At 63.1% G+C, this 56,870-nt stretch carries 52 protein-coding genes and 1 pseudogene (2 of these 53 cut by a window edge); 35 read left to right on the forward strand and 18 right to left on the reverse strand.

Going from position 1 to position 56,870, the window contains the following annotated elements; genetic code table 11:
• The 5 genes from F0P96_RS11465 to F0P96_RS11485 form a co-directional block, all read right to left on the reverse strand.
• On the reverse strand, window position 1 holds a 1-nt sliver of the coding sequence (locus F0P96_RS11465; RefSeq protein WP_151079027.1) for a hypothetical protein. It extends 377 nt beyond the left edge of the window; just 1 of its 378 coding nucleotides falls inside the window; the start codon is cut by the window's left edge — 1 of its three bases falls inside, at window position 1; its stop codon lies off the left edge, out of view.
• 26 nt (window positions 2-27) lie between these two features.
• On the reverse strand, window positions 28-951 hold the full coding sequence (gene uvsE / locus F0P96_RS11470; RefSeq protein WP_151079028.1) for a UV DNA damage repair endonuclease UvsE: 924 nt from the start codon (window positions 949-951) through the stop codon (window positions 28-30).
• Window positions 952-1,042: 91 nt separating this feature from the next.
• Window positions 1,043-1,813 (reverse strand): carboxypeptidase-like regulatory domain-containing protein, encoded by a 771-nt coding sequence (locus F0P96_RS11475; protein WP_167291202.1) that lies wholly within the window; start codon window positions 1,811-1,813, stop codon window positions 1,043-1,045.
• Window positions 1,814-1,950: 137 nt separating this feature from the next.
• Window positions 1,951-2,655, reverse strand: coding sequence for a hypothetical protein (locus tag F0P96_RS11480; RefSeq protein ID WP_151079030.1), 705 nt, complete (start codon window positions 2,653-2,655; stop codon window positions 1,951-1,953).
• A 159-nt stretch (window positions 2,656-2,814) separates the two neighbouring features.
• Window positions 2,815-4,047: a metallophosphoesterase gene (locus tag F0P96_RS11485; RefSeq protein WP_151079031.1), complete on the reverse strand. Its 1,233-nt coding sequence runs from the start codon at window positions 4,045-4,047 to the stop codon at window positions 2,815-2,817.
• Between the two features lie 113 nt (window positions 4,048-4,160).
• On the opposite strand from F0P96_RS11485, the gene radC reads away from it, so the two are divergent.
• Entirely contained in the window at window positions 4,161-4,904 is a 744-nt protein-coding gene (gene radC / locus F0P96_RS11490) for a RadC family protein (protein WP_151079032.1), read from the forward strand.
• A gap of 127 nt (window positions 4,905-5,031) precedes the next feature.
• Window positions 5,032-5,655, forward strand: coding sequence for a DUF1684 domain-containing protein (locus F0P96_RS11495; protein WP_151079034.1), 624 nt, complete (start codon window positions 5,032-5,034; stop codon window positions 5,653-5,655).
• 48 nt (window positions 5,656-5,703) lie between these two features.
• Here the strand turns inward: F0P96_RS11495 and F0P96_RS11500 are convergent, their stop codons facing one another.
• A complete protein-coding gene (locus tag F0P96_RS11500; protein WP_151079035.1) occupies window positions 5,704-7,443 on the reverse strand; it encodes a T9SS type A sorting domain-containing protein in 1,740 nt (579 codons plus the stop codon).
• Between the two features lie 230 nt (window positions 7,444-7,673).
• On the opposite strand from F0P96_RS11500, the gene pheT reads away from it, so the two are divergent.
• The 5 genes from pheT to F0P96_RS11525 all read left to right on the forward strand — a co-directional run bounded on the left by pheT (window position 7,674) and on the right by F0P96_RS11525 (window position 13,632).
• Window positions 7,674-10,112, forward strand: coding sequence for a phenylalanine--tRNA ligase subunit beta (gene pheT / locus F0P96_RS11505; protein ID WP_151079037.1), 2,439 nt, complete (start codon window positions 7,674-7,676; stop codon window positions 10,110-10,112).
• Window positions 10,113-10,278: 166 nt separating this feature from the next.
• Window positions 10,279-10,575, forward strand: a complete 297-nt coding sequence (locus F0P96_RS11510; protein WP_151079038.1) for a hypothetical protein — start codon at window positions 10,279-10,281, stop codon at window positions 10,573-10,575.
• Between the two features lie 34 nt (window positions 10,576-10,609).
• On the forward strand, window positions 10,610-10,900 hold the full coding sequence (locus F0P96_RS11515; RefSeq protein WP_151079040.1) for a cell division protein ZapA: 291 nt from the start codon (window positions 10,610-10,612) through the stop codon (window positions 10,898-10,900).
• 119 nt (window positions 10,901-11,019) lie between these two features.
• Entirely contained in the window at window positions 11,020-12,681 is a 1,662-nt protein-coding gene (rny, locus tag F0P96_RS11520; protein ID WP_151079041.1) for a ribonuclease Y, read from the forward strand.
• 549 nt (window positions 12,682-13,230) lie between these two features.
• A complete protein-coding gene (locus tag F0P96_RS11525) occupies window positions 13,231-13,632 on the forward strand; it encodes a hypothetical protein (protein WP_151079043.1) in 402 nt (133 codons plus the stop codon).
• 6 nt (window positions 13,633-13,638) lie between these two features.
• Here the strand turns inward: F0P96_RS11525 and F0P96_RS11530 are convergent, their stop codons facing one another.
• The gene (locus F0P96_RS11530; RefSeq protein WP_151079044.1) at window positions 13,639-15,033 is read right to left on the reverse strand and encodes a mercuric reductase; all 1,395 of its coding nucleotides are present in this window, start codon (window positions 15,031-15,033) and stop codon (window positions 13,639-13,641) included.
• Between the two features lie 100 nt (window positions 15,034-15,133).
• Between F0P96_RS11530 and F0P96_RS11535 the strand changes: the two genes are divergently transcribed.
• On the forward strand, window positions 15,134-15,871 hold the full coding sequence (locus tag F0P96_RS11535; RefSeq protein WP_151079045.1) for a hypothetical protein: 738 nt from the start codon (window positions 15,134-15,136) through the stop codon (window positions 15,869-15,871).
• Window positions 15,872-15,903: 32 nt separating this feature from the next.
• Here the strand turns inward: F0P96_RS11535 and F0P96_RS11540 are convergent, their stop codons facing one another.
• Window positions 15,904-17,238: a cation:proton antiporter gene (locus tag F0P96_RS11540; protein WP_151079046.1), complete on the reverse strand. Its 1,335-nt coding sequence runs from the start codon at window positions 17,236-17,238 to the stop codon at window positions 15,904-15,906.
• A 287-nt stretch (window positions 17,239-17,525) separates the two neighbouring features.
• Here F0P96_RS11540 and F0P96_RS11545 point away from each other — a divergent pair, with 287 nt between their 5' ends.
• The gene (locus F0P96_RS11545) at window positions 17,526-18,263 is read left to right on the forward strand and encodes a hypothetical protein (RefSeq protein WP_151079048.1); all 738 of its coding nucleotides are present in this window, start codon (window positions 17,526-17,528) and stop codon (window positions 18,261-18,263) included.
• Window positions 18,264-18,563: 300 nt separating this feature from the next.
• Window positions 18,564-19,031, forward strand: a complete 468-nt coding sequence (locus tag F0P96_RS11550) for a hypothetical protein (protein WP_151079050.1) — start codon at window positions 18,564-18,566, stop codon at window positions 19,029-19,031.
• Window positions 19,032-19,177: 146 nt separating this feature from the next.
• Here F0P96_RS11550 and sucD read toward each other — a convergent pair whose 3' ends face one another.
• On the reverse strand, window positions 19,178-20,071 hold the full coding sequence (gene sucD / locus F0P96_RS11555; protein ID WP_151079051.1) for a succinate--CoA ligase subunit alpha: 894 nt from the start codon (window positions 20,069-20,071) through the stop codon (window positions 19,178-19,180).
• 242 nt (window positions 20,072-20,313) lie between these two features.
• On the opposite strand from sucD, the pseudogene F0P96_RS11560 reads away from it, so the two are divergent.
• Both F0P96_RS11560 and F0P96_RS11565 read left to right on the forward strand, forming a co-directional pair.
• Window positions 20,314-21,291, forward strand: a pseudogene (locus F0P96_RS11560) (PLP-dependent cysteine synthase family protein); the annotation flags it as partial.
• Between the two features lie 75 nt (window positions 21,292-21,366).
• Window positions 21,367-21,783 carry a response regulator gene (locus F0P96_RS11565; RefSeq protein ID WP_151079054.1) on the forward strand — a complete coding sequence of 139 codons (417 nt, stop codon included), beginning with the start codon at window positions 21,367-21,369 and terminating at the stop codon, window positions 21,781-21,783.
• Window positions 21,784-21,865: 82 nt separating this feature from the next.
• Here F0P96_RS11565 and ade read toward each other — a convergent pair whose 3' ends face one another.
• A complete protein-coding gene (gene ade, locus F0P96_RS11570; protein ID WP_151079056.1) occupies window positions 21,866-23,527 on the reverse strand; it encodes an adenine deaminase in 1,662 nt (553 codons plus the stop codon).
• A 291-nt stretch (window positions 23,528-23,818) separates the two neighbouring features.
• Here ade and F0P96_RS11575 point away from each other — a divergent pair, with 291 nt between their 5' ends.
• From F0P96_RS11575 to F0P96_RS11610, 8 genes are all read left to right on the forward strand, one after another.
• Window positions 23,819-24,481, forward strand: a complete 663-nt coding sequence (locus F0P96_RS11575) for a hypothetical protein (protein WP_151079057.1) — start codon at window positions 23,819-23,821, stop codon at window positions 24,479-24,481.
• A gap of 52 nt (window positions 24,482-24,533) precedes the next feature.
• Entirely contained in the window at window positions 24,534-25,163 is a 630-nt protein-coding gene (locus F0P96_RS11580; RefSeq protein WP_151079058.1) for a hypothetical protein, read from the forward strand.
• A 20-nt stretch (window positions 25,164-25,183) separates the two neighbouring features.
• Window positions 25,184-25,573 carry a hypothetical protein gene (locus F0P96_RS11585; protein ID WP_151079060.1) on the forward strand — a complete coding sequence of 130 codons (390 nt, stop codon included), beginning with the start codon at window positions 25,184-25,186 and terminating at the stop codon, window positions 25,571-25,573.
• Window positions 25,574-25,759: 186 nt separating this feature from the next.
• A complete protein-coding gene (locus F0P96_RS11590; protein WP_151079062.1) occupies window positions 25,760-26,179 on the forward strand; it encodes a hypothetical protein in 420 nt (139 codons plus the stop codon).
• Window positions 26,176-26,880, forward strand: coding sequence for a (d)CMP kinase (gene cmk, locus F0P96_RS11595; protein ID WP_151079064.1), 705 nt, complete (start codon window positions 26,176-26,178; stop codon window positions 26,878-26,880). Before F0P96_RS11590 ends, cmk begins: the two co-directional genes overlap by 4 nt.
• A 101-nt stretch (window positions 26,881-26,981) precedes the next feature.
• Window positions 26,982-27,869 (forward strand): 4-hydroxy-3-methylbut-2-enyl diphosphate reductase, encoded by an 888-nt coding sequence (locus F0P96_RS11600; protein ID WP_151079066.1) that lies wholly within the window; start codon window positions 26,982-26,984, stop codon window positions 27,867-27,869.
• A gap of 70 nt (window positions 27,870-27,939) precedes the next feature.
• Window positions 27,940-28,479 carry a DUF502 domain-containing protein gene (locus F0P96_RS11605; RefSeq protein WP_151079068.1) on the forward strand — a complete coding sequence of 180 codons (540 nt, stop codon included), beginning with the start codon at window positions 27,940-27,942 and terminating at the stop codon, window positions 28,477-28,479.
• A gap of 149 nt (window positions 28,480-28,628) precedes the next feature.
• Window positions 28,629-29,447, forward strand: a complete 819-nt coding sequence (locus F0P96_RS11610; protein ID WP_151079070.1) for an alpha/beta fold hydrolase — start codon at window positions 28,629-28,631, stop codon at window positions 29,445-29,447.
• Here the strand turns inward: F0P96_RS11610 and F0P96_RS11615 are convergent.
• On the reverse strand, window positions 29,444-30,001 hold the full coding sequence (locus F0P96_RS11615; RefSeq protein WP_151079071.1) for an O-acetyl-ADP-ribose deacetylase: 558 nt from the start codon (window positions 29,999-30,001) through the stop codon (window positions 29,444-29,446). The genes F0P96_RS11610 and F0P96_RS11615 overlap by 4 nt on opposite strands.
• 147 nt (window positions 30,002-30,148) lie before the next feature.
• Between F0P96_RS11615 and F0P96_RS11620 the strand changes: the two genes are divergently transcribed.
• From F0P96_RS11620 to F0P96_RS11655, 8 genes are all read left to right on the forward strand, one after another.
• Window positions 30,149-30,439 (forward strand): 2TM domain-containing protein, encoded by a 291-nt coding sequence (locus F0P96_RS11620; protein WP_151079072.1) that lies wholly within the window; start codon window positions 30,149-30,151, stop codon window positions 30,437-30,439.
• Between the two features lie 44 nt (window positions 30,440-30,483).
• Complete coding sequence (locus F0P96_RS11625; protein WP_151079073.1) at window positions 30,484-30,804, forward strand: 2TM domain-containing protein; 321 nt, start codon at window positions 30,484-30,486, stop codon at window positions 30,802-30,804.
• A 116-nt stretch (window positions 30,805-30,920) separates the two neighbouring features.
• Window positions 30,921-32,036 carry a PQQ-dependent sugar dehydrogenase gene (locus F0P96_RS11630; protein WP_151079074.1) on the forward strand — a complete coding sequence of 372 codons (1,116 nt, stop codon included), beginning with the start codon at window positions 30,921-30,923 and terminating at the stop codon, window positions 32,034-32,036.
• 163 nt (window positions 32,037-32,199) lie between these two features.
• Complete coding sequence (locus F0P96_RS11635; RefSeq protein ID WP_151079075.1) at window positions 32,200-32,676, forward strand: ATP-dependent zinc protease family protein; 477 nt, start codon at window positions 32,200-32,202, stop codon at window positions 32,674-32,676.
• 53 nt (window positions 32,677-32,729) lie between these two features.
• The gene (gene rimK / locus F0P96_RS11640; protein ID WP_151079076.1) at window positions 32,730-33,695 is read left to right on the forward strand and encodes a 30S ribosomal protein S6--L-glutamate ligase; all 966 of its coding nucleotides are present in this window, start codon (window positions 32,730-32,732) and stop codon (window positions 33,693-33,695) included.
• A gap of 336 nt (window positions 33,696-34,031) precedes the next feature.
• On the forward strand, window positions 34,032-35,051 hold the full coding sequence (locus tag F0P96_RS11645) for a succinylglutamate desuccinylase/aspartoacylase family protein (RefSeq protein ID WP_151079077.1): 1,020 nt from the start codon (window positions 34,032-34,034) through the stop codon (window positions 35,049-35,051).
• Window positions 35,048-35,626, forward strand: a complete 579-nt coding sequence (locus tag F0P96_RS11650) for a GNAT family N-acetyltransferase (RefSeq protein WP_151079078.1) — start codon at window positions 35,048-35,050, stop codon at window positions 35,624-35,626. The genes F0P96_RS11645 and F0P96_RS11650 overlap by 4 nt, the downstream gene beginning before the upstream one ends.
• A gap of 210 nt (window positions 35,627-35,836) precedes the next feature.
• Window positions 35,837-40,762, forward strand: a complete 4,926-nt coding sequence (locus F0P96_RS11655; RefSeq protein ID WP_151079079.1) for a beta strand repeat-containing protein — start codon at window positions 35,837-35,839, stop codon at window positions 40,760-40,762.
• 108 nt (window positions 40,763-40,870) lie between these two features.
• Here F0P96_RS11655 and F0P96_RS11660 read toward each other — a convergent pair whose 3' ends face one another.
• Together F0P96_RS11660 and F0P96_RS11665 are read right to left on the reverse strand one after the other, a co-directional pair.
• Window positions 40,871-41,224 carry a hypothetical protein gene (locus F0P96_RS11660; RefSeq protein ID WP_151079080.1) on the reverse strand — a complete coding sequence of 118 codons (354 nt, stop codon included), beginning with the start codon at window positions 41,222-41,224 and terminating at the stop codon, window positions 40,871-40,873.
• A 171-nt stretch (window positions 41,225-41,395) separates the two neighbouring features.
• A complete protein-coding gene (locus tag F0P96_RS11665) occupies window positions 41,396-43,297 on the reverse strand; it encodes a prolyl oligopeptidase family serine peptidase (protein ID WP_151079081.1) in 1,902 nt (633 codons plus the stop codon).
• A gap of 296 nt (window positions 43,298-43,593) precedes the next feature.
• Between F0P96_RS11665 and F0P96_RS11670 the strand changes: the two genes are divergently transcribed.
• From F0P96_RS11670 to F0P96_RS11685, 4 genes are all read left to right on the forward strand, one after another.
• Window positions 43,594-44,286: an OmpH/Skp family outer membrane protein gene (locus F0P96_RS11670; RefSeq protein WP_151079082.1), complete on the forward strand. Its 693-nt coding sequence runs from the start codon at window positions 43,594-43,596 to the stop codon at window positions 44,284-44,286.
• Window positions 44,287-44,472: 186 nt separating this feature from the next.
• Window positions 44,473-46,905, forward strand: a complete 2,433-nt coding sequence (locus F0P96_RS11675; protein ID WP_151079083.1) for a TonB-dependent receptor — start codon at window positions 44,473-44,475, stop codon at window positions 46,903-46,905.
• A 12-nt stretch (window positions 46,906-46,917) separates the two neighbouring features.
• A complete protein-coding gene (locus F0P96_RS11680) occupies window positions 46,918-47,952 on the forward strand; it encodes a DUF4249 domain-containing protein (RefSeq protein ID WP_151079084.1) in 1,035 nt (344 codons plus the stop codon).
• Between the two features lie 195 nt (window positions 47,953-48,147).
• The gene (locus F0P96_RS11685) at window positions 48,148-48,381 is read left to right on the forward strand and encodes a hypothetical protein (RefSeq protein WP_151079085.1); all 234 of its coding nucleotides are present in this window, start codon (window positions 48,148-48,150) and stop codon (window positions 48,379-48,381) included.
• 68 nt (window positions 48,382-48,449) lie between these two features.
• On the opposite strand, the gene F0P96_RS11690 is transcribed toward F0P96_RS11685, so the two are convergent.
• The 5 genes from F0P96_RS11690 to F0P96_RS11710 form a co-directional block, all read right to left on the reverse strand.
• Window positions 48,450-49,793 (reverse strand): T9SS type A sorting domain-containing protein, encoded by a 1,344-nt coding sequence (locus F0P96_RS11690; protein ID WP_151079086.1) that lies wholly within the window; start codon window positions 49,791-49,793, stop codon window positions 48,450-48,452.
• Window positions 49,794-49,971: 178 nt separating this feature from the next.
• A complete protein-coding gene (locus F0P96_RS11695) occupies window positions 49,972-50,580 on the reverse strand; it encodes a hypothetical protein (protein WP_151079087.1) in 609 nt (202 codons plus the stop codon).
• Window positions 50,581-50,656: 76 nt separating this feature from the next.
• A complete protein-coding gene (locus tag F0P96_RS11700; protein ID WP_151079088.1) occupies window positions 50,657-51,343 on the reverse strand; it encodes an NAD-dependent epimerase/dehydratase family protein in 687 nt (228 codons plus the stop codon).
• 171 nt (window positions 51,344-51,514) lie between these two features.
• Complete coding sequence (locus F0P96_RS11705; protein ID WP_151079089.1) at window positions 51,515-52,345, reverse strand: CvfB family protein; 831 nt, start codon at window positions 52,343-52,345, stop codon at window positions 51,515-51,517.
• Between the two features lie 144 nt (window positions 52,346-52,489).
• Window positions 52,490-54,391, reverse strand: coding sequence for a BamA/TamA family outer membrane protein (locus F0P96_RS11710; protein WP_151079090.1), 1,902 nt, complete (start codon window positions 54,389-54,391; stop codon window positions 52,490-52,492).
• A 186-nt stretch (window positions 54,392-54,577) separates the two neighbouring features.
• Here F0P96_RS11710 and F0P96_RS11715 point away from each other — a divergent pair, with 186 nt between their 5' ends.
• The 3 genes from F0P96_RS11715 to F0P96_RS11725 all read left to right on the forward strand — a co-directional run.
• Window positions 54,578-55,903, forward strand: a complete 1,326-nt coding sequence (locus tag F0P96_RS11715; protein WP_151079091.1) for a putative DNA modification/repair radical SAM protein — start codon at window positions 54,578-54,580, stop codon at window positions 55,901-55,903.
• 27 nt (window positions 55,904-55,930) lie between these two features.
• Window positions 55,931-56,116, forward strand: a complete 186-nt coding sequence (locus F0P96_RS21000) for a hypothetical protein (protein WP_160620115.1) — start codon at window positions 55,931-55,933, stop codon at window positions 56,114-56,116.
• Window positions 56,117-56,197: 81 nt separating this feature from the next.
• Window positions 56,198-56,870, forward strand: partial view of a TIGR03915 family putative DNA repair protein gene (locus tag F0P96_RS11725; RefSeq protein ID WP_235917454.1) — the 5' portion only. It continues 257 nt past the right edge of the window; the window shows 673 of its 930 coding nt (coding positions 1-673); the start codon lies at window positions 56,198-56,200; the stop codon falls past the right edge of the window.

Here is a 56,870-nt window from a genome sequence, read left to right on the forward strand (position 1 = left end):
TAGGGGTGGAGCGCAAAAGGAAACAAATCAGGAAACGGCCGGGGCATTCTGGGCGGCTCGCACCAGCATGCCCACTTCTTCCAATATCAGGCAGGCGCGGTGGGCACTGGCTTCCTTGTCTTTGATTTCGAGCATAATATCGGCGTCGAGGCCGCGCAGGTCTTCGAGGAAGCGCCGAAACAGGGCTTCTTCCATTGTGGCCACGTGCTTGCCTTTTCGTTCGCCGGGCGCCTGCGAGCTGTAGTCAATCATGAGCGGGCCATCCTGGGTGGGGTGCCAGGTAGCGGCGGCCAGGCGCAGGGCCATGGGCATCGGTTCGCCGTTGTTGAGGCACTCGTGGTGGAAGTTGTCGAAGAGTACGGGCACACCCACGGCATCGTGCAGACGCAGGCAATCCTGCAGGCTGTAGAGCCGGTCGTCGTTTTCGACTACCAAGCGGGCTTTCACGGCCTCGGGTAGCGTTTTGTAGGTGGCAATCCAGCGGGTGAGGGCGGCTTCCCGGTCGCCGTAGAGGCCGCCGGCGTGAATCTGCAGCTTGGCCGTCGAGTCGAGGCCCATCAGATCGAGCATCGAGCCCTGGTACACCAACTCGTCGATGCTGCGCTGCACAATGCCGGCGTCGGGCGAGTTGAGCACCACAAACTGGTCGGGGTGAAACGACACGCGCAGGCCGTGGGCCTTGACGTAGTCGCCGATGGCCCGGAATTCGGCCGCGAAGTGCGTTTGCCAGGGAAAAGTGTTGATGGGGTGCGAACCAAACGGCACAATACCCGAGCCCATGCGGAAAAAGCGCAGCTCGTGCTGCACGTTGTATTCCAGAATGCGCTGCAAGCAGGCCAGGTTTTTGGCCACGGTCTGCTCCACGCGCTCATCGGAGTAGGAGGCCAGTCGGAAGGTGCTGGCCGTGGAGCAGTCGAGCGACTCGTTGACGCAAGGATAACCGATTCTCATAACCTAGCCTTACGGCCCGGCGCAGGTGAAGTTTGCTGCTCAACTGCTAAGGGCCGGTTCCGAGCCTACCACGTTAAGCCGCTACGGTCACCTATTGTTTGGGCGCGAGGCTTCCGGCGGGCGGCTGCACGGGCTGCTGCGGCAGTTTCTGCTTCGGCAATTGCTGCGGCACCGTGATGGGCAGCGTCAGGTCGCCTTCCACTTCGTAGCCTTGGTTTACGCGGAAAAACTGGTTGTAGGCACGGCGCTTGGCCAGCTCGGCTTCTATCCGTTTGTTGGTTTCTATTTCCTCCAGCTTACGGCGTTGCTCGCCTTCGCGCGAAAACATGTCGTAGAGCAGGCTGATGGGGCTGGCCAGCGTGGGCACCGGCGCCTTGGGCGCGGTAGAGTCGACGGGGAAGAGCGGCTGGGGCTTGGGCGGGCGCTTCACGGCGTTGGGCGGCGCGGTGGGCCGCTTGATGTTGCGCAGCGCCCGGTTGATGGTGGCCTCGTCAGGGCGGCCTTCGCGCACGCGCACCTCGCCCAGTTGAATGGTGGCCCGCTCCAGCTTCACCTGCACAATGATTTGCGAGAGGCCGGTGTTGCCCAGCGGCAGGCGGTAGCTGCCGTAGCCCACGGCCCGAAACTCCAGCGTGTCGCGGGCGCCCACGGTTACGGCAAAGTCGCCTTCGGCGTTGGCCACGGTGCCGCGGCGGGTGTTGATGTTCCAGATGGTGGCGCCGGGAATGGGTTGCTTGGTGGCTTTGTCGCTCACCGACCCTGTGACGCGCACCTGCGCGCTGGCCGCTCCGCTCAGCACCAGCAACAAGCCCCACAATACAACCAGCCACGGCCGGCAACGAAGCGCAATCAAGTCAGTCAAGCGAATAGGAGGCAACATCGAGCACAACACGGGCCGGCGCCGCAAAGTAGCCACGCTCTGCGGGAAGGAGCCAAAAAAAGCCTGCACCGTTGCGAAGGTGCAGGCTTTTTTATGAAGAAGCCGTGTTGCCCAAGGGCTTACATTTTGGTTTTGCCGGCTTCGGTTTTCTCTTTCATGGTGCCGTCGTCGGCGTCTACTTTGCCTTTGTTGCCGGCGGCGTCTTTGGTCTTGATGTCGCCATCCGACTTCACCTTGATCTTATTGCCGTCGCCGTCCTTGGCTTTCATTTTCGACACGCTCATGTCGGTACCCGACGACGAGGCCGAGGCGCTCATGTCCGACGAACTCATATCCGACGACGTGCCGCTCATCGAGTCGGCGCCCATGCCGCTGGCCATGTCGGTGTCGTCCATGTACCGGTCCTCGTAGTAGTCGGTGCGGCTCGACTCATAAGCCGAATACTGCGTGGGGTCGGTGAAGATGGTTTTCATCTCCGTATCGGTATCGGCATACACCGTGCGCATGGCGGCGGCCATGCCGGTGGTGTCTTCCATGTACTGGTTGTGCAGCTCGCCCAAGCGCTTGGAGCGGTTGTAGTAGGCCGTGCGCACTTTGGCGCGGGTAGCCTCGTCGAGCTTCATCTTAGTCGCCATATCGGCCGCAATCCGGTCGGCGCGGCGGTTGTACGCCTCCTCGGTGTACATGGCCGGGGTGGCGGTGGTCGTGGTGGTCGTGGTAGTCGTTACGGTGCCGTCGGCAGCGGTGTCGGTCGATTTATCCTGCGAACAGGAAGCCATGGTCATGGCCGCGGCACACGACAACAGCAGAAACATCTTTTTCATGGGAAGTAGGAGAGGGGAGGGGTGAAAGTCGAATTGAACAAAACCCGAAAGTTTTGTATCCGCCTTATACGCCCCTGTCGAGTATTCGTTTTGCCAGATGCAAAAAGCCCCGATTGTTGGACAATCGGGGCTTTCGCAGAATAGGGTAAAAGGCCGTAGTTAGGCCTTTTGCAGCTCAAAAACGGTGATTTCCGGCAAGAAGCCCACGCGGCCGGGGTAGCCGATGAAGCCCAGCCCGGCATTGACGTAGAGGTACTGCCGGCCGCGCTGGTAAAGGCCGGCCCACTGCTTGTACACGTATTGCACCGGGCTCCACTTCATGAAGGGCAAGTTCACGCCGAACTGCATGCCGTGGGTGTGGCCCGAGAGCGTGAGGTCGATGTCGGGGTACTGGTGCACCTGCGCGTCCCAGTGCGAAGGGTCGTGGGAGAGCAGAATCTTGAACGGCGCGTCGCCGGAAGCGGCGTGGGCTTTGGCCAGGTTGCCGTGCTGGGCAAAGCCCTTGGCGCCCCAGTTCTGCACGCCCAGAATGGCCATTTTCTCGCCGTTGCGCTCCAGCGTGTGGCTTTCGTCCATCATCAGGCGCCAGCCAATTTTGGCGTGGTTATCCATCAGGCGGCGCAGGTTGGCGGCTTTTTCTTCGGGCGTGTCCCACTGCACGTAGTCGGCGTAGTCGTGGTTACCGAGGATGGAGAAGATGGGCAGCTTCGACTGAATCTGGGCCAGCGTGTCGATGTGCTCTTCTACCTCGTGGGCGTAGTTGTTCACCAAGTCGCCGGTCATGAACACGAGGTCGGCCTGCTGCTGGTTGATCAGCGCCACGGCCCGCTGCAAGGGCTCTTTCGACTGAAACGAACCGGTGTGCAGGTCGGAAATCTGCACAATCTTGAAGCCGTGAAACGCGGCCGGCAGGTTGGGAAAGCGCAGCGCCACGCGCTTCACGGTGTAGTCGGTGCCGCCCTTCACCATGCCCCACAGCAGCGACACGAACGGCACGGCCCCGGCCACCAGGGCCGCCTTGCTCAGGAACTCGGAGCGCGAAATGGGCCGCCCGCCGCTGCCGGCCGGGGAGGTACCGAGCTGAAACGCCCAGCGGCCCAGCCGCACCACGTCTTCGAGCAGCAACGGAATAACGATGACGATTTTGGCCGCCAGCATGGCCAGCAGCACGCCGCCGAAGTACGATTTGAACGAGGCATGCTCGCGCCGGCTGCTCATCGCCCAGATGCCCAGCGCCCAGATAGCCACGGTCAGTAGCCAGTAGAGCACGGTGGTGAGGCGGCGCGTGCCGGGAGCGGCGTGCTGCACCATGGCGCGCACGGCCTGAAAGCCGTACCACTCGCCCAGTACCACCAGCGCCAAAAACAGAAACGGAAACAAACTTCTAGTCATAGAGGACAAAGCAAACCCGCGCGGTGCCGAATGGTTCAGAAGCACCGCCGCGTATACAGACGGCAAAGCGGGATTTTTACTTTACTTACGACGAGTAACAATTCCAGTGCCGTATGCATTCGTTTGACAAGTTGGCGGAAGACACCCCGCCCGCCGGGCCCTACCAAATACCCGCTTCGTTCAGTATTAAGAGTTGGGCCGAGGAAGACCGGCCCCGCGAAAAGCTCATGGCCAAGGGCCGCGCTGCCCTCACCGACGCCGAGCTGATGGCCATTCTGCTCGGCTCGGGCACGGCCAAGCTCTCGGCCGTTGACGTGGCCAAGCTGGTGCTGGCCGCTACCGGCAACGACCTCAACGAGCTGGCCCGCCTTTCTATTAAAGACCTGATGCGCCACAAAGGCATCGGCGAGGCCAAGGCCATAACCATTGTGGCCGCGCTGGAGCTGGGCCGCCGCCGCAAGGAAACCGCCGCCGCCGAGCGCGTCACCATCACCTGTTCCACCGATATCTACAACCTCATCCGGCCCAACCTGCAGGACTTGCCGCACGAGGAATTCTGGGTGATTCTGCTCAACCGCGCCAACGTGGTCATGCGCAAGCAAAGCATCAGCAGCGGCGGTGTGGCCGGCACCGTGGCCGACCCCAAAATGATTTTCAAGCTGGCCCTGGAGCAGCTGGCCTCGTCCATCATCCTCGTGCACAACCACCCCAGCGGCAACCGCAACCCCTCGGCCGCCGACATTGCCCTCACCCGCAAGCTCAAGGAAGGCGGCCTGTACATGGATTTGCCCGTGCTCGACCACCTCATCTACACCGACCGCGGCTACTACAGCTTCGCCGACGAGGGCATTCTGTAAGGAAACGAGCCCGAATCAGGCAAACGTTGGTTTCCCGCGGAGTTTGACGGAGGTTTACACCGGATTTCGCCCGAAGCGGCAGAAATCGTCCCCGAAATCTGTACAAGCCTAAAAGTCCGTCGAATCCGTGGTCAAGCTCTCCGTCCCCAAAATCCTGCTCGGCCTCGGCCTGCTTGTCGTGCTCGGCTACATCGCGTCCGATTTACTCATCAGCGACGACCAGTACGCCTACAAGCTCCGGCAGGAGCGGAAGCAGAAAAACGAGCAGTTCCGCAGCCACCGCGACTCGCCGCTGCCCGAAGAGCTGCACGAGAAGTTCGATAGCCTGCATTACTACCCCATCGACCGCGCCTGGCGCCTGACGGCCCGCCTGGAGCGCCTGCCCGCCGGCGACACGCTAAGCCTGGCCCTCACCGACGGCGGGGCCGACAAGTACACGCGCTTTGCCCGCGCCACCTTTGAGTGGCAGGGCCAGCCGCAGACCCTGACGCTGCTGCGCCGCGTGAGCAAAACCGATTCCACGCTTTTCGTGCCCTTCACCGACAAAACCAACGGCCGCGGCAGCTACGGCGGTGGCCGCTACCTCGACGTGGAAACGCCCGCCCGCCGCGACCGGGAAGTGGTGCTCGATTTTAACCGCACCTACAACCCGTACTGCGCCTACGGTGGCAATTTTGCCTGCCCCATGCCGCCCAAGGAAAACTGGCTGACCGTGGAGGTGCCGGTAGGAGAGAAGAGCTACAAGGAGTAAGGGTTATACACCTGAATCCGGGCCAGTGAGCGGCTGGTCTGGGGTAGGTCACTCCACTGCCAGAGGCTTCAGGTACACGGCAGCGCCCACCTGCACCCGCAGCGCATACACGCCCGCGGGCAACCCGGCCAGGTCCAGTAGAATGTCCGAACCCGGCACGGCAGATTGGGTACGCGCCACTTGGCCCCGGGCGTCGAGCAGCGTGAGGGAAGCCTTTGGAGCGCCGCTAGCCGGCACGTGCACAGTGGCGGTGCCCCGGGCCGGATTGGGATACAGCACCATGTCAGCCCGCGGAGCCATACTCCGGGTGGGCAGCGCTAGGTCAGTAAGGGAGGCCACGAAGCTGGTGGCGCTGCCCGTATGCAAGTTGGTGAAGTTGGTAGCCCCGACGGTAAAACGGGCACCCGTAAAGTACCCGCCCACGCAGGCGGTGGTCCCGTTCAGCACCACGGCATTGCCGAAGTCGTCGTCGGAACTGCCGGCCGCTTGGGCCCAGTCGATGCGGCCCGCTAGGCCCGTATCGGTAACGCGCGTCACGAAAGCGTCGCTGCCACCGACCGATGATAGTTGGGTGCTGCCAAACGCTGCCACCGGGCCGCCCGCGCCGGTACTGCCGCTGTTGAAATAGCCGGTTACGTAGGCCTTGCCACCTAACACAGCCAAGGCCTGGGGTTCGTCGTCCAGGGGGCCGCCCATGCGCAGGGCCCACACCACGGAACTGTTGCTGCCGGCGTCGGTGAGGCGCGCTACCACGCCGTCGAGGCCCCCGGCGCTGCCGAGCGTGACCCCGCCAAAGGTGGCTGCGGCGCCGGTAAACGAGCCGGCCACGTACACGGCGGCACCATCCACTGCTACGTCCCAAACCGTTTCGTTGCCGACTCCCCGCAAGCTCTGCACCCATTCGAAGCTGCCGGTGCTGCCTGCATCCGTGAGCTTGGCCACCAGCCCATCGGTGCCGCCAGCGCTGGTAACCGTGGTGCTGCCCAGCGTGAGGGAGCCGGTGGTGTGGGCCGTGACGTACACACTGCTGCCCGCAGCAGCCACCTTGTGCGCCTCGTCGACGCCCGCGCCGCCCAGGCGCTGCACCCAGTCGAAGCTGCCGCCGCCCGCATCGTTGAGCTTGGCCACAAACCCGTCGCGGGTGCCAAGGCTGACGAGCGACGTGGAGCCAAAGGCGGCGGTGGCGCTGAAGGTGCCCGTGGCGTACACGTTGTTGCCGCTCACGGCCAGCCCCTCGATTACGTCGTAGCCCGTGCCGCCGGCCTTGCGCAACCACCCGTAGCTCACGCTCGAGCCCAGGTCCGTAAACTTGGCCACGAACCCGTCGCGGCCGCCCCAGCTGGAGTTGCTCACGAAAGTGTTGCCCCAGTTCAAACCGGTGACCGTGAAGCCCCCCGCCACAAACACATCGGCACCGCGCACGACCAGCGCCAGCGGCAGAACCTCGCCCTGGCCCGCGCCAAACTGGAACGCCCACACAAACCGGCGCGTGATGGGGCTCCACTTAGCCACAAAGCCGGAGCCGTCGGCGTCGCTGGTAATAACGGTGTTGTTGAAGAGTGCCTGATCGTAGATAACGCCCGTAACGTACACGTTGCCAGCGGCGTCGGTAGCCATGGCCGTAATGCCGTTAGCGCTGACTCCGTTGGCGGAATTACCAATAGCGGCGGCTCCCTGCCAGCCGGGTGCCTGGGCCAGGGCAGCAGGGGCCTGCTGCAGGCCAAGCGCCAGCACGACGATACAGGCCCAGCGGGTGCGCAGGTGAATGGCGCGTAAAGCTGTTATCATATGTAGAAATGGGAAGGGTAGAATCGACAAGATATAGATTTATTCACAAGCCTGAGCGAGCTACAGCGCCCCCTTTTCAGGCCTATTGCAAAGTCCTTTCAGGGCCTGCGGAAGCCGAAAACAATGTTGTTGCGCCGTCTAAGGCATCATAGCCCCGCCGTGGTCTATCTTTGCCTTGCCGTTGCTGTCGTCAGCCTAAACTGACCACCGGCAACCGACAACCGACAATTATGAAGATTTCCATCGACTGGCTCCGCACGCTGTTTCCCACCGACAAAACCCCAGCTGAGCTGTCGGCGCTGCTCACCAGCGCCGGCCTCGAAGTGGAAGGCCTCGAAGAGCTGGAAAGCGTGCCCGGCGGCCTCAAAGGCGTGGTGCTGGGCACGGTGCTCACCTGCGAGCGGCACCCCGACGCCGACAAGCTCAGCCTGACCACCGTGGACGTGGGCGACGGCACCCCGCGCCAGATTGTGTGCGGTGCCCCCAACGTGGCCGCCGGCCAGCGCGTGGTGGTGGCCCTCGACGGCGCCGTGCTGCACCCGAGCAGCGGGGAACCGTTCAAAATCAAGAAGTCGAAAATCCGGGGCGCGGCTTCCGAAGGCATGATTTGCGCCGAAGACGAAATCGGCCTTGGTGTCTCGCACGCCGGCATCATGGTGCTGACCACGGACCTGCCCAACGGCACGCCCGCCGCTGAGTACTTCGGCCTCGGCACCGACCACGTCCTGGAAATCGGCCTGACGCCCAACCGCGCCGACGCCGCCTCGCACTTCGGCGTGGCCCGCGACCTGCGCGCCCTGCTCCGCCAGCCCGTGCAGCTGCCCGACGTGCACGCGTTCCACGCCCCGGCCGCGGCCGAGGGGAACATCAGCGTCGAGATTGAAGACGCCGAAGGCTGCCCGCGCTACGCTGGCCTGCTGCTGGACAATGTACACGTAGGCCCCTCGCCGGAGTGGCTGCAGCGCCGCCTGCGCAGCATTGGCCTGGCGCCCATCAACAACGTGGTGGACGTGACCAACTACGTGCTGCACGAGCTGGGTCAGCCCCTGCACGCCTTCGATGCCGACCAGCTCGGCGGCAACGGAATCCGCGTGCGCCGCGCCGCGGAAGGGGAAAAGCTCACGACCCTCGACGGCACCGAACGGAGCCTGAAAGCCGAAGACCTCGTCATTGCCGACGCCACCGGCCAAGCCCTGGCGCTGGCCGGCGTGTTCGGCGGCAAGTCGTCGGGCGTGAGCGAAGGAAGCACCCGCGTGTTCCTTGAAAGCGCCTACTTCGCGCCCGCCGTGGCTCGCAAAACCGCCCAGAACCACCAGCTCAAAACCGACGCCTCGTTCCGCTTCGAGCGCGGCACCGACCCGCACATGGTGCCGCTGGCCCTCAAGCGCGCCGCCCTGCTGTTGCAGGAGGTGGCCGGGGCCCGCGTGGCCGCGCCGGTGGTCGACGTGTACCCGCGCCACATCGAGCACACGCCGGTGCGCCTGCAGCTGGCGCGCGTCGAGCAGCTCATTGGCCACTACATTGCGCCGGAGCGCATCCGCCAGATTCTCACCGACCTCGATATTCTCATCACCGAGGAAGGCGTAACCGAGCTGGGTGCAGCCGAGTGGCTGCTCTCGGTGCCGCCCTACCGCGTGGACGTAACCCGTGAGGCCGACGTGGTGGAGGAGATTCTGCGCATCTACGGCTACGACCACGTGCCGCTGCGCCCCTTCAACGCCGCCGCCTTCCTGGCCAAATTCCCGAACCCCGACCCCGAGCTGCTGCGCCAGGACGTGGCGCTCCTGCTCAGCGGGCAGGGCTACAGCGAAATCATCACCAACTCGCTCACCAACTCGCGCTATTACGAGGCGTCGCCCGAACAGCCCAACGCGGCGCTGGTGCGGGTGCTGAACTACAACTCGGCCGACCTCGACGTGATGCGTCCCTCGTTGCTGCACACCGGCCTCGAAATCGTGCGGCACAACGTGAACCGCCGGCAGCGCGACCTGAAGCTCTACGAGTTCGGCCGCAGCTACCACCGCCAACCCGACGGCAGCTACAAGGAGCGCCCCACGCTGGCCCTGTACCTGACCGGCAACGTGCAGGCCGAAACCTGGCAGCAGCAGGACGAGAAAACCGCCTTCCACCACCTCGCGGGCACCGTGCAGCAGGTGTTGCGCTGCCTCGGCCACCCGCAGCCCGGTTCGCAGCCCGTGCAGCACCCGTACCTGAACGGCGGCCTCACCTTGCTCTTGCACAATCAGCCGGTGGTGCAGCTCGGCAGCGTGTCGCCGAAAGTGCTCAAGCAGCTGGACGTGAACCAGCCCGTGTTCTACGCCGAGCTGGACTGGCAGTGGCTGACGAAGAAGTACCGCACCGCTATGTCGGTAACCGAGCTGGCCAAGTTCCCGGAGGTCCGGCGCGACCTGTCGTTGGTCGTCGACCAAGCCGTGACCTTCGAGCAGCTGCGCCAGATTGCCACCAAGGCCGAGAAGAAGCTCCTGCGCGAGGTCAATGTGTTCGACGTGTACCAAGGCGAGAATTTGGGCGCGGGCAAGAAGTCGTACTCCCTCAGCTTCCAGCTGCAGGACCCCGAGCGCACCCTCACCGACCAGGCCATCGACCAAGTGATGCAGAAGCTCATGGCCCAGTTCGAGCAGCAGGCCGGCGCCGTTATCCGCAAGTAGCAGGGCCCAGCTAGAACTAGTAGTGCCACGACTCTCCGTCGTGGCACTACTAGTTCTAGCTGCACCGTGGACCATGCAAGCGAAAACCCCGCCGGCTGCTTAGCTCCCGGCGGGGTTTTCGCTTCCGCACCGCCAATTCGTTACTTTGCCCGGAAATTTTCCCGCCATGGCCTCCTCCCAGCAGCTTGCCCAACTCGACCGCCTCGAACGGCAGGTTACCACTTTAGTGGCTGCCTATCAGCACGTGCGCGAAGAGCTGGCCGACGCCCAGACCACCATTGCCCAGCTCCAGGCCGACATCCGCGACCGGGACCGGCAGCTGCGGGAGCACCAGAACCAGGAAAATATTGTTAAACTTGCTAATACCATAGCCGGCGAGCCGGCTGCCGCAACAGAGCTGAAACAACGTCTCAACGAATACATCCGCGAGCTAGATAAGTGCCTTGCCTATTTGAGGGAGTAACCCCACCGCCCACCGCATGACCCCCTAACCCCCCGTGTCCGAACTCTCCGTCAAAATCCGCATCGCCGACCGTGACTACCCCCTGCGGGTGTCGCCCCAGGAAGAGGAGCGCCTGCGCTACGCGGGGCGGCTGCTCAACGAGCGGCTGAAGGAATTTCGGGAGCAGTACGGCATTCAGGACAAGCAAGACCTGCTGGCCATGATTGCCCTCACGACCCTGGCCGACCGCGTGAAGGCCACGAAGGAAAAGGACGGTACCGACGCCGCACTCACCGAACGCCTCGCGCGCTTGGACGAGCTGCTCTCGTCGGTGGTACTCGCCTAACAAACGCATACCCACCCTTGGGCAGACGGCCCGGTGGATTTTCGCCCGCATAGCTGCCGTTGCGGCAGTCGCTTACTCCACGGCTGTGGTGCTTGTTCCATCCCCCAACAATCACCCCCATGGATATACTATACATCGTCCTAGCTGCCGTCGTGGCCCTCGTAGTGGGCTTCGTGGCGGGTAGGCAAATGGCCGGCAAAGCCCGGCAGGACGTGGAAGCGCAGGCCCAAAGCCGTGCCCAGGAACTGCTGCAGGAAGCCGAAGCCAAGGCCAACCGCGTGCGCGAAGAGCGCATTCAACAGGCCAAAGACAAAGCCCGTCAGATTCGCAACGAATCGGAGCAGGAAATCCGCCGCCTCCGCCAGGAAGCCGACCAGGATCTGGCGCAGCGCCGCGAAGTGGTGCTGCAGCAGGAAGCCAGCGTGAAGCAGCTTACCCAGGCCTCGCAGCGCCAGCTGGAACAGGTGCAGCGCAAGGAAAAGGAGCTGGACACCCTGCGCGAAAAAGTGCAGAACGACACCCAGCGGCAGCTCGAAAAGCTGGAAGCCCAGGAAGAAAAGCGCCGCCAGGAGCACGACGACGTGCTGGCCGAGCTGCGCCAAGACCAGGCCGAAGTAGAGCAGCAGCGCCTCCAGATTCAGTCCCAGCTCGAAACCATTTCGGGCCTCACGGCCGCCGAAGCCCGCGAGCAGTTGGTGGAAGGCCTCAAGAACGAAGCCCAAATTCAGGCCAGCAGCTACATCAAGGATGTGGTAGCCCAGGCCAAGCTTTCGGCCACCAAAGACGCTAAGAAAGTGGTGCTCGAAACCATTCAGCGCACCGCCGCCGAACACGCCATCGAAAACTGCGTGTCGGTGTTCAACATCGAGTCGGACGACGTCAAGGGCAAAATCATTGGCCGCGAGGGACGCAACATTCGCGCCCTGGAAGCCGCTACCGGCGTCGAAATCATTGTCGACGACACGCCCGAGGCCATCATCATTTCGGGCTTCGACCCGGTGCGCCGCGAAGTGGCCCGCCTCTCGCTGCACTTGCTGGTGAAAGACGGCCGCATTCACCCGGCCCGCATCGAGGAAATCGTAGCCAAGACGCGCAAGAACATCGACGAGGAAATTGTGGAAATCGGCGAGCGGACCATCGTCGACCTCGGCATCCACGGCTTGCACCCCGAGCTGATCAAGATGGTGGGTCGCATGCGCTTCCGCTCCTCGTACGGCCAGAACCTGCTGCAACACTCGCGCGAAGTTTCCAACCTCTGCGCCACCATGGCCGCGGAGCTGGGTCTGAACGTGAAGCACGCCCGCCGCGCCGGCCTTTTGCACGACATCGGCAAGGTGAGCACCGAGGAGCCCGAGCTGCCCCACGCCATTCTGGGCATGGAGCTGGCCAAGAAGTACAAAGAGCACCCCGACGTGGTCAACGCCATCGGCGCCCACCACGACGAAATCGAAATGACGGCCCTGATTTCGCCCATCGTGCAGGCCTGCGACGCCATCAGCGGCTCGCGCCCCGGTGCCCGCCGCGAGATGATGGAAAGCTACATCAAGCGCCTCAAGCAGCTCGAAGAAACCGCCAACGGCTTCAAGGGCGTCAATCAGTGCTACGCCATTCAGGCCGGCCGCGAGCTGCGCGTGATTGTGGACGCCGACAACGTAACCGACGACCGTGCCCAGGAGCTGTCCAGCGAGATTTCGCAGAAAATCGAGAAGGAAATGCAGTACCCCGGCCAGATCAAGGTGACGGTGATTCGCGAAATGCGCGCCGTGGCTTACGCGAAGTAGAGCCAGCCAAGCTCATAACCAAAAGCGCCCGCCGCAACAGCTGTTGCGGCGGGCGCTTTGTTTGCAAACCAGCCTGTACAACGCCAGCCGCGTGCAACCTTTGCCGGACCCGCCCGCATCTTCCTCCACCCCACGTCATTCACCCATTCTATGAAGCATTGTTACCCATTGTTATTGCTGATATGCGGCCTGCTGAACGGCTGCTCTATGTACACACCACTGCTGCCCGCCACTCCCGTTGTTAATAAAGGCGAGGTAGAGCTTACCGGCCAAATTCAGTCCCCCTTCGGTTCCGGTGGCAGCGTTGCCTACTCACCCATTCACCACGTGCTTCTGCATGCCGCTTATCTAGGCCGCAAAGACTCGGCACCCAGCGACTCTAACGATGTGCAGCTCCGAAGCCGCCAGTATGAAGCCGCTTTGGGCTATTATCACACCGTTGCCGACGGTCATTGGTACCTCGGTGCCTTGGCCGGGTATGGGCAGGCATGGGCACTACGCCGCGGCCGCGACCCACAAGTTGAGCGATACAACCTTCTCGGGCCTCCGTTGCCCACGCCTCCATACGCCACCTACGAAGGCCAGTACCAACGGTATTTCGGGCAGGTGGTAGCCGCGTATCAGTCGACGCCCACCAGCCCAGACGATGTGCAGGTGCAAGCGGGCGGTGTGCTGCGCCTTACCCAAGCCGAATTCACCCAGCTGATTCGCAACGGCCAAGCCTTTGGCCAGCCCCGCCAGCAGTTTTTCGAGCCCGTGGGCTTTGTGCGCGTCGGAGGCACATGGTTGCTGGCGCATTTTGCCACCGGCTTGTCGCAGCCCGCCGCCTTTAGCCGGGCCGAACGTGTCCTTTGGCCCAATACGTCGCTCTTTGCCAGTGTAGGCCTCACCCTCTACCCCACAACCCTCTACCGAGAACTGCACCGCCAACGCACGGCTTCGGCTCCATAATCCAACTTACTTGAGCTGGGCAAATACATTGTTCAGCGCCTCGGCCCAGGTGGGGTGGGCCAGCACCATGTCGCGCAGCTGCTGGTACTTCAGCCGCCCGGCCATGGCAATCTGCAGCATGCTCATGATTTCGCCGCCCTCGGGGCTGAGCACCGCCGCACCCAGCAGCCGGTCGTCGGCACCTACCAGCACCTTGATAAAGCCGGCCGTTCGCCCCGTTTCGCGGGCCCGCCCAATGTGGAACACCGGCAGCTTGCCCACCCGGTAGGGCACGCCCTGCTTCTTGGCTTCTTTCTCCGAGAGGCCCACGCACCCCAGCTGCGGATCAGTAAACACCACGTAGGGCACCGGTCGCGCCTCGGTGCGGCGCCCAATCCCGTGCAGCACCTGGTCGCGCACCAGGCGGTAGTCGTCGTAGCTGATGTGGGTGAACTGCGGGCCGCCCTTCACGTCGCCTAGCGCATACACGCCCCGCACGCCGGTGTGCAGCCGCTCGTCTACCACCACAAAGCCGTGCTCGTCGGTTTTGATGCCGGCCGCCCCCAGGTTCAGCGACGCCGTGTTGGGCGTGCGGCCGGTGGCCAGCAGCAAGTGCGAGCCGCGCAGGCGCCGCTCGCCGGTGCGCGTCTGCACGGTCAGCGTTACGTGGCCGTTGGTGCCGCGCGCGGCGCTTTGCACCCGGCCCCCCAGTACAAACTCCACGCCCTCGGCTTCCAGCAGTTTCTGCAGCTCCTTGCTCACGTCGGCGTCTTCGCGGGCCATGATGCGCGGCTCGGTATCCACGATGGTCACGCGCGAGCCGAAGCGCCGGTACATCTGCCCAAACTCCACCCCGATGTAGCTGCCGCCGAGAATAACCAGGTGCTCGGGCAGCTCCGGCAGGTCCAGCAGGGTTTCGTTGGTGAGGGCGCCCACGTGCTGTATTCCCTCAATGGCGGGCCACGCCGGCTGGGTGCCGGTATTGATGAACACCAGCGGCGCCGTCACGCGCTCCGCCTCTACCCGCTCGCGCGGCGTAACCAGCAGCGTGTGCGGCCCCACAAACGCGGCGTGGCCGTGCAGCACCGTAATGCCGGGGTGCTCCACGGTCAGGTTCTTCCGAATGGCCTCGCGGTGCCGCGCCACCAGCGCATTTTTGCGCGCAATAACGGCGGGCATGTCCAATACCGGCGGCGCGACGGATATACCCAACTCCCCGGCCGTGCGCACGTCGTGGGCGCGGTGGGCGGCCGCCAGCAGCGCCTTGGTGGGCGAACAGCCGTAGTTGATGCACGAGCCGCCCAGGTGGTCCTGTTCGATGAGGGCCACGCGCCGGCCGGCATCGGCCAGGGCATAAGCCAAGGGGTTGCCGGCCTGCCCCGAACCAATGATGAGGGCGTCAAATGAACTGGGTGTGGGCATAATCAGCGAACTTAGGCGCGTAGGCCAGCGGCAGATGGAGGAGCTTGATACAACGAAACTCCCTGTCGGTCGTTGTCTGCCCGGCTTCCACTCCTTGCCCATGACTCCCAAACGCTTGTTGTTGCTGTTGCCGCTGCCGCTCTTGGCCAGCTGCGCCTCCATCTACTACCCCACGCCGGCGCCCGTGCCCATGTTCACCCAAAAAGGCGAATTCAACGCCTCGGTGCAGGCCAACCTCAAAGAAAACTTCACCGCCCAGCTCGCCTACGCTCCCGCCGACCACGTGGGGCTGATTGCCAACGGCTCGTCGCTGCACAACAAAACCAAAAAGCGGTACCTGGAGCAGGATTTGGGCGAGTTCGGGGCGGGCTACTTCACCAAGTTCGGGCCCGCCCAAAACCGCATTCTGGAAGTGTATGCCGGCGCCGGCTTCGGCCGGGCCAAGCGCGAGGAGTTTGCCCGCGGCGAGACACCCTACCAGCTGCAGGACGGCCGCCTGGAGAAGTACTTTCTGCAGGTGAACTACACCAAGAAGAAAAAGGAAGCCTACACCATCCTGGGCCACGACTGGCAGCTGCGCTACGGCGCCGCCATGCGCCTGAGCTACGTCAACCTCAGCGACTTTCGCCTCAACGGCGTGCGCGCGCCCGGCGAAGACAACATCTTCTTCGAGCCCGTCACCTACACCCGCATCAACCTCTTCGGCCCGCTCAAATTTCAGTTCATGAGCGGCTGGAACATTCGTCTCAAAAACCGCAAATACCTCACCGCCGGCAACTCCGTCAGCAGCTTCGGCTTCGTGCTGAACCTGGGCGGCGACGGGACCAACGAAGACTAACAGCGTAGGCGGCGTGCTGCCACCGCTCAGACCTAAGCGGGGCGCGGTCGTACGGCCGCTTCCGGGTTTTGCTCTGCCGGTACTGGCTCGTTGCTTGTGGCTTCTTCGCAGGCTTCTGCGGCCAGCTCGGCCGCAATGCGCCGGCCGTGGCGCCGGTCCAGCCAGTTCATCACGGGTGTGGCCAGCGTACCGTGCACCACCACCGATACCAAAATGGTGAAGCCGGCAATAGCCCACAGCTGGCGCGGGTCGTCGAAATTTCCTTTGGCCAAGGCGAACGAGAGGTAGAAGATGGAGCCGATGCCCCTGATGCCGAAAAAGGAAATGACGCCCCGCTCGGCCCAGGTCATGCGCGGCACCCGCGCCAGAGTAAACAGGCCGCCCAGTGGCCGCAGCACCAGAATGAGCAGCAGGCCCAGCGCCGCCCCGCGCCACGTGAGGGGCGCCAGCAATCCGCGCATGATGGCGCCGCCGAGCATCAGTAGAATAACCACGATGAAAAGGCGCTCCAACTGGTCGGTAAAGGCGTGCATCTGCTTGTGGTACTCGTGGTGCCGCTCGTGGCTGCGCAGGGTAAGGGCTGCAATAAACACCGCCAGAAAGCCGTAGCCATGCACCATTTCGGTGATGCCGTAGGTGGTGAGCGTGACGGCCAGCGACACAAACCCGTAGGCCGTGGCTTTGATGCTGACGCGCGTGGGTAGGTGAAAAATGAGCACTGCCAGCAGCTTGCCCGACAACCAGCCCAGGGCCACGCCGGCCACCGTGCGGTACAGCAAATCCATCCACAGCCAGGTTTGCAGGCGTTCGGCCAGCGGGGCCGCGGCGGGGAGGAGCGCCAGCGCGAGGTACACAAACGGAAACGCCAGACCGTCGTTCAGGCCGGCCTCGCCGGTGAGGGCAAAGCGCACGTTGTCTTCGCGGCCTTCGTTGGGGTCGCCCACTTGCACGTCGCCGGCCAGCACGGGGTCGGTGGGGGAGAGGGAGGCGGCCAGCAACAGTGCGGCCGCCAGCGGCAACCCGGCCAGGTAGGCGGCACTCGTGAGGCCGATGATATTGAGCACCATCAGCACCAGCACCAACAGCAGTGGCCCGCGCCACTTCAGCACCGAAAACGGTCGGTCGATTTTCAGTCCCGTGCCCATCAGCGCCACTATCACGCACAGCTCGGCTACGTGCGTGACGATGCTGGGATTGTGCAGCGGATCGGGGTTGGGCAGGCCCAGCGGCAAGGCGTACACCCCCATGCCCAACGCGATGTAGAGAATCGGGTAGGAAAGCGGGTATTTCTCAAGCAGCGAAGGCAGCCAGGCTACTCCCAGAATAGCCACGCCCAGCAGGGCCAGCGCAATGTGGTAAGGCGACATAGCAAACCAGATAAGGGCAGATGGATAGGTCGTAATACGGAGGCTCGGCGGTATCTACCGGTGTGCAGGGGTTTTTCTGAGTCACTGCCCCTGGCAAAGAGCCCGGTAAAAGTCGAATAACTGACCCTCTGAAAAGTCAGATAATTTATGCTCAATACGCCCTCATTCCTTCTGATGAGCCGCGTATACGGAGCTTTGGCGAAGTTTTGAAAAGTCTGCTTTCGACGCAGAATAGATTGGTGGGCGAAGTAAGCCGGGCGTACTTCCGGTCGTCAATTCACTCCGCCATGAAACACTTGCTCTACAGTCTTGCCGCAGCCGCCCTCACCACCAGCTGCACCGTGTACGCTCCCATGCAGCCCGTCATGCCGTTGGTCGAAAGCCAGGGCCAGGTGGAAGTCGGCGCAAGTGTCCAGCCTACGGGCCGCCTCGAAGCCACGGCCGCCTATTCGCCCGTGCAGCACGTGGTCGTAACCGGTGCCGGCACGTTGGGGCTCAAAGTCGAGCCGAACAACTACCTCAAAACCCGACAGGCCGAACTCGGCCTTGGCACCTATTGGAACCTGGGGCCGCGTTGGTTGCTGAGCACCACCGGCGGCGTGGGCGCGGCCTTTGCCGACCGCCGCTACCAGTTCATCGGCGTCGAGCAGTTCAGCGGCAATTACCGCAAAGTCTTCGGGCAGGTGGGCCTTGCGCACCATTTTGCCGACGCCAGCACCGTGGGCCTGACCTACCGCCTCGCCCGCGTGCAGTTCGACAACATCGTGGATCGGCCCCTGAACACGGTTCCCGCGTTCAGCCTGTTGCGCCACGAAGCCTCGGCCTTCTACCGGCAGGAGGTCGGTAAGGGCTTCGGCACGTGGTACATGCAAGGCACCATGGGCCTATCAATCAGTAACCTGAAAGCACCCAGCCACACCGACACCTTCGACCCGGTGAAAGACCAGCAATGGTACTCGGCGGGTGTGCCCGCGCCGTTCGTGAGCCTGGGCGTGGTGTGGCGCCTGCCCCAGAAAAGCCGCTAGGCTGCTGTTGCCATGAAAGTTTGTGCTGTATTGTGCGCCTCCCTTGTTGGCTGCACTACCTACACGCCCGTGATGCCCACTACACCTGTCATCCGGCGGGCGGGCGAAGTTGAGGTGAGCGGGTATGTGCAGCCCTCCGTGCGCCTCGACGTGGCCGGAGCTTACAGTCCCGTCGCGCATGTCGTAATTGCTGGCGGAGGCATGCTCCGGCCACCTCTGAGACGCGTAGATCAATACCGGTTTCAGGCTTGGCAAGCGCACTTGGGAGGCGGAACGTACTGGGCCTTGGGTTCACGCCTGATGGTACAGGCCCTAGGCGGGGGCGGCTTGGCCGTCGTTGATCGTACGCTTCAAGATTATGGCTACCACGCCATGTACTCGGCACGTTACCGGCAGCAGTTTGCTCAACTCAGCTTGGAGTATCAGGGCACGGAATTTACTACTGGCTTGGGCTACCGGCATACGTGGGTTCATTTCACGCGAATGCACGCAACCGATGGCGCAACAGGCGTAAGCTACACGCTGCCGGCAAATCGAAACCAGCGCATGGAGCCGTATGGCTTTTTGCGAATTGATCCTGACTTAAAGAAAGACCAGGGCCGCTGGGAAGCGGAAATAAGTTATCTACTGCCATTGTCCAGGGAAAGCCGCGCCGCCTACATCAGCCAGGATATGCCCGTGCAAGACTTGGTGCGATACAACCACGGCTGGGGCATTTTGATGGGGCTAGGATTGATATATTACCCCTTTGCTCCCCCCGCCGACTGAAACTCAAGCCACTGAAAATAGCCCGTCCTGCCGCTAGCCTCAGCAAACAGCAAGCGGGAATTTCTAGACCCGCGCCCCGCAAACGACAGCAGCCCCGCCGGAGTCCGGCGGGGCTGCTGATCCTCAAGTCTAAAACCTCGGGTGGCTTACGCCGTCACTTTTTCGCCTTGCAGCACGCGCAGCATGGTGTCGCCGATTTCGGCCGGCGAATCCACCACGTGGATGCCGCACTCGCGCATGATGGCCATTTTGGCCGCAGCCGTGTCGTCGGCACCGCCCACGATGGCCCCGGCGTGGCCCATGCGGCGGCCGGGAGGCGCCGTTTGGCCGGCGATGAAGCCGACCACGGGTTTCTTGTTGCCGGTTTCCTTGATCCAGCGGGCGGCTTCGGCTTCCATGCCGCCACCGATTTCGCCAATCATCACGATGCCCTCGGTTTCGGGGTCGTTCATGAGCAGCTCGACGGCTTCCTTGGTGGTGGTGCCGATGATGGGGTCACCGCCGATGCCGATGGCCGTGGTCTGGCCCAGGCCGGCCTTGGTCAGCTGGTCGACGGCTTCGTAGGTCAGCGTACCCGACTTCGACACGATGCCGATTTTGCCTTTCGAGAAGATAAAGCCGGGCATGATGCCCACTTTGCACTCACCGGCCGTCATCACGCCGGGGCAGTTCGGCCCGATCATGCGCAGGCCTTCGCGGCCTTTCAGGTACTCCTTCACCGCAATCATGTCCTTGGTCGGAATGCCTTCGGTGATGGTCACGATAACCTTGATGCCGGCGTCGGCAGCCTCCATGATGGCGTCGGCGGCAAAAGCCGGGGGGACGAAGATGATGCTGGTGTCGGCACCGGCTTCGCGCACGGCGTCGGCCACGGTGTTGAATACGGGGCGGCCCAGGTGGGTCTGGCCACCTTTGCCCGGCGTTACGCCGCCAACGACGTTGGTGCCGTAGTCAATCATCTGCTGGGCGTGAAACGAGCCTTCGGAGCCCGTAAAGCCCTGCACAATCACTTTCGAGTCCTTATTGACCAGTACGCTCATGTGGAGTAGGTTGGGAGGAAATATCAGTGGGAGTGGACCGCGCGGGGCGGCACGGCCGCAAAGGTAGGCTTTTCGGGCGGCGGGGCAACGGGCAACGACGCGCATTCTGACCGGCGGCCCGAATACAAGTACGAAGTGACGGAACGCAGCCTACTTCGGTACTGTTCTTCGTGGTTCGGGGGCCAAACAGCCGGCACGGGCTGCGGCTTTTTGTACCTTTGCGCTTTCCCAACCTTCCCCTCATGTACTTTAATCACATCATTGAAGCCGTCGGCAACACGCCGCTGGTGAAGCTGAACAGCGTAGCCGCTGGCATTCCGGGCACCATTCTGGCCAAAGTCGAGTACTTCAATCCCGGCAACTCGGTGAAAGACCGCATGGCCATTCGCATGGTGGAGGACGCCGAAAAAGCCGGCCTCATCAAGCCCGGCGGCACCATCATCGAGGGCACCAGCGGCAACACCGGCATGGGCCTCGCGCTGGCCGCCATTGCCAAAGGCTACAAGTGCATCTTCGTGATGTCGGACAAGCAGAGCAAGGAAAAGCAGGACATTCTGCGCGCCGTGGGCGCCGAGGTGGTGGTCTGCCCCGTCGACGTGGCCCCCGACGACCCCCGCTCGTACTACTCGGTGGCGCGCCGCCTGAACCAGGAAACGCCGAACTCGTTCTACCCGAACCAGTACGACAACCTCTCCAACTCGGCCGCCCACTACGAAGGCACCGGCCCCGAGCTTTGGAAACAAACTGAGGGCAAAATCACGCACTATGCCTGCGGCGTGGGCACTGGCGGCACCATCTGCGGCACGGCCAAGTACCTGAAGGAGCAGAACCCGGCTGTCGTGAGCATCGGCCTCGACACCTACGGCTCGGTGTTTAAGAAGTACAAGGAGACGGGCATTTTCGACGAAAACGAAATCTACCCCTACAAAACCGAAGGCATCGGCGAAGACATTCTGCCCAAGAACGTCGACTTCGACCTCATCGACCTCTTCATTAAAGTAACCGACAAAGACGCGGCCCTGATGACGCGCCGCCTGGCCAAAGAAGAAGGTTTGTTCGTGGGTTGGTCGTGCGGCTCGGCCGTGCACGGCGCCCTGGAGTACGCCAAAGAACACCTGAAGGAAGGCGACACGATGGTGATTGTGCTGCCCGACCACGGCACGCGCTACCTCGGTAAAATCTACAACGACGACTGGATGCGCGAGCAGGGTTGGCTGGATTAATTTGCGTACCTTTAAGGAATAAAGCCGTCTGCCAGCGTGGCCGGTCCTGTTTCACTTAACCCGGCATCAGCTATGAATCGTAAACTGCAGAAAGTCGTGCTTATTGATGATAATGAGACGACAAGTTTCCTGAATAACCGCTTGTTGCAGCGTTTGGAGCTGGCCGATAACGTATTGTCGTTTACCAATGCCGAGCAGGCGTTTGCCCACTTCTGGGGCAAGCAGGGCGCCACGCCCGACGAAGCGCCCGAACTGGTCTTCGTCGACCTGAAAATGCCGGGTATGGACGGCTTCGAATTCTTGAATCAGTACAACCGCCTGGCTCCCGAGCAGCGGCAGAAAACCGTTATGGCGGTGCTTACCACCTCCATGCATTCGGCCGACACCACCCGCGTGGCGCAGTACGAAGGCGTGGAATACCTGGCCAAGCCGCTGACGGAAGAGAAAATGCAGCGCCTGCTGCAAAAGCGTTTCGCAATGGCTAGCTAGCCATTGCGCTTTTCAAATGAAAAAGCCGCTTCGGACAGTTCCGAAGCGGCTTTTTTGTGGCTATTGGGTATCGAGACAGGTACTACAGCAGCACCGGCACAAACTCAAACTTCTCGCCGTCGAAAAGGCCCTTGTCGCTGAGCTTGAGGCTGGGAATGACGAGTAGGGCCATGAACGACAGCGTCATGAACGGCGCGGCCAGCGTGCTGCCAAGCTGCTTGGCCAGCTGATCGACGGCTGTATAGGCTTCGGCCACGGCGTAGCCTTCACCATCCGACATCAAGCCGGCCACGGGCAGCGGCAGCAGTAGCTCTTCACCGTCGGCTCCCACGGCTGCCAGGCCGCCTTTGGCCTCAATAACGAGGTTGACGGCGCGGGCAATGGCCTCGTCGGAGCAGCCCACGGCGGTGATGTTGTGCGAATCGTGGCCCACAGAACTAGCCAGGGCGCCGCGCTGCAGGCCGAATCCCCGGATAAACGCCACGGCGGGTGTGGCGCCGGCTTCGTAGCGGTTCACCACCGTCAGCTTCAGTACGTCGTTGGCCACGTCGGCTTCCAGGCAGCCGTTGCGCACCGGCACCGCGCCCGGCTCGGCTTCGGTAATCAGCTGGCCGTCGTAGCAACGAATGGCCCGCACCTGCGCCTGCGCCGCCGACGTATCCGACGCTGCGAGGCGGAAATCGGTGGGCTGCAGGGGCTGGGCGTGGAAGTTATTGGGGGCGGCGTTCTGGCCCGCTGGCAGCAGGGTTTGGCCGTTTTCAGCCACCAACACGCCGCGCAGGTAGGTTTGCTGCACCCGGAAATCCTGCAGGTTGTCGACCACGATGAAGTCGGCGGCGTCGCCGTTGCGCAGCAGGCCCACGTCCAAGCGGTAGTGCTGCACCGGGTTTAGGCAGGCGGCGCGCAGCACCTTAAACAAGTCGATGCCGCGGGCCAGGGCGCGACGCACCAGCGCGTCGATATGGCCGAGCACGAGCGAATCGGGGTGCTTGTCGTCGGAGCAGAACATGATGCGGTCGGCGTGCTCGGGCAGCAAATCCACCAGGGCCTCGAAGTTGCGGGCCGCCGAGCCTTCCCGAATGAGAATGTGCATGCCCACGGCCAGCTTGTCGAGGGCTTCTTCGGCCGTGAAGCACTCGTGGTCGGTGCTCATGCCGGCGGCAGCGTAGCGGCGGGCATCGTCGCCGCGCAGGCCGGGCGCGTGGCCGTCGACGGGGCGGTTGTAGCGCTGGGCCAGGGCAATTTTGCGGAGCACGTCCGGGTCGCCGTGCAGCACGCCGGGCCAGTTCATCATTTCGGCCAGGTAGCCAATGGCCGGGTTTTGGAACAGCTGCTCGATGTCGTCGGCGCTGATAACGGCACCGGCGGTTTCGAACACCGTGGCCGGCACACACGAGGGCGCTCCGAAGCAGAAGTGAAACGGCGACTGGCGGGCGTTGTCGAGCATAAACTCTACACCGGCCACGCCCAGCACGTTGCCGATTTCATGCGGATCGGAAACGGTAGCCACCGTGCCGTGTACCACCGCCAACCGGGCAAACTCGGCCGGCACCAGCAGGGAGCTTTCCACGTGTACGTGGGCATCCACAAAGCCGGGCAGGGCGTAGGGGAGGGCGGCGTCGGGCCCGTCGCCTTCGTAGTCGATGGCGGCAATGCGGCCGGCAGCTACGCGAATGGTGGCCGGGCGAATGGTGTGGGCAAAAAGGTCGATGACGTTGGCGCGGCGCGTGAAATCGGCAGACATAGCAAAAAAAGGCGAGGGAAAAGGAACGCAACGGGGCGTCCGGCGCGTGAAAAGGGGCAGCAAAGAAGGTTATCTTTGCTTGAAATGCTAGTACCGGTGAGAAAGACGCTAACCTTGTTGCTTGCTGTTTTCACGTTGGCCGCCACGGTGCCCGTTACCACGGGCTGCGCCCGGCGCACCACCCAGCAAAAGAAAACGGCTTCCTATAAACGCAAAGCCAAGTTTGGCAAAACACCTTGTCCCTGCGACAGTCATTAGTACTTTTTCCTGCGTTCATACTTTTCGTTTCCCGTGACTTTTTCCAAAAAGCTCCTTCTGCTCGCAACAGCAGTTCTCGGTTTGGGTGCGCTTGAGGCGCGTGCACAAGCGGCGCTCATTGTGGGGCTGGTGCGTACCGGTAGCAATGTTATCCGCTTGGCAACCGCCGACTACCAATTTGGACGGGCTGGCAATGGTTTCTATCAGTTACCTGATGGCAGTTGGCAAAAGCAGCCGTTGGCCCTGAGCTATTCGGGTTTGGCCGTGGGCAAGGGAAAAGAAACGCAGGTACTTGCACTCGACCAGTTTCGGCAGGCAGTTATCGGCGCCGATACCTTTGTGGTGGTGCGCAATGTGCGTTTTATAGGGCAAGAAGAAGTGGCGAGGCCCATTATTGCGTGGCGAACTTGGCACCGTCGTCAGGCCGAATTATTCGAATTTCAGAGTACAAGTGGTGCATCGCGCATCATTCGTTTTCCCGATCAGCAAGCTATAACGGTGCCGTTTAAGCAAAAGGATTTTCAGGAAACCATGCTGGCAGTGGTCGGCGACCATCCTATTCTGGCGAAGCAACTGCGCAAAGGGGAATTGGACGCGACTCGTACGAGCCGGATACTGGAGGTGTATCTGCAATGGAAGCCCGAAGGATTTCATTACCCGGTAGTGCCGAACGAGGTAAGTGCGGATGGTAAATAATATATGGGCAAAAGCGCTGGCGGTAGCAACCGGCTGGCTCCTCTTGTTATCAATGGCCGCTTCGCCTGCCCACGCCCAGCGCGTGACCTCGGCCGCTGCTCCACCCCCTACACCCGCCCCGGTTTTCAACCCCGCACCCTACCGCGCCACCGGCTCGGTGGGGAGTTACCAAACGCCCGATGGCCACTGGCACCCGGTGCGCGTGGGCACCTGGCAGCGCGACCGGGTCTACCTCGGCGATATTGACGGGCAAGGCGTGCGACCGTACTTCCCGGCCGAGGTAAAAGCCTTCGTCTCCATCGGCGACACCGTGGCGGCCGTGCAGAGCTTCGTGCTGCCCAAAAAGCACCGGCTCGTGGCGCAGGGCTTTGCCCGGCAACTGACGCGCCAAGGCAGCTATACGCTTTTCCAATACGACCACACCGAAAACCCCACGCTGCTTTCCAGCCTGACCTCGCAGGTGATGCTGCTGCGCCGCGGCCAGGAACCGTTGCTGGTGGTGCCCACCAAAGCCAAGCCTTACCGGGCCCTCATGCTGAAGCTGCTGGGCGACTGCCCCGCCGTGGTCCGGCAGCTGCAAGCCGGCGCCGTGCACCCGTGGCGTGACACGCAGGCCTTGCTGGCCACGTATGCTAGTTGGCAAAACCAAACGGCCTCCGCCACACGGCCCATCACCCACTAAGCAGCGTTTCTCCACTTCCCATGCCCGAAAACCCACTCGCCCAGCTACGTACTGCGGCCGAAGCCGTCCGGCAACAGCTTCAAGTCAACTCTTTCGATGAAGCCGCCGTGCAGCGGCTGGAGACTTTCATTGAGGAACAACGCCCGCTGCTCACGAAAGAAACGACGCAAGGCGTAGTGGTGGCGTTAGGCGCCTTCCTGGGCGAGTGCCTGGTGCAGAGTTTTAAGGGCGAATGGGCGTCGGCACCCGACGGCACGACCGGCGTGGGCATCCGCGGCGACTTGTTTTTCAACCCGTTCTTTCGGGTGGCTATGCAGCTGGAAAAGGGCCTGAGCGAATCGGTAGTTGGTTTTTTTGCCTCCATGCCGGCCCGGCTGGCCGAGCCGCCCAAAAAGCGCGGCTGGATTTGAGGAAAACACCCGTTTGCCAACAACTTGTTGGAATAGATCAAAAAATAACGCGAGAGGCCGATGCAAAATGGCAAGCATCGGCCTCTTTTTTTGCGTGAAATGAGCGAATACGGCAAAAATTTTGTAACTACGTTGTTAGCCCAATGTGGGTTGGCTAATCTTTCTTTTTTCTTACTTCTTCTCGAAATGGAAGAACTACAGGCTGCCGCCGAAGCCGTGCGGCAACAACTCAACGTATCCGCCTTCGACGCTGTCGCCGTGCGGGCACTCATGAATTTCATTGAGCAACAACGCCACGGTATTGAGCCGGCTGCCCGCGAGGGCGTGGTAAATGCACTGGGCTGCTTTTTAGGCGAATGTATAATTCGCACGTATGGAGGCCGTTGGGAAACCAACGAGTCGGGTTTGGTGGGCGTACAACTCGGAGCGCATACCTTTGTGCGGCCGTTTGTGCACGTGGACCGTCAGCTCACGCACGGACTCGCTGAATCGGTGGACGGGTTTTACCTCTCGGTGCCCAACCGCCTGAAGCAGCAGCCCGCGCCGCGCAAGACGTGGATTCCCGTGCCGCTCCCGCCGGCCTTCCGCCGACCACACGCTACATGAAAAACATCGTCATAGCCATTGACGGCTACTCTTCCTGCGGCAAAAGCACCACGGCCAAAGCCGTAGCCGCCGAATTGGGCTATGCATACATCGACACCGGGGCCATGTACCGCGGCGTCACGCTCTACTTACTGGAGCACAACATCGACTTCGAGGACTTGCCGCGGGTAGAGGAAGCCCTGCACCAGCTGCACATTACTTTCAAACGGAACCGCCGCACGGGACGCAACGAGTTGTGTCTCGACGGCGTCATCCGCGAAGACGACATCCGGCAGATGCGCATTTCCAATTCCGTGAGCGAGGTGTCGGTTATTCCGGCCGTGCGCCACGCCATGGTGCGCCAGCAGCAGCGCATGGGCCGCAAGCGCGGCGTGGTGATGGACGGCCGCGACATTGGCACCACTGTGTTTCCCGACGCCGAGGTGAAGGTGTTTATGACCGCCGACGTGCACACCCGCGCCGTGCGCCGCCAGATGGAGCTGGCCGTGAAAGGCGAAAACGTGCCGCTCGACGACATCATCCACAACCTGCAGAAACGCGACCATATCGACTCGACGCGGGCCGAAAGCCCCTTGCGCCGCGCCGCCGATGCCGTGCTGCTCGACACCTCGCACATCACCATCGACGAGCAGGTGGATTTTGTATTGGAGCGCGTCTCGTCGGTGCTCGTAGACGCATTGCGCGTGGCCGAGCACGGCTAAAGCCGGCGCGCTTTCGTTTATTGGAATGATTCGTGCGCGTGTGCACGTTGGTTGGCCGACGCTTGACGCAACACCAGCCTCACGTCTTAGATTCTGCAGGGATGAACGTCTCCATCGATAAAAACTCCGGGTATTGTTTTGGCGTCGAATACGCCATTCAGATGGCCGAAGACGAGCTCGAAACCAGTGAGCAGCTGTATTGCCTCGGCGACATTGTGCACAACCGCATGGAAGTGGAGCGCCTGCACCAGCAGGGCTTGCGCATCATCGACCGGGAGCAGCTGGGCACGCTGCACGACTGCAAGGTGCTCATCAGGGCCCACGGCGAGCCGCCCGAAACCTACGAGCTGGCCCTGCGCAACAACCTCACGCTCATCGACGCCTCGTGCCCGGTGGTGCTCAAGCTGCAAAACCGCGTGAAGCACGCCTTCGACGCCACGCAACGCCAGAACGGCCAGATTGTGATTTACGGCCAGCCCGGCCACGCCGAAGTAGCGGGCCTCACTGGCCAGACCGGCAACCGCGCCATCATCGTGATGAACGAGCAGGACCTCGACCAAGTGGACTTCGCGCGCCCCGTCACGCTCTTCAGCCAAACGACCAAGAGCACGGCCGGCTTCTACCGCATGAAGCAGCTCATTGAGGAGCGCATTGCGGCGGCCGGCGGCGCGCTGGAATCCTTCGACGCCAACGACTCCATTTGCCGGCAAGTATCGAACCGGGAGCCGCAGCTGCGCAAGTTCGCCGTCGAGCACGACGTGATTGTGTTCGTGAGCGGGCGCAAAAGCTCCAACGGCAAGGCTCTGTTTTCGGTGGTCAACCAAACGAATCCGCGCAGCTACTTCGTGGAAAACGAGCAGGAGCTGGAAGACGCCTGGTTCGAGGGCGCGCAGTCGGTGGGCATTTGCGGAGCCACCAGCACGCCCATGTGGCTCATGCAGCGCGTGGCCGACCGCATTCAGGAAATAGGGGCTGCGGTGCCGGCATAGTGGTATCCGGCGCTTCTTTTAATAGCTTGCCCGCCCGGCCCATTCGGCCGGGCGGTTTTGTGTTTCGGCCATGAAAAAGATTATTGGCTATTTCCTGCGCGGCCTGCTCATCCTGGCGCCCGTCACCATCACGGTGTATCTGCTGTTTGCCTTTTTCAACTGGATCAACGGCATGTTCGTCATCGACGGCTACCCCGGCCTGGGGCTGGCGCTGATGGTGGCCCTGCTCACGCTGATGGGCTACATTGGCTCCCAGGTGCGGCCGTTTATTGTGCTGGGGGAGCGGATTCTGAACCGCCTGCCGGTCGTCAACATCATCTATTCCAGCATCAAGGACATCTTCGACGCCATTCTGGGCGAGGAGCAGAAGTTCAACACGCCGGTGCTGGTGAAGGTGTTTGCCGGTACCGAGTGCTACAAGCTGGGCTTCATCACCCAAGAGTCGATGGAAGCCGTGAACCGCCCCGATCTGGTGGCCGTGTACTTCCCCGACTCCTATAACTTTTCGGGCGAGCTGCTGCTGGTGCCCCGCGAAAACGTGCTGCACGTGGATTTGCCCAGCGCGCAGGTTATGAAGTTCGTGGTGTCGGGCGGCGTGGCCAGGCTGTAGGAAGCGGCACCCGAAAAGGACTGAAAACGTATGGTCATCCTGAGCGTGAGCGAAGGACCTTCTCCCCGCTGAACGACAGGCGCAGAACCGAGTCGTTCTGACTTGATAAGGTCCTTCGCTCACGCTCAGGATGACTTTTTTATTGCGCTATGTTCGTCGAGGCCGGTCGTACCAAGCTCTACTACGAAGTATATGGCCACGGGCCGCGCGTGGTGCTGGCCTTTCACGGCTACGGGCAGGGTGCGGGCCACTGGCGCAGCCTGGCTGTGTTGGTGGGCGAACAGGTGACGCTCTACGCCTTCGACCTCTTTTACCACGGCCGCAGCACCCTGGCCAAAGCCGACGCCCCGTTGCGCAAACCGCGGCTTATCGAGCTGCTGAGCCAGTTTCTGCGCGAGCAGAACATCGACACGTTTGGCCTGCTGGCCTTCAGCATGGGCGCCAAGTTTGCCCTCACGGTGGCCGAGCACCTGCCCGAGCGCGTGCAGCAGCTCTGGCTGATTGCCCCGGACGGCATCCGCACGCAGTTCTGGTATTCGCTGGCTACCTATCCGCCTTGGATGCGCGGGGTGTTGGGTCAGGCCGTGCTGCGCCCCCAGCGCTTGTTGCGCTTCATCGACCGATTGGCCGAGCGCCGCATCGTCGACCACGGCCTCGTGCGGTTTGCGCAATGGCAGCTCGATAGCCGCGAAAAGCGCCTGCGCGTGTACCGCAGCTGGACCGGCTTCCGCCACTTGGTGTTCGACGTGCGCCGCCTCGCCGCCACGCTCAACCGCCGGCCCACACCCGTTACGTTTTTCCTCGGCCGGCACGACAAAGTCATTCCCCACGCCGGGCTGCAGACTTTCATTGTCTCGCTGCGTGCCGCCCACACCGTGCTGCTCGACACCGGCCACGCCGGCCTCATCTACGACGTGGCCGCCTACCTGCGCCGCCACCCCGACGAGTGGCGCTGGGCCGCCGCCTAAGCCGACAGCGCCTGCTCGTAGAGCCGGAAGCTTTCCTCGTCGAAGACCACGAAGACCACCGTTTCGGGTGCTGCATGAGCGGCTAAGAACGCCTGCGCCTCGTGCACGGCGATGCGCAAGGCCTCAGGCTTGGGGTAGCCGTAGATGCCGGTGCTGATGCCGGGAAAGGCCACGCTGGTGAGCTGGTGGTCGGCGGCGAGCTGCAGGGAGTTGCGGTAGCAGTCGGCCAGCAGCTGCGGCTCCCGCTTGTGGCCACCGTTCCATACCGGGCCCACCGTGTGAATGACGTAGCGTGCCGGCAGCCGCCCGCCCGAGGTGATGACGGCCTGGCCGGTGGGTAGGCTGCCCTGCCGGGCCCGAATGGCGCGGCACTCCTCCAGAATCTGCGGGCCGCCGGCGCGGTGAATGGCCCCGTCGACGCCGCCCCCGCCGAGCAGGGACGAGTTGGCGGCGTTGACGATGGCGTCGGTATCGAGGCGGGTGATGTCGCCTTGCCAGAGCCGGAGGCGGCCGAAGGAACGGGCGGCGGTGCGCCAGTCGGGTGAGGAGGGCATAGCGGTAGAAGTGGGGTGAAAACGGTTCGTCAGCCCTAATAAGCAGTTCGGAGCCAAAGGTTGCCGCTTGGGCAATATTAAGAGGCGCGCATGTAGCCGCGGTTGGTACATTTGATCATCCTTCCAACGCACCTCATACCCCCGCTCATGGAAACCACCGACCGCGACCCAAACCTGTGGCGCATGGCCAAAGCCCGCGCCAAATTCAAAGCCCACCTGATGACCTACCTGCTCGTGAATGCGCTGCTGTGGGCCATTTGGTTTCTCACCGGCCACCACGACTACGGCACCGGCCTGCCCTGGCCCATCTGGTCGACGGTGTTTTGGGGCTTTGGCGTGCTGATGCAGGGCGTACGCGCCTACGGTTTTGCCGGCCGCCGCGAGTGGTCGGAGCAGGAATACCAGCGCCTGCTGCGCAACAAAGAAACCGGGCAGTAGCGGTGCTGCCGCCCGGCACTGTTTCACGCTAGTTGCTCGTCTTCATGGAAACTCCCGCCCGCGACCCGCACCTATGGCGTTTGGCCAAGGCCCGCGCCAAGTTTAAAGCCCACCTGCTCACCTACGCCAGCGTCAACGCGCTGCTGTGGCTGATTTGGCTGCTCACCCACAACACCCACCACGTGCGCCTGCACCACCGCGGCCCCTTCGACTGGAACCTGCCCTGGCCCGTCTGGCCGATGCTGTTCTGGGGGCTGGTGCTGGTGTGGCAGGGCCTGTGCGCCTACGGTTTTGCCAACACGCTGCACTCGCCGGAGCGCGAATACGACCGGCTGCTGCGCAACCGGCAAGACCTCCAACGCTAATACAAGCCGCCGAAAGCCGGGGTGGGTCCAGCGCGTTGCCGGGCCCACCCCGGCTATTTGCCAAATGCCCGGCCCTCCAGCGTAACCTTTGCCGCCGGGCCCTAGTTGGTAGCACTATGATACGCCGTCTGCTTCCGCTTTTGCTGGTGCTGCCGCTGGCCGGGGCCCGCCCCACGCCGCCGCCCGCCGCCCCCGACAACCTCGCCAAAATCAAGCTGCCAGCGGGCTTCCGCATCGGCTACTACGCCCAGAACGTGGCCGGCGCCCGTTCCCTGGCCCTGGGGCCCGACGGCACCGTGTACGTGGGCACCCGTGGCAGCAAAGTGTACGCCCTGCCCGACCGCAACCACGACGGCAAGGCCGATGAGCTCGTCACCATTGCCTCGGGCCTGAACGAGCCCAACGGCGTGGCCGTGCGGGGCGGGGCCCTGTACGTGGCCGAAATCAGCCGGGTGCTGCGCTACGACAACATTGCCGCCAAGCTCAAGACGCCACCCAAGCCGGTGGTCGTCTACGACCAGCTGCCCGACAAGGAACACCACGGCTGGAAGTACATCAACTTCGGGCCCGACGGCAAGCTGTATATCCCCGTGGGTGCGCCCTGCAACGTGTGCCTGCCCGAAGAGCCCATCTTCGCCACCATCAACCGCATGAACCCCGACGGCACCGGCCTCGAAACCGTGGCCTACGGCGTGCGCAACTCCGTCGGCTTCGATTGGAGCCCCATCGACAAGGCCCTCTGGTTTACCGACAACGGCCGCGACATGCTGGGCGACGACAAGCCCGCCGACGAGCTGAACCGCGCCGCCAACGCCGGCCTGCACTTCGGCTTCCCCTACGTGTTTCAGGGCGACCTGCTTGACCCGCAGTTCGGCAAGGGCAAAGCCACGAGCACCTACACCCCGCCGGCCCGCAAGCTGGGCCCGCACGTGGCCGCGCTGGGCATGAAGTTCTACACCGGCAAGATGTTTCCGGCCGCGTACCGCAACCAGATTTTCATTCCCGAGCACGGCTCCTGGAACCGCTCCAGCAAAATCGGCTACCGCATCAGCCTAGTGCGCGTGGACGCCAGCGGCAAGCAGGCCACCAGCTACGAAACCTTCGCCTCGGGTTGGCTGCAGGGCCAGAGCAGCTGGGGCCGCCCCGTGGCCCTGCTGGTACTGCCCGACGGCTCCCTGCTCGTGTCCGACGATCAGAACGACTGCGTCTACCGCATCAGCTACAGCGAGTAGGGCCCGGCGACTGGTTTTTCGAGCCTGCAAGCGCAGAACGTCTCCGGCCTCCGTCGGAACCGTCCTTTATCGGTGCAGGCTGCCTGCGACGGAAGCCAGCCCGTTAAAAAATTAATCTGTCCCGGTGCCGGCCAACTGCCGGCCGCGCCCGTATTTTGCCCCTGTGAAGAAAGCCCAGACCCGTCGCCCACCCAAGCGCACCGTGGGCCGCCGCGAGCTGGTGGATTTCCCGCAATTTCAGCTCTTCGGCGTGGAAGCCAAGGTGGACACCGGCGCCTACACCGGCGCCATTCACTGCTCCAACATCCACGAAGACACGCTGCCAGACGGGCGGCCCGTGCTGCGTGTGCAGCTGCTCGACGAGTCGCACCCGGCTTTCGACGGCACGCCGCTGCACTTCGAGGAGTTCGGCCTGCGCGAAATCCGCTCCTCCAACGGCGACGTGCAGGAGCGCTACGTCATCCGGGCCGTCATCCGGCTCTTCGGCGAAGACTACGACACCGAATTTTCCCTCTCCGACCGCTCCGACATGAAATACCCCGTGCTCATCGGCCGGCTGCTGCTGCAGCGGGCCCGGCTGGTGGTCGACGTGGCCCGGCGCAACGCCTCCTACAAGCACCAGCGCCGGCATCCGGCGTAACTTCGTCCGCTTCCGGAGGCCTTCCCAATTCCTACCCGTTATTCCCTCGCCCCATGAAATTGGCGATTCTGTCGCGTGAGCCGAAACTCTATTCCACCAAACGCCTGGTGGAAGCAGCCGAAGCGCGCGGCCATCAGGTCGACGTCATTGACCATTTGCAATGCAACCTCGTGCTGGAAAAGGGCACACCCGGCATCATTTACGAAGGCCGCCGGCTCGAAGGCTTCGACGCCATCATTCCGCGCATCGGGGCCTCGGTCACGTTCTACGGCACGGCCGTGGTGCGGCAGTTTGAGATGATGAAGGTGCGCACCGCCGTGGACAGCCAAGCCATTGTGCGCTCCAGAGACAAGCTCCGCTCGATGCAGATACTGGCCCGCGCCGGCGTGGGCATGCCCAAAACCGCCTTCACCAACTACTCCGACGAGGTGCTGGAAATGATTCAGCAGGTGGGCGGCGCGCCGGTCATCATCAAGCTGCTCGAAGGCACACAGGGGCTGGGCGTGGTGCTGGCCGAAACGGAAAAAGCGGCGCAGTCGGTGATTGAGGCCTTTCACAACCTCAAAGCCCGCATCATTGTGCAGGAGTTCATTGCCGAAAGCAAGGGTGCTGATTTGCGCGCCTTCGTGGTGAACGGCGAGGTGGTGGGCGCCATGAAGCGGCAGGGCAAAGAGGGCGAGTTCCGCTCGAACCTGCACCGCGGCGGCACCGGCACGCTCGTGAAGCTCACGCGGGCCGAAAAAGCCGCCGCCCTGCTGGCCACCAAGGCCCTGGGCCTCGGCATTGCGGGCGTGGATATGCTCCAGAGCAAGCGCGGCCCGCTGGTGCTCGAAGTCAACTCGTCGCCCGGCCTGGAGGGCATCGAAAAAGCCACCGGCCTCGACATTGCCGGCCAGATCATCGAGTATACCGAGGAGCTGACCCGCCGCAAGCGCACCAAGAAGAAGCCCGCCGCGGCGCCCAAGCGCGCCTCTAAAGCCACCCTGCCCGATACGCAGTCGGACGATTCTCTGCTGTAGGAAGGAGGGGACGCCGCGCCGAAGGCGAGGCAGGGGTGGTTAGGTCGTTGCTGATGGTGTTTACCTAGAACGTCATGCTGAGTTTGTCGAAGCATCTCTGCCACAAGCCTCACTCCCCAGCCCCCTCTCCAAAAGAGAGGGGAGTGTAATGTTATCTGGCATCAGCACGCGAGGTGCCTCGCCTTCGCTCGGCATGACGGCCCTATTCCGCGTTGCCTGCCTTGCAGGCGGAGCGCCATTCAGAGCTCCAGCGCCTACAAACCAGATTTTAGCGGAACTTAGGAACAGCATTAGGGCCTGCACCAGGCCCGCCAAGCCACCCTTCATGCTGCGCCGTTGAAGAAAAAGTCTCCCGATTCCGTCCCCGATTTCTGCCTCAACGGCCTCACCATCGGGCTGGGCGAGCAGGTGCTTACGCGCCTCGTCATTGCCCAGTTGCCCACCGGCACCGTTATCGATGTGCCGGTGCACGTGTTCCGCAGCACCCAGCCTGGCCCCACAGTGCTGCTGATGGCCGGCATGCACGGCGACGAGGTGAACGGCATCGAAACCATCCGGCGCATGATTCGGCGCGGGCAGTTGCAGCGGCCCTTGCGCGGCACCATCGTGGCCATTCCCATCCTCAACATCTACGGCTTCCTGAACTTCTCGCGCGAAGTGCCCGACGGCAAGGACGTGAACCGCTCGTTTCCCGGCCACCCGCGGGGCTCGGTGGCCAGCCGCGTGGCGCACCGCTTCATGCGCGAAATCATGCCGCTCATTGACTACGGCATCGACTTTCACACCGGCGGCGCGGCCCGCTCCAACCACCCGCAGGTGCGCTGCATTCTGGGCGAAGACCCCGAAACCGATGCCCTGGCCGCCGCTTTCGCCGCGCCCTTCACGCTGCACGCGGCCCTGCGGCCCGGCTCCCTGCGCGAAGCCGCCATGCAGCAGGGGCGCCGCATCATCGTGTACGAAACCGGGGAGTCGCTGCGGCTCGACGAGCCCGGCATTGAACTGGCCACGGCCGGCACCTTTCGCTTCCTGAAGCACCTGGGCATGCTGGCCGAGGCGCCGGAGCCCGCGCAGGCCACGGTGGTGTGCCGCCGCCACACGTGGCTGCGGGCGAAGTACGCGGGCCTGTTTCGGACCCACCTGCGCAACGGCGACTACCTGCCGAAAGGCCAGGAATACGGCATCGTGGCCGACCCCTACGGCGAGCAGGCCGTGCGGCTGGTGTCGCCGGTCAGCGGCTTCGTCATCGGGTTGAACCACATGCCTGTCGTCAACCAGGGCGACGCGCTGCTACACATTGCCGTGCCCGAGCAAGCCGCGGCCGACTCTGCTGCCGATTCCAATTCTGATTCCGAATGAGCTTTCCACCCACCCCGCTGCCCAACGCCCGCGTGTACCTGCGCCGCCTGCAGCCCCACGATGCCCCCACCTTTGCCGCCTACCGCGCCGACCCCGCCGTGGCCCGCTACCAAAGCTGGGACACCTACACCCTGGCGCAGGCTACCGAGTTTGTGGCTACCTACGGCCCGGCCGACATTCCCGGCCCGCCCGGCACGTGGCGGCAGCTGGCCATTGCCCTGTGCGTTACCGACGGACTTATCGGGGACTGCGCCCTGCACCTGATTGCCGACGAGCCGCGCATTGCCGAAATCGGCATCACGCTCAGTCCCGCGTACCAGGGCCAGGGCTATGCCCGCGAGGCGCTGCGCAGCCTGCTCGGCTACTGCTTCACGGAGCTGCAGCTGCACCGCGTGTATGCCATTACCGACGCCCTGAACCTGCCCGCCGCGCGCCTGCTCGAAAGCGCGGGCATGCGCCGCGAAGGGCATTTCCGGCAGCACGTGTGGTTTAAGGGCGGCTGGGGCGACGAGTTTTTGTATGCCGTGCTGCGCGAGGAATGGCAGCAAGTCCAAGGCAGTGGCAAGTTGGTATAACGGGCCGGGAAGGGGCAGCGCCCAAAGCGGTAGTGAAACGCCGTATCCGCACATGCAAGTGCCGTTACCTATGCACTAGCTGAATTTATTAGTTGCGTGCACTGCTTATGGCGCGGTGAGACGAAACAGGTAAGTACCTTTGCTTTTGCCCTTGTACTATGCCGGAATAAAATTTTCGGTTTCGCTCCCTCTCCACACTTTTTCTCACGCATGAAATCAACTTTACTAGCGCGCCTGCTGGGCGTACTGGCGGTGCTGTGCACTACCGCTACGTATGGCCAAAGCTGGCAATGGGCCTCGCAGCCGGCCACTCCTTCGTCGACCTCGGGCGGGCAGCGCATTGCGCGCGACGCCAGCGGCAACATCTTTGTGCTGGGCGAGTTCTTCGGCACCGGCACCTTTGGGGGCTCTTCGTTCACCAGCTCGGCCGGCGGCAACGACGTGGTGCTGGCCAAGCTGAACAGCAGCGGCGTGTGGCAATGGGCCCGGCAAATTAGCGGGACCGGCTCTGAGCAGGCCCGTGGCCTGGCCATCGATGCCAGTGGCAACGTGTACGTGAGTGGCTTGGCCGAAAGTGGTACCGTCACTTTCGGTACCACCAGCTATACTTCCGCCGTCAGTGGTGATGTGCTCGGATTTGTGGCCAAATACGACGCCAACGGCACCTTGCAGTGGTCGAACTCGGCCATGGGCGCCGGCTCGGCCCAGCCAAACGACTTGACCATCGACGCCAACGGAGCCGTGGTGTGGGCGGGGCATTTCACCCGCACCATCTCGTTCGGCTCGACTTCGGTAACCAGCCTTGGTAGTTCCGATGTGTTCGTGGCCAAGCTCAGCGCATCAAACGGCGCGTACCAGTGGGCCGTGCGGGCAGGCGGGAGCGGCAACGAATCCTGCCGCGGTGTGGCTGCCGATGCCAACGGCAACATCTTCGTGAGCGGCAACTTTCGCGGTACCAGCAGCGTCTTCGGGGGCCTGCCAGCCATGGCTAGCACCGGCGACGGCACGCAGAACGACGTTTTTGTGGCCCGACTCAACGGGGCCGGCACGTGGCAGTGGGTTACGAAAGGCGGTGGTACCAGCCCTGAAACTGGCTACGACATTGCCACCGACGGCAGCGGCAACGCCTACGTGTGCGGCGCCTTCGAGGGCACGGCCACGTTTGGCTCATCGTCGTTTACCAACTCAAACACCGCGGGACTCTACGACCTTTTTGTTGCCAAAATCGACGCTGGCGGTAGCTGGCAGTGGGCTAAAAACGCGGGTACTGCTGCCGCCGATGACAACGCCACGGGTATTGACGTGGATGCCAGCGGCAACGTGTACGTGACGGGCTACATCGGCGCCGCTACCACGTTTGGTAGCACCACCGTGGGCTATGCCGGTTCGGCCGATGTATTCGCGGCCAAGCTCAACACCAGCGGCGCTTGGCAGTGGGCCCTGCAAGCCGGCACCGCCAACTACGACTACGGTACGCGCATTGTGACCGACGGCTCGGGCTTTGCCTACATAGCGGGCACGTACCAAGGACCCATTCCTGCGCAGGCAGTCAGTATTGCTTTTGGCAGCACCACGCTCACATCGTCGGCTTCAGGTACCTTGTTCGCCGCCAAAATGGGGCTGGCGGCGCCCACCAATGCCAACCCCGTTATTGCGGCCCAGACGTTTTCGATTGCTGAAAACAGCGTCAATAATACCGTGGTGGGCACCGTAGCAGCTTCCGACCCCGACGCGGGCCAGACGCTGACCTACAGCCTGACGGCCGGCAACACCGGCGGCGCGTTTTCCATCAACAGCAGCACCGGCCAGCTACGGGTGGCCAACTCGGCGGCCCTCGACTACGAAACCACCACCAGCTTTGCCCTTACGGTGCAGGTGGCCGACAACGGCAGTCCCAGCAAAAACGCCTCGGCGACCATCACGGTGAACCTGACGAACGTGGACGATACGGCTCCGGCTGCGCCGGTGGTATCTGCACCCGCCAACGGCAGCTCAACCAACGACAACACTCCCACCTACAGCGGCACGGCCGAAGCCAGCAGCACCGTGCGGGTGTACGTGGACGGTACCAGCATAGGCACGACCACGGCCAGCGGCGCGGGCAACTGGTCTCTCACCCAGACCACAGCGCTGACCGGTGGCTCGCACACGGTGTACGCCACGGCCACCGACGCGGCCAACAACACCAGCGCCAGCAGCAACACCAACACCTTTATGGTGGACATTACGGCCCCGACGGTAACCATCAGCTCGACGGCCAGCAGCCCCACCAGCACCTCGCCCATTCCTGTCACGGTGACTTTCTCGGAAAGCGTTACCGGCTTCACAAGCGGCGACGTGACGGTGACCAACGGCAGCCTTACCGGCAGCAGTTTTGGCGGCTCGGGCACCACTTACAGCTTCACCGTAACGCCCGCGGGCGGCGGCGCGGTGACGGTCAATATCAGCACGGGCGTAGCCCAGGACGCGGCCGGCAACGGCAACGCAGCCGCCACCCAGTTCAGCATTACCTACGTGGTGCCCACGGCCACGGTGGCGTCGATTACGCGCAGCTACCCGGCGCTGGTGGCCACGCCCACGGTGGAATTCGTCGTGACTTTCTCGGGCACCGTTACGGGCTTGACAACCACCAATTTTTCCTTGACGACTTCGGGCCTGAGCGGAGCCAGCGTGGCCAGCGTATCGGGTTCGGGCGCGACTTACACCGTGGTGGCCAATACCGGCTCGGGAGCGGGTACGCTGCGCCTGGACGTGACCAGCGCCAGCGGCATTTCGCCCTCGGTTACCAATGTGCCCTTTACCAGCGGCCCCACCTACGATGTGGTAAAGCTTTTCTCCAGCCCCACGCTCACCATTCAGGGCATGGGCAGCGCCACGCCCGGCTCCGACGTAACGGCCTTTGTGGATGTGGTGCAGGTGTTGCAGAACGGAACGAGCACGGTCGTGAGCGGGGCCGTGGGCAACCCCAGCTTTGAAACCTATGGCCCCTTGGGCAATACCACCCACGGTTATAACCCCACGGGCGCCACTTGGACGTTCAATAGCCTCTCGGGCATTGCCCTGAATGGCAGCGGCTTCACGCCGCCGACGGCGCCCAATGGCTCGGCCGTGGCGTTCGTGCAAAGTGCCCCGAGTGGCAATGGCCAGGTGCAGCAGGCCCTGAGCGTGGGCTCGGGCACGTACCAGGTGAATTTCCGGGCGGGCCAGCGCGACTACGGCACCCCACGCGACCAAACCCTCAACGTGCTGATCAACGGTGCCTATGTAGGCAGCGTCAAACCCGCCCTCGGCAGCACTTACGCTACTTTCACCTCCAGCGCATTTACAGTCGATGCCGTGGCCCCCACAGCCATCATCAGCTCTACGGTCGGGGCGGCGGGCAGCACCACCAGCACCTCGCCCATTCCGTTCACGGTGACCTTCTCCGAAAGCGTAACGGGCCTCGTGGCCGGCGACGTGACGGTGACCAACGGCACCATTACCGGCGGCAGCTTTAGCGGTTCGGGCACCACCTATACCTTCACCGTAACGCCCAGCACTGGCGGCACCGTCACGGTCGACCTCGGCGCGGGCGTGGCTCAGGACGCGGCCGGCAACACCAGCACCGACGCTTCGGCCTTCAGCCTCGTGTACCTGCCCAACCTGACGGTGAGCACCGCTGCCTCGGTGGCGGGCGGCAGCTACAACAACATTACCGTAACCGGTACCGGCGTGGCCACGCTGGCCGGCGCGGTGAATGTGGCCGGCACCTTCACCGTGCAGAACGGCGGCACGCTCAACACCAACTGCCAAGCCATTGCCGGCACCGGCAGCTTCACGGTGGCCACCGGCGGCACCCTGGGTATTTGCGACGCGGCGGGCATTGTCGGCTCCGGTGCTACCGGTGCGGTGCAAGTATCGGGCACCCGCTCGTTTGCCGCCGATGCCGTGTACAGCTACAACGGCTCGGTGGCGCAGGCCACCGGCGCGGCCCTGCCCGCCTCGGTGCGCACGCTCACGCTCAACAACGCCGCCGGCCTCGCCCTCAGCCAAGACCTGACCGTGACGCAGGCGCTGACCCTAACCAGCGGGATACTGACCACCGGCGCGCGCAAGGCCACGCTGGGCAGCACCGCCACGCTCACCGAATCGGCCACCAGCTACGTGACGGGCACCGTGGAGGCCACCCGGTCGCTGACAAACCCCACCACCAACACTTTTGGCGGGCTGGGCCTCACGCTGCAAACCGCCTCCGCCGGGGGCGCGTCGATGCCTGGTAGCACCACCGTGCGCCGCGTAACGGGCACGGCCCTCACGGGCCAGGGCACCAGCAAGAGCATCAAGCGCTACTACGACATTGTGCCGACCACCAACACGAACCTGAACGTGACGCTCACCTTCGCCTACCTCGACGCGGAGCTGAACGGCATCGGGGAAAGCCAGCTGGGGCTGTTCCGCTCTACCACGGGCACCGGCAATACCTGGCAATACGTGAAGGCCAGCGCCCGCAACACTTCGGCCAACACGGTTACGGCCTCCGGCGTAGAGCACTTCTCCGTTTGGACGCTTGGTTCGCAGGCTGCCCCGCTGCCGGTGGAGCTGCTTAGCTTCTCGGCCGAGCCGCAAGGCCCCGACGCGTTGCTGCGCTGGGCCACGGCCTCGGAGAAAAACAACGCCCGCTTCGAGGTCGAGGCTTCCGTCGACGGCAAAGCCTTCGTGAAAGTTGGTACGGTGGAAGGCCACGGCACCAGTGCCCAGCGCCACGACTACCGCTTCCTCGACGCCCGCCTGGCCCGCTACGCTGCCAATCTGGTCTACTACCGTCTGCGTCAAGTCGATTTCGACGGGCAGGAAACCGTATCCGAAGTGCGGACCTTGGCCGCGGGCGAGGCTACCGGCAGCGAGTTTGCCGTGTACCCCACGCTGCGCGCTTCCGGCGAGGCGTTGCCCTACGTGCTGAGCGGCCCCATGGCCGCCAACGCGGAGGGCGCTGTGCTGACGGTGTATTCCGCCACCGGCCAACGGATGGCTGTTCAACGCCTTTCGGCAAGCCGCACGGGCGCTGTGGCTCTGCCTAAGCTGCCGGCCGGCTGGTATCTGGTGCGCCTGCAACTGCCCGGCGGCCAAACGCTTTCTGCCCGCTTCGGCGTGCAGTAGGCTCGGTCACCCAATCACGCCAACGCCCCGCCTGGTTGCAACCGGGTGGGGCGTTGCTGTTTAGATAGGCACTGATAATGGTAGCTGGAGGCCAAAAGTTTACCAGAGCTACGGCCGCGCCTTGGCATTCAGCTCGGCTTCTTCCCAGGTGGGGACGCGCTCGTAGGTGCAGCGCAGCGGATCGAGGGTTTCGGCTTGCTGCTGCCGTTCCAGCAGGCGCAGGCGCTCCGTCAGGCGCGCTTCGGTAGCCTGGCTGACGCTGAGGCGCTGGCGCAGGTCTTCCAGTTCGCCGCGCTGCGCGTCGAGCTGGGCTTGCAGCACAGCACTACTAGCCGGGGCAGGAGCGACGGGAGCGGCACCGGGCGGCAGGCGGGTGCCGGCCACGGCCAGGGTGGCGTTTTGGGCGTGGCAGGTGCCGGCCAGCAGCAGGAGCCCACTGGCCAGAAAGAAACAGCGTGTCATAAGCGGAGGGCTTGGGGCCTAGAGCCTGTCCGGGAAGCTCAGAACGTCATGCTGAGCTTGTCGAAGCATCTCTACTGGTAGTAATTTCTATCTAACGAAGCGGGAGAGATGCTTCGACAAGCTCAGCATGACGGCCTTTCTCATGGCGGACGACTTTTCGGATAGGTCCTATTACGGAGTGGGCTGCAGGTGCTTGTTGAGGAAGCTCAGCGTGGTTTCGTAGGCTTTCATCTCGTTGGCGCGCTTGGCAAAGCCGTGGCCCTCGTCGGGAAACACCACGTACTCCACCGTGCCGCCCTTGTTTTTGATGGCCGCCACCATGTCGTCGGACTCGGGTTTGATGACGCGCGGGTCGTTTTCGCCCTGAATGACGAGCAGGGGCCGCTCAATCTTATCGGCGTGGAACAGGGGCGAGGTGGCTTTCAGGCGCTCCATATCCGTGTCGGGGTTGCCGATTTCCTGGTACAGCGCCTGCCGGAAGGACTCCCAATAGGGAGGAATGCTCTGGAGGGTGCGCACCCAGTTGCTCACCCCGAAAATATCGACGCCGGCGGCGAAGCGCTTGGGCGCGAAGGCGAGGGCCGCCAGCGTCATGTAGCCGCCGTAGGAGCCGCCCATGATGGCCACCCGCGAGGTATCGACGTAGCCGAGGGAGGCGAGGTATTTCTTGGCGGCGAGGCAGTCCCAGAGCGGTTCGCGGCCGTGCTTCTGGTCGTCGGCGGCGTAGAAGGTTTTGCCGTAGCCGGAGGAGCCGCGGTTGTTCACGCGCAGCACCACGTAGCCGTTGTTGGCCAAATACTGGCACAGGCCCGAGTAGTTGGGCGTCGATTGGCCGCCGGGGCCGCCGTGCACTTCCACCACGGCCGGCAGCTTTTCGCCGCCGGCTTTGGCGCCGTGCGGGGCGTAGAGCAGGGCCGGAATGCCCATGCCGTCGAACGACTGGTAGCGGATGGTGCGCGTCTCCACCAGGTCGAAGGAGTTGATGGCCGGGTTCAGGCAGCTGGTGAGCTTGGTGGCATTCTTGGTATTGAAGTCGTAGACGTAGAGGTCGGAGGGCGTCCGGTCGCCGTTGACGAAGTAGGCCAGGCGGCGGTCGGAGGGGGAGAAGGTGAGGCCGGTAATCACGCCGGCGGGCGGCGTGGGCATGATCAGGGGCTTGTTGTTGGCCGCGTCGTAGAGGCGGATGCTGGTGCGTCCGTCTTCGTTGATGCCCGTGACGCGGTACTTGCCGGCGCGGGAGAAGTAGGTGTACACAATGTCCCAGTTGGCCTTTTCCACGGTTTCGCGCTTGCCGGTGGTCAGGTCGTAGCGCACCACGTAGGCGAATTCCGAGCCGTCGTCGGTGGTGGCGTAGAGGTAGCGCGTCTTGGGGTCGAAGTCCATTGGCGTGTTGGCCATGCTGCCCTTGTGCGCGCTCAGCGGCGTGGTTTCCTTGGTGTCGGTGCGGTACAGCAGCACTTCAGAATCGAGGGTGGTGTTCGACTTCTGCAGCGCCACGTACTTATCGTCGCTCGACACCACCACGGGGTCGAGGCCCTGGGTGTTTTGGTAGAGCAAGGTGCGCTGCAGGGAAGGCACGTCGTAGCGGTAGAGGTCCATGAATTTGGGGTCCCGCTCGTTGGTCAGCACGTAAAAGGCCTTCCCGTCGCGGCGCCAGCCGCCGTACTCGGCGCGCAGCTTGTCGCCGGGCGTCAGGTCGCGCTCCTGTCCGTTGGCTTCGCGCACGTAGAGGTGAAAGTTCTCGTTGCCGCCCTGGTCGTGCGAATACACCAGGCGGCCATCGGGCAGCCAGGCGGCGGGGTAAATGCTTTCCTTGGTGGACGACGTAACGGGCGTAAACGGCCCGCCTTTCACCGGCACGGTATAGAGGTTGAACACTCCGGTCTGATTCGAGCTAAACAGAATCTGCTGCTCATCGGGCGAAAACGTGCGTCCGTTGAGCTTGGTGGTGTTCAGGAACTGCTCGACGGTGTAGCGCTTGATAACCGGCGGCGCCACCGATTTGGGCACTTGGGCGGCGGCCGGGGTCAGCAGGACCAGCCAGGTGAGGCAGGGGAGAAGCAAGTGTTTCATAGGGGCAAACGGTTGTGGGAGGGAAGAGAAGCAGTAGCGGCAGGTATTGCTGCGACGAAGGCTGCAACTTTCTTAAAGTCAGTGAGGAATGGCGAGAGTTGCACCAGCAGCAAGCATACGGTGAACTATATGCTGGCCAGAATAAATATAGTAATTACTTGCTATAATTATAGTAGAGGGTAGAGGGCTTGCAAAAGCAGCGGCTGCGCGGAGGCAGGCCGCATAACCTGCCCAATTCTGCGTTTCTTTGTGGGAGCCGGCAGCGTGTCCGGCGTCATCCTTGCCTCTTATCCTGCATGAAGAACCCGCTTCAACTGGCCATCAACGCCATTTTGCTGCTTGCCGTAGCCGTCCTGTTTTACCTGCACTTCGCCCAGAAACCGGCGGCTCCCGCTGCCCAGCCCGCCGCCACCGTGGCCGCCACCGACGACGAGCCCGCCGATACCACCGAAACCGCCGTGGCCACTCCCGCCATCGTCACGGCCGATTCGGGCAAGGCCCTGCCGGTGCTGCCGGCCGGCAACATCCGCAAAGTGGCTTTCGTGGAGTCGGCCAAGCTGCTGGAAGGCTACCGCGCCATGCAGAGTGCCCGCAAAGAGTATGAGCGCAAGGCCGCCCAGTGGCAAAAGCAGCACGAAACCAACGTGCGCAGCTTCCAGGCCGCCGTGCAGAACTACCAGAAAACCGCCGCCAGCCTCACCGAAGAGCAGCGCGCCGCCACCGAGCAGCGCCTGCAGCAGCAGGAGCAGCAGGTAGCCCAGCAGCAGCAGGGCCTGCAGCAGCAAGCCCAGCAGGAAGAAGCCCGCATGACCGACGTGGTGCTGACCCGCGTGAACAAGCTGCTGGAAACCTACGGCAAGGAAAACGGCTACGACCTGATTCTGATTGCCGGCAGCGGCACCATTGCCTACGGCCGCAAGGGCCTCGACATTACCGCCCCCGTGCTCCAGCGCCTGAACGCGGAATACGCCGCCCGCGGAAAGAAATAAGTGCGCCAACCCGGCGTTATAAGTGCCCCGTCGACCCACAAGCCGGCGGGGCTCTTTTTTCGCCACTTGCAACCACCCGCGTAGCCCTCCGCCTCTTCGCCCATGAGGGCGCCGTGCTAGCATCATCGTGCGGTTGCGGCCGGCCGGGGCAGCCACTAGCTTTGTTTCGTTATTTTCTCTGATAATATGATTCTACATTTCCGCTCGGCCATCGGCTTGGGCGTTCTGGGTTGCCTGCTCACGCCGGCCGTGCACGCGCAACAAGCGGCCAAAGCCTCCGTGGGGCGCGTCACGTTCAGCGGGTACGTGCGCGACGCCGCCACCGGCGAAAACCTCATTGGCGTGGCCGTGGTGCACCCCAGCTCGGGCCAGGGCACCGCCACCAACACCTACGGCTTCTACTCGCTCACGCTGCCCGCCTCCGGCGACACTACCCGGCTGCTGGCGTCGTACCTGGGCTACCAGCGCCAGGTAGTGCCCGTGCGCCTCGACAAAAGCCAGGCGCTGAACTTCCGGCTGCAATCGGCCACCAGTGAGCTGCAATCGGTGGAGATTGTGGGCACCCAGCAGGAAAAGCTGGCCGAAAGCACCCGCATGGGCACCATGAACATCCCGCTCAACCAAATCAAGGCCGTGCCGGCGCTGTTTGGCGAGCGGGACGTGCTGAAGGTGATGCAGCTGCTGCCGGGCGTGCAGGCCGGCGGCGAAGGCCAGACCGGCCTCTACGTGCGCGGCGGCTCCCCCGACCAGAACCTGATTCTGCTCGACGGTACGCCGGTGTACAACGCCTCGCACCTGTTCGGCTTCTTCTCCGTCTTCAACGCCGACGCGCTCAACAACGTGGAGCTGGTGAAAGGCGGTTTCCCGGCCCGCTACGGCGGGCGGCTCTCCTCGGTGCTCGATATTTCGATGAAGGAGGGCAACATGCAGAAATTTCACGGCGAAGGCGGCGTGGGCCTAATTGCCTCGCGCCTCACGCTGGAAGGCCCCATCAAGAAAGACACGGCCTCGTTCATCATTTCGGCCCGCCGCACCTACATCGACCTGCTGGCCCGGCCGCTCATCAACCTGGCCATGGCCGCCGAGGGAATTCCCTACAACGAGCGGCCCACGGTGGGCTACTTTTTCCACGACGTCAACGCCAAGGTGAACTGGAAGCTGAGCCAGCGCGACCGGCTCTACCTGAGCGCCTACACCGGCCGCGACAAGTTCTACGCCCGCTACAAAAGCCCCGTGGAAGACGGCCAGTACAACCAGGAGAAAGACGGCCTGGGCTGGGGCAACATCACCTCGGCACTGCGCTGGAACCACGTGGTGAACGACCGACTCTTTGCCAACACCCACCTCACGTTCAGCCGCTACCAGTTCGACGTGGGCATCGAGCAAACCAACCGCTTCCGGCGCAACCCCGGCGAGCCGCTCCAAACCGAGAAGTTTGCCCTGCTCTACGCTTCCAACATCCGCGACTGGACGCTCAAAACCGATTTCGACTACCTGCCGTTGCCCAACCACTACGTGCGCTTCGGCGGCCAGTACATTTTCCACCAGTTCCGGCCGGGGGCCATGCAGATCAAGAGCTCCGACCCCGATGCCAACCTCGACCAGTTCAACAAAGAAAGCCGCACGCTGGGCCACGAGGTGGGCGTGTACGCCGAAGACGACTACAAAGTAACCGAGCGGCTGAAGGTCAACGCCGGCTTGCGCGTCAACGGCTTTGCCGTCGATGGCAAGCTGTTTCCCTCCGTCGAGCCGCGCCTGGCTGCCCGTTTCCTGCTCACCGAAGACTGGGCGCTGAAAGGCTCCTACGCCCGCACCTCGCAGTTCATTCACCTGCTCACCAACAGCGGCATTGGCCTGCCCACCGACCTGTGGGTACCGGCCACGGCCAAGGTGAAACCCCAGAAAGCCCAGCAGGTGGCCCTGGGCGCGGCCCGCAACCTGCGCTTCAAAGACGAAGACTACGAGCTGAGCCTGGAAGCCTACTACAAGCCCATGCAGCGCCTGATTGAGTACCGCGAGGGCGCCAACTTCCTGGGCACGACCGACAACAACTGGCAGGACAAGGTGACCAGCGGCAAGGGCTGGGCCTACGGCGCCGAGGTGTTTGTGCAGAAGAAAACCGGCCGCACCACCGGCTGGGTAGGATACACCCTCTCGTGGAGCAAGCGGCAGTTTGAGGAATTGAACCAGGGCCGCGTGTACCCCTACAAGTACGACCGCCGCCACGACGCCAAAGTGGTCATCATCCACGATTTCAACGACCACCTGCGCCTCTCGGGCACGTGGGTGTACGGCACCGGCAACGCCGTGACGCTTTCGCGCGGCCGCTACGTGCTGGGCGACTACCAGCAATACGACGACTATGGCCCGCGCAACTCCTACCGCATGCGCGCCTACCACCGCATGGACCTCGACCTGAGTTACACCAAGAAGAAAAAGTGGGGCGAGATGATCAACAGCGTGAGCCTATACAACGCCTACAGCCGCGCCAACCCGTACTTCCTCTACTTCCAGCAAGGCTACACCGACATGAACGGCAACGTGGAGAAAAAATCGACCTACAAGCAGATCAGCCTGTTTCCCATCATTCCCTCGTTTAGCAAAAGCTTCCGGTTCTAACCTCGTTCGATTATGCTGAAGTCTCTGAAGTTCTTGGCCGGAACGCCCCCCACCTTCCGCCCACGCCGCGCCCTCGGCCTGCTGGTTGGGACGGCCGCCGCGGCCCTGCTGAGCGCCTGCGAAACCGATATTGAGGTGCCCGAGCCCGAGCACGAGCCCCGCGTGGCCGTGGCCTACGTGCTCGACGCCAACCCCGCTTCTGACAAACGGTTGCGTGAGCTGTTCGACGACCGCGTGCCCTTCGTGAGCGTGAGCCAGCGCCTGTTCGACTCGCGCCAGCTGGAAGGCAGCACCAATGCCACCATCGAAGTGCGCGACGGCGCGGGCGCGGTAGTGGAGCGCTACAAGCCGCGCACGGGGCAGCCCGGCCAAGGCGGCTGGGGAGGCGGTTTCAACAGCACCGGCCGCTACGAACCGCTGCTGGGCTACACGTTTCGGCCCGGCAGCAGCTACACCCTGCGCGTGAGTGCGCTCAACGCCCCCACCGCCGAAAGCCGCGTGACGCTGCCCGCCACGGTAGCTATTGCCGAAGCCAGCCTCACGCCCCTGCGCAGCACCGACCCCTACAACCAGCTGGCCCGCCTCTCGGTGTCGTTCGACGACCCCAGCGGCGCCGGCAACTACTACCTGGTGTATGCTCTGTTGCGCGACGCCAACGACAACATCGTGGGCGCGGCCTTCGTCGACGACGAAACCGACGGGGCCGTGAACGTGTCGCGCTTCCGCCTCTCGCAGCCCGGCAGCTACAGCACCGAGCCGTTTTCGGACAGCGGCTTTGACGGCCGCCGCCTGACGCTCACCAACAACGTGCGCTACTACGTGAACAACGGCGGCACTTTCCCCGGCGGACCCGGCGCCACCAAGTACCTGGACATCGTCGTCTCGCACATCACCCGCGACTTGTACTTGTTCTACAACAGCCGCCGCGTGTACCAGGACAACGATGGCAACCCCTTTGCCGAGCCCACCCCGCTTTACAGCAACATCGAGCCCGGCTTTGGCATCTTCGGCGGCGCCACCGATGCCGTGTACCGCATCACGCTGTAAGGACCGAAAGCACATGCAAAAAAGCAAAAGCCGTCCTGTTGAGCCACGCTCGGCAGGACGGTTTGTGCTTACTGGCGCTCGGCGGAGCCATGTGTGGATGCCCAAAGCTTCTCGGGTGGTTAAACCTGCGTTGAAGCTCGGCGTCTAATCACCTGCTAATGAACCCAACCGGCGCGCTGCGGTGCGCCTTCTGCTATGCAAAACGCTCTGAAAACCCTGGTATTTCTGGCTGGTACCGCTGCCGCTACGCTCTTTACGGGTTGTGCCGGTGGCTACGCAACGGTGGGGCCCCCGCCGGTGGTGGTACGTCCGGCCCCGGTAGTGGTAGTGCCGGCCCGGCCACACTACCGCGCCTACCGGCCCTACTACGGCCCCCGCTACTACCGGCCGGCGCCGCGCCGCCACGGCCGCGTGATAGTGGTGCACTAAACACAGCCGGCAATCAAAAGGCCCGCCTGCGCAAGCAAGCGGGCCTTTCGATTATCGAACAGCGCTGATTACTGCTTCACCACGCGCCGTACCAAGGTACCGTCGGCGGTGTGCAGGCGCACGGTGTAGAGGCCATTGGTCAAACCAGCCAGGTTCAGCTCCTGCCGAATGGTGCCTTGCTGAGGCCGCAGCGCCAGCGTGGCCACCACTTGGCCCACGGTGTTCAGCACTTCGGCCGGCACCGGGCCTTGCTCACGCAACCCGGCTACTACCAGGGTAGTGGCATTGCGGGCCGGGTTGGGGTAGAGCGACGCCTCCGCGAGCAGCGCGGCCGGGCGGGCGCCCAGTGTTACGAAGTTGCTATAAGTGGTAACCGACGACTTTTCGTATCGCCGCGACTGGGAGTTGTAGTTCTGTTGCAACGACCGCCGCACTTGGTTGGTGGCGGTGTAAGCCAGGGTGGCGCTGTTGCCGTGGTCGATAAACCAAGCGTTGTTGGCCCAGCCCTCGCCCTGGTGGAGAATTTCGTTGCCGTAGTTGTCGTAGGTGTAGGTGTGGCGGTCTTCGTTCACCCAGGTATTCGGGGCCGTCAGCTCTTGCAAAACGGATGCGTAGCTGCCGTTGGGCTGGTAGGAAAGCGTTGTGCGGGTATCAAAACCCCACGTATTGGAAGAGGGAATCCATTCCTGATCTTCGTAATACGACGGCAACAGCGTTGCCCAATTATACCACGTGATGTTGCGGGTGCGGAACTCATTCACGTAGGCGCCGTTGGTCCATTCCTGGCCCACCACCTCCGTCCAGCGGTTGTTGGCATCTACGGTGTAAAGCTGCCGTTCCTCCGGCTGCCAGGTGTTGGTGCCAATATTTAACGACTCGAACACCTGACTGATAAGCGTGCCGGCGGTGTTGTAGGTGTTGGTGGTGCGGTAGCTTTCCTGGGTTACCCACGCGTTGTTCAGCCATTGCTGGTCGGTGTAGAGGGTTTCCCTCCCGTGCGAATCGTAGGCGTACAACTCTCGCGTGTTGTTGCGAAAGGCCGAACCCGCCCAATCTTGGTATATGAATTCGCTCAGCAGGCCCTGTCCGTCGTAGTTCATGATGTATTTACCGTACAGAGCGTTGGTGGCCGAGTCGGCAAATACCATTTGGGTAGGCTTGCCCTGCGGGTTGTAGGTATAGGTAGTAGTGCTGCCGCCGTACCAGCGCGTGCCGTCCCAACTGTGGTTCACGCTCCGCCCCGGCACTATCACCGTGGTAGCCACGTGGCGGCTCGCCTCGGCACGAGCCGTATGCGCAATGTGGCCCGCCCACGGACGCGCAATCTTGGCGTGCTGGGCGTGCGCGGAAAACGAAATGAGTGCCAGTGCCGCAGCAAAGGCCTTGGTTGTGGAGGGTAGTACGTGTTTCATGAGCTTATCTTAAGGAAGCGACTAAAATAATATTAATTGTTTATTAGTTTGTATAATTCTGTTATTTCGAAATAAGGACGCGCAAATTTGGTACAAACCGCTTTGATACAACTTCCTATAAAGGCACCGGGCCGCCGTAGCAGATGCTACGGCGGCCCGGTGGCTCGATGTACGTGGGTTAGAACGTAAACCGTAAGCTCAGTGCCGCGTCGTTGTACAGGCCGGAGCCCCCGTCGAAAATGTCGAAGTACGGTTTGTAGTCGATGCCAACAACCAGCGGCAGGTCGTCGATTTTGTATTCCAGCCCGAGTACCAAATCGGCGCCGACTACGGGGTAAAGCTTGTCTTCGGCGTAGTACTGCACGTAGTAGTACTCCTTTTTGTGGCCTTTCCAGCGGTAGGGCACGCCGTAGTAATAGTACCGGCGGTAGGCACCCACGTGGGCGCCACCACCAAAGTAAAACTGCAGGTGCTTGAACTCGGGCAGCACGGCGTAGTGCTTCTCAAACAGCAGCGTGAAGCGGGCTCCTTTGGCTTGGTATTCCGTGGTCAGCAGGCCTTCGATGGCAACGTTGTTGCCGCCCGTGAAGTGTTTAACCGTCAGTCCCGAAGCGTAGCCGCCGCCCCGCAGGCCGATGCCGGTGCTGTAGCCCGCACCACCGCCTCCGCCCGACGACTTGCCCGAACTCTTGGAAGAGGTTTTGCTGGTTTTCTTGGTTTGGGCAGCGGCCGGCGCGGCAACTGCTAACGCGGCCAGTACAAGCAATGCGGGTGCGTATTTTTTCATGAAAAAAGTCAAATAAATGCCCGTTGCAAGGGTATAATACTTGCAATACAGGCAAATATACGATGAGCAGTACAATTTATGCCGTCGGCGACACGCCCCGCGCAATTTCGGCCGAGAGGTAGGTGCGCACCCCGCCGCCTTCTTGCCGGGCTGCGTTGAGCATCGCCTGGGCCACCGCGGCAGCCGGCACGGCGCGGTAATGCTGCAACGGGCCGATGAGCAGCGGATTGATGAGGCGCAACACCACGGCGCCGATTTTTTCGCCCAGGCGCTGCTGGCTACGCTGCCCCAGCAGCAACGACGGCCGGAAAATGTGCACGGCCCGGAACGGGGCCTGCCGCACGGCCGCTTCCATGTCGCCCTTCACGCGGTTGTAGTAGAAGCGCGAAGCCGGGTCGGCGCCCATGGCCGAGACGACCATAAACTGCGCCGCGAAATTGGCGGCCGTAAGGGCGGCCAGCTTCACCACGTACAGGTAATCGACTTTGTAAAAGGCTTCTTTCGAGCCAGCCTGGCGCATGGTAGTGCCCAGGCAGCAATACACGTCGTCGGCAATGAGGCTGAGGCGTTGGGTTTCAAGCTGCTCGAAATCCACCACGCGCTGCTCCAGCTTGGGGTGCACCATGGGCAGCGGCCGGCGGCCCACCGAAATAACTTTGGCGTACCGGTCGCTTTGCAGCAGCAGCGGCAGCAGATAGCTGCCCACGAGGCCGGTGGCGCCGGCTATGAGGGCGGTTTTCTTTAGATCCGACGTGGGGACCATGGCACGGTGGAAATCAGAAGGGGAGAAGCAATGCGTTTTCCCAACGCACCCGGCGGCCGAAGGTTTTGCCCGCAGCAGTGGCCAACGGCACGAGCAGCCGCAACCTACCGACGAAAACGCAACCCGCAAGCTGCGCCGCCACCGAGGGAAATCAGCAGCGGCAAATGCTCGTTACTCGGCTTCGATCAGCTGGGTGTGCGCGTCGCCCAGCTGCACGAGGCCGCGCTTGTAGAGGTTGCCGAGGGCTTTCTTGAACACCTTTTTGCTCATGCCCAGGCGGCGGTAAATGTCTTCCGGCTCGCTCTTGTCGGAGAGGGGCAGCTTGCCGCCGGCTTTGCGCAGGGCTTCCACCAGTAGGTCGGCCGCGGCGCGGGCTTCGTCGAACCCGGCGCGCTGCAGGCTCACGTCGAGCTTGCCGTCGGGGCGCACCTGGCGCACGTAGCCGGGCACTTCGTCGCCGATGGTGAGCAGGCGGAAAACCTCGTTGCGGAACAGCATGCCGAGGTATTGCTTGTTGACGAGGGCCGCGTAGCCCAGCTCGCTCTGGCCGCCCACCAGCAGCTGCACTTCGTCGCCCACGGCCAGGTTAGGCTCCCGGTCGGTGTGCCGCTCCCACTTGGCGGTGGCCACAATGCGGTCCGATTTGTCGTCGAGGTACACGTACACCAGCACTTTGTCGCCGGCCCGCACGCGCTTGGGTTGGTTGCGCAGCGGCAGCAGCAAATCCTTGGGCAGGCCCCAGTCGAGGAAGGCGCCGATGGCCGTGGTGTCGCGCACAGTTAAGGCTGCAAACTCGCCCACGCGCACCAGCGGCGTTTCGGTAGTGGCCACGAGGCGGTCCTCGGAGTCGCGGTACACAAACGCGCGCACCGTGTCGCCGATCTGAATACCCGCCGGCACGTAGCGGTCGGGCATCAGGATGTCGCCGTCGTCGGAAGTCAGGTACACGCCAAATTCAACGAAGCGGGCTACTTCCAGGTCGTTATAGTCGCCGAGGAGCATGGGCAGGGTTCAGTGAGCAATGAAGAATGAACAATACTGTTCAGGCCACGCAAAGGTGGCGCTTAATCCCGCGGAAAAGAACAGCGACAATCTATACGGCTATTTGAATAAAGAAGCGCCGGCCGGCTCTGTTCCGCGTTGCCCTTAGTCGTAGCGTGTTATTCCGGGCTGGCCGAAGCTGAAGTCGTTGAACTGGTAGTAGCTGCGCGACGACTCGAACACGCGCAGCCCGCTGCCGTCGGTGATGCCGCGCGGGTAGTAGCCCAGCAGGATCTGAATGGTGCTGACGGCCAGGTATTCGTTGCGGAAACGCAGGCCCACGCCAAAGCCGGTGTAGGGCTTTTGCTGAAACGGCGACTCGCGCCCGTTGGTGCTCAGCCAGGCGGCATCGGCAAAGGCAATGCCCGCGAGGCGGAAGCCCAGAAACGACACCGGCGTAAACATGTTCGTCTCGTAGTTGACCACAAACCGGCTGCTGCCGCGCAGGTACGAGTCGGGCGAAAAGCCGCGCAGGCCCCGTTCGCCCTCAATGCTCAGCGGCAAGTCGCCGGGCGTGCGCTGAATGCCGATGAGGGCGCGCGTCCAGAAAAAATGCCGCAGCTGCCAGTCGCCCATGTGGTAGAGGCGCGTGAAGGCCAGCGCCTCGCCGCTGAACACGCCCTGCTGCCAGCGCCCGTTCTGCAGAAACCGGCTGATTTCGCCGCTCATGTAGAGGTACCCGCGCAAGGGGCTGAACCCGGCCGCCGCAATGCGGGTGCCCACGTAAGGCCGGTGGCCGTTTTCGTTCAGGTCATAGCCGCCGGTCAGTGTCAGCAGCGTGCCGGTGGGCACGTCCTCGGTGCGGCCGAAGCCGAACAGGTACCGGTCTTTGTAGTAGTGCCGCACGCTGTAGCCCAGGCTCAGCAGCGCCAGGGTGCTGTTGCCGAACTGCTGCCGGTTGGGCCGCTGGGTGTAATCGGTGCGGATGAGGCGCGTGGCCACGATGATGCGGGCGGGGTTGTCGAAGCCCAAATCGTAGCTGCGCGGCCGAAACGAGCGGCCCAGCCAGCCGTCGGCCACGTTGAAGCCAATGGGCAGAAACACTTCCGGCGTTTGCCCAACCGGCGTGGTCAGGTAGCCCTGCCGGAACTGAGTGAGGCCCGCCGAGTAGGCGTACTGCGTGTTGACCGACACAAACCCGCGCGACAGCGAAGCCGCGCGTTCCTCAAACTGCCACTCGTTGCGGTAGCGCGCCTGGCCCACCAGGTAGTTGCGCAGCGGCACGGTGTAGCTGCCTTGGTAGGCCCAGCCCTTCGGGTTGCTCAGGCCGTAGGCAAAGCGGTTGCGGAAGTCGTGGCCGCGGGCCACAAAGTTCTTGTCGCGCAGCGTTACCACGCCCGAGCCCACGTCGCGCAGCTGAAAGCCGCCGCTGAGGCTGAACACGTCTTTGGTGATGACCCGGATGTCGACGCTGTCCTGGGTAGTGGTGCGCTCGTCCACCACCACGCGGGCGTCGAGAATGAAGTCGGTTTGGCGCAGCAGACGTTCGGTTTCGGCCAGAGCCTGCGGCTCCAGCTCCTGGCCGGGCTTGAAGAGCAGCAGCTTGCGCACCTTCCGCCGGGCGGTGGTGAGGTGAAAGAAGTTGCCGCCTTTCTCCAGCACGTTGCGCGGCACGCGGGTGGTGTCGGTAATGCTGTAGCCGAAGGCGTCGAGGGTCACGATTTGCACCCGCCGCACGATTTTGTAGGTGTGCCGGTCGTATTGCCTGTCGAGCAGGGCCGCGTCGAGGCCGGCTTGCTCTTCGCGGCGCTCGGTGAAGTTGAACGCCGCCGACAGCGCCTTGCCCACGATGGTTTTGCGCTTGGTGTAGGCTTTGAGGTTGTTGAGGAACCGTTGCTGGTCGAAGCGCCGCCGCAGCGAGTCGAGCGGCACGTTGCGCAGGCTGTCGGGCACGGTTTGCTGGGGCGGAGCGGTCGGCTGCTGGGCCACGGCAGCGCCAACCGACCCGAGCAGGATCAGCCAGCAGCAACACAACACACGCAGGAAACGCAGCAACGGGAAGGACACAATACAGCAACGCGCAGCGCCTGGGCCACGGAAGCTGCCGAAGATACGAAAGGCCGGCAGCAAGGGCATTTTGCAGCCGGGCCAGCGGGAACTATTCCTAAAAAAATTAGTTGCTAAAAAATCGGGAACAAGCTTGCGCCAGACAGGGTTTATCCGTTGATTTACGCCCTCTAAGGCCCGCCTCGGATGAACGAACGGATTCAGGAAAAGCTAAGCATATTGGCCGACGCCGCCAAGTACGACGCCTCGTGCTCGAGCAGCGGCGGCAAGCGCAAAAACGACAACGGAGGCCTCGGCAACGCCGAAGGCATGGGCATTTGCCACAGCTACACCGAAGACGGCCGTTGCGTGAGCTTGCTGAAAATCCTGCTCACCAACCACTGCATTTTCGACTGCGCCTACTGCGTGTCGCGCAAGTCGAACGACGTGAAGCGCGCCGCCTTTACGGTGCAGGAAGTTGTGGATCTGACCATGAACTTCTACCGCCGCAACTACATCGAGGGCCTGTTCCTGAGCAGCGGCATCTTCTCGTCGGCCGACTACACGATGGAGCGCCTTGTGCGCATTGCCAAGAAGCTGCGCCTGGAGGAGAAGTTCAACGGCTACATCCACCTGAAAACCATTCCCGGCGCCTCCGAGGAGCTGATTCAGGAAGCCGGCCTGTACGCCGACCGCCTGAGCGTGAACATCGAGTTGCCTTCGGACGACAGCCTGCAGAAGCTGGCGCCGGAGAAAAATTACGCCGAGATTCTCACGCCCATGAGCCAGATTCAGCTCAAGGTGGCCGAGAACCGCGAAGAGCGGGAACTGTTCCGCAAAGTGCCGCAGTTTGCCCCGGCCGGCCAAACCACCCAGCTCGTAGTAGGCGCCACGCCCGAGTCGGACCACCAGATCATCAAGCTCGCCGACGGCCTCTACAAAGGCTACGGCCTCAAGCGCGTGTACTACTCGGGCTACGTGCCCGTGAGCGGCGACCAGCGCCTGCCGCAAGTAGTGCAGCCGCCCCTGATGCGCGAGCATCGCCTCTACCAGAGTGACTGGCTGATGCGCTTCTACGGCTTCGACGCCGACGAAATCCTGGACCCCGCGCACCCGCACCTCGACCTCGAAATCGACCCGAAGCTGGCTTGGGCCCTGCGCCACCGCGAAATCTTCCCCGTCGACGTGAACACGGCCGACTACGAGTTGATTCTGCGCATTCCCGGCATCGGCATGAAATCGGCCAAGCGCATTGTGGCCGCCCGCCGGTTTGCGCCGCTCACGCTCGACCACCTGCACAAGTTTGGCGTGGTGCTGCGCCGGGCGCGCTACTTCATCACCTGCCGCGGCATGGCGCTGGAAAAGCGCGAGTACGACGAGCAGACCGTGCGCCGCAAAATCCTGTACGGCGACGGTCAGACCCGTTCGGCCCTGGTCAAGCGCCAACTCGATCTGTTTGCGCCCGAGCCCACCATCATCACCGCCCCCGACCTCGTTTCGCCCCAGCTCGACCTGTTTCGGCAGGCCAGCTAACCAACCACCGACTTTTCGCTCTCCATCATGACTATTTCGCTGCACTCCGCCGAAGACCAACAGCCGGCCCTGCAACTCGCCCAGCCCGAGAAAGTGGCCCGTATGGCCTGCTGCTGCAAGCTTTCCGACCTGCTGCCGCTGGTGCGCCAGCAGCTGCAGGCCCTGCGCGAGCAGCAAGCCGCCGCGCCGCGCCGCGAAGCCGAAGCCGCGTAAAAAACGCCGCCGTTCCACACCCTCGACGTGGCGCCGGTCGCCCGCTGGGGCGGCTGGGGTCGTGTTTTCAGCTTTCGTTTCGTGAAAAAGACTCGCCGCACCAGTTTGCAACGCCACGCCCCCGGCCTTCCTGCCGCTGTGCCCATCACGGCGCTACGCCGCCCGGGCGAGCTGCCGCCCAGCTTCCGCAGCTCCGGCCGCTTCACCTACGACGGCTCTTTCGACGGGCTGCTGACGGTGGTGCTGGCCTGCTGGGAACAGCGCCTCTGGCCCGAGGCCATTCAGCCCGAAGGCGCGGCGCAGGGCGGTCTGTTTGCCGAAACCCAGCACATCGAAACCGACGAGGAACGCGCCCGGCGCGTGTGGGACGGCCTGCTCCGGCACATGCCCGGCGAGGCGCGCACCAGCCTCTACAAAACGTTTCTCTCCGAGCGCCCCGACCGCGAACTGCTCATTTTTCGCTACGTGCAGCTGGCCATTGAAGCCGGCGGGCAGGACATCAGCGAGAATTTTGGCAACGACACCGTGCGCCTCGTGGCCGACATCAACAAGCAGCTCTTCCGCGAAAAGCACCGCATGGAGGCGTTCGTGCGTTTTGAGAAGTCGCACGACGGGCTGTTTCACGCCACCGTGGAGCCCGATTTCGACGTGCTGCCCCTTATTGCCGAACATTTCACCAAGCGCTACGCCGATCAGCGCTGGCTCATCTTCGACCGCCGCCGCGGCTACGGCCTCTACTACGACCTGCAGCGCA

Origin of the sequence: Hymenobacter busanensis (assembly GCF_008727865.1) — a bacterium.
GTDB lineage: Bacteria > Bacteroidota > Bacteroidia > Cytophagales > Hymenobacteraceae > Solirubrum > Solirubrum busanense.

Bases quoted from the DNA above. Each gene is read 5' to 3' on its own strand.
- F0P96_RS11695 (WP_151079087.1), bottom strand. From the start codon at position 50,580: ATGAAAAAATACGCACCCGCATTGCTTGTACTGGCCGCGTTAGCAGTT.
- F0P96_RS11620 (WP_151079072.1), top strand. From the start codon at position 30,149: ATGGAAACCACCGACCGCGACCCAAACCTGTGGCGCATGGCCAAAGCC.
- F0P96_RS11665 (WP_151079081.1), bottom strand. From the start codon at position 43,297: ATGAAACACTTGCTTCTCCCCTGCCTCACCTGGCTGGTCCTGCTGACC.
- pheT (WP_151079037.1), top strand. From the start codon at position 7,674: ATGAAGATTTCCATCGACTGGCTCCGCACGCTGTTTCCCACCGACAAA.
- F0P96_RS11610 (WP_151079070.1), top strand. From the start codon at position 28,629: ATGTTCGTCGAGGCCGGTCGTACCAAGCTCTACTACGAAGTATATGGC.
- F0P96_RS11650 (WP_151079078.1), top strand. From the start codon at position 35,048: ATGAGCTTTCCACCCACCCCGCTGCCCAACGCCCGCGTGTACCTGCGC.
- F0P96_RS11630 (WP_151079074.1), top strand. From the start codon at position 30,921: ATGATACGCCGTCTGCTTCCGCTTTTGCTGGTGCTGCCGCTGGCCGGG.
- F0P96_RS11600 (WP_151079066.1), top strand. From the start codon at position 26,982: ATGAACGTCTCCATCGATAAAAACTCCGGGTATTGTTTTGGCGTCGAA.
- F0P96_RS11670 (WP_151079082.1), top strand. From the start codon at position 43,594: ATGAAGAACCCGCTTCAACTGGCCATCAACGCCATTTTGCTGCTTGCC.
- F0P96_RS11690 (WP_151079086.1), bottom strand. From the start codon at position 49,793: ATGAAACACGTACTACCCTCCACAACCAAGGCCTTTGCTGCGGCACTG.
- uvsE (WP_151079028.1), bottom strand. From the start codon at position 951: ATGAGAATCGGTTATCCTTGCGTCAACGAGTCGCTCGACTGCTCCACG.
- F0P96_RS11590 (WP_151079062.1), top strand. From the start codon at position 25,760: ATGGAAGAACTACAGGCTGCCGCCGAAGCCGTGCGGCAACAACTCAAC.
- F0P96_RS11685 (WP_151079085.1), top strand. From the start codon at position 48,148: ATGCAAAACGCTCTGAAAACCCTGGTATTTCTGGCTGGTACCGCTGCC.
- F0P96_RS11675 (WP_151079083.1), top strand. From the start codon at position 44,473: ATGATTCTACATTTCCGCTCGGCCATCGGCTTGGGCGTTCTGGGTTGC.
- F0P96_RS11655 (WP_151079079.1), top strand. From the start codon at position 35,837: ATGAAATCAACTTTACTAGCGCGCCTGCTGGGCGTACTGGCGGTGCTG.
- F0P96_RS11485 (WP_151079031.1), bottom strand. From the start codon at position 4,047: ATGACTAGAAGTTTGTTTCCGTTTCTGTTTTTGGCGCTGGTGGTACTG.
- F0P96_RS11700 (WP_151079088.1), bottom strand. From the start codon at position 51,343: ATGGTCCCCACGTCGGATCTAAAGAAAACCGCCCTCATAGCCGGCGCC.
- F0P96_RS11705 (WP_151079089.1), bottom strand. From the start codon at position 52,345: ATGCTCCTCGGCGACTATAACGACCTGGAAGTAGCCCGCTTCGTTGAA.
- F0P96_RS11500 (WP_151079035.1), bottom strand. From the start codon at position 7,443: ATGATAACAGCTTTACGCGCCATTCACCTGCGCACCCGCTGGGCCTGT.
- F0P96_RS11625 (WP_151079073.1), top strand. From the start codon at position 30,484: ATGGAAACTCCCGCCCGCGACCCGCACCTATGGCGTTTGGCCAAGGCC.
- sucD (WP_151079051.1), bottom strand. From the start codon at position 20,071: ATGAGCGTACTGGTCAATAAGGACTCGAAAGTGATTGTGCAGGGCTTT.
- F0P96_RS11480 (WP_151079030.1), bottom strand. From the start codon at position 2,655: ATGAAAAAGATGTTTCTGCTGTTGTCGTGTGCCGCGGCCATGACCATG.
- F0P96_RS11510 (WP_151079038.1), top strand. From the start codon at position 10,279: ATGGCCTCCTCCCAGCAGCTTGCCCAACTCGACCGCCTCGAACGGCAG.
- F0P96_RS11605 (WP_151079068.1), top strand. From the start codon at position 27,940: ATGAAAAAGATTATTGGCTATTTCCTGCGCGGCCTGCTCATCCTGGCG.
- rimK (WP_151079076.1), top strand. From the start codon at position 32,730: ATGAAATTGGCGATTCTGTCGCGTGAGCCGAAACTCTATTCCACCAAA.
- F0P96_RS11615 (WP_151079071.1), bottom strand. From the start codon at position 30,001: ATGCCCTCCTCACCCGACTGGCGCACCGCCGCCCGTTCCTTCGGCCGC.
- F0P96_RS11550 (WP_151079050.1), top strand. From the start codon at position 18,564: ATGGTACAGGCCCTAGGCGGGGGCGGCTTGGCCGTCGTTGATCGTACG.
- F0P96_RS11680 (WP_151079084.1), top strand. From the start codon at position 46,918: ATGCTGAAGTCTCTGAAGTTCTTGGCCGGAACGCCCCCCACCTTCCGC.
- F0P96_RS21000 (WP_160620115.1), top strand. From the start codon at position 55,931: ATGACTATTTCGCTGCACTCCGCCGAAGACCAACAGCCGGCCCTGCAA.
- ade (WP_151079056.1), bottom strand. From the start codon at position 23,527: ATGTCTGCCGATTTCACGCGCCGCGCCAACGTCATCGACCTTTTTGCC.
- cmk (WP_151079064.1), top strand. From the start codon at position 26,176: ATGAAAAACATCGTCATAGCCATTGACGGCTACTCTTCCTGCGGCAAA.
- F0P96_RS11530 (WP_151079044.1), bottom strand. From the start codon at position 15,033: ATGCCCACACCCAGTTCATTTGACGCCCTCATCATTGGTTCGGGGCAG.
- F0P96_RS11565 (WP_151079054.1), top strand. From the start codon at position 21,367: ATGAATCGTAAACTGCAGAAAGTCGTGCTTATTGATGATAATGAGACG.
- radC (WP_151079032.1), top strand. From the start codon at position 4,161: ATGCATTCGTTTGACAAGTTGGCGGAAGACACCCCGCCCGCCGGGCCC.
- F0P96_RS11580 (WP_151079058.1), top strand. From the start codon at position 24,534: ATGGCCGCTTCGCCTGCCCACGCCCAGCGCGTGACCTCGGCCGCTGCT.
- F0P96_RS11660 (WP_151079080.1), bottom strand. From the start codon at position 41,224: ATGACACGCTGTTTCTTTCTGGCCAGTGGGCTCCTGCTGCTGGCCGGC.
- rny (WP_151079041.1), top strand. From the start codon at position 11,020: ATGGATATACTATACATCGTCCTAGCTGCCGTCGTGGCCCTCGTAGTG.
- F0P96_RS11585 (WP_151079060.1), top strand. From the start codon at position 25,184: ATGCCCGAAAACCCACTCGCCCAGCTACGTACTGCGGCCGAAGCCGTC.
- F0P96_RS11545 (WP_151079048.1), top strand. From the start codon at position 17,526: ATGAAACACTTGCTCTACAGTCTTGCCGCAGCCGCCCTCACCACCAGC.
- F0P96_RS11535 (WP_151079045.1), top strand. From the start codon at position 15,134: ATGACTCCCAAACGCTTGTTGTTGCTGTTGCCGCTGCCGCTCTTGGCC.
- F0P96_RS11540 (WP_151079046.1), bottom strand. From the start codon at position 17,238: ATGTCGCCTTACCACATTGCGCTGGCCCTGCTGGGCGTGGCTATTCTG.
- F0P96_RS11715 (WP_151079091.1), top strand. From the start codon at position 54,578: ATGAACGAACGGATTCAGGAAAAGCTAAGCATATTGGCCGACGCCGCC.